General features: G+C 70.1%; 54 protein-coding genes (1 of these 54 only partly in view). 29 read left to right on the top strand and 25 right to left on the bottom strand.

Annotated features, from left to right (window positions below; all coding sequences use genetic code 11):
• The 3 genes in view from ACO057_RS09400 to ACO057_RS09410 are tightly spaced (at most 4 nt apart) and all read left to right on the top strand, a layout consistent with a single transcriptional unit that may run on beyond the window.
• Positions 1-278, top strand: the 3' portion of a protein-coding gene (locus ACO057_RS09400; protein ID WP_421990947.1) for an RrF2 family transcriptional regulator. Its footprint begins 169 nt before the window's first position; only the last 278 of its 447 coding nucleotides appear in the window; its start codon lies off the left edge, out of view; it ends in the stop codon at positions 276-278.
• Between the two features lie 4 nt (positions 279-282).
• Positions 283-846, top strand: a complete 564-nt coding sequence (locus ACO057_RS09405) for a regulatory protein RecX (RefSeq protein ID WP_421990949.1) — start codon at positions 283-285, stop codon at positions 844-846.
• Entirely contained in the window at positions 843-1,550 is a 708-nt protein-coding gene (locus ACO057_RS09410) for an AzlC family ABC transporter permease (RefSeq protein WP_421990951.1), read from the top strand. The genes ACO057_RS09405 and ACO057_RS09410 overlap by 4 nt, the downstream gene beginning before the upstream one ends.
• A 6-nt stretch (positions 1,551-1,556) precedes the next feature.
• On the opposite strand, the gene ACO057_RS09415 is transcribed toward ACO057_RS09410, so the two are convergent.
• Positions 1,557-3,587 carry a hydantoinase/oxoprolinase family protein gene (locus ACO057_RS09415; RefSeq protein WP_421990953.1) on the bottom strand — a complete coding sequence of 677 codons (2,031 nt, stop codon included), beginning with the start codon at positions 3,585-3,587 and terminating at the stop codon, positions 1,557-1,559.
• Entirely contained in the window at positions 3,587-5,212 is a 1,626-nt protein-coding gene (locus ACO057_RS09420) for a hydantoinase B/oxoprolinase family protein (RefSeq protein WP_421991168.1), read from the bottom strand. The genes ACO057_RS09415 and ACO057_RS09420 overlap by 1 nt, the downstream gene beginning before the upstream one ends.
• An 84-nt stretch (positions 5,213-5,296) precedes the next feature.
• Between ACO057_RS09420 and ACO057_RS09425 the strand changes: the two genes are divergently transcribed.
• Together ACO057_RS09425 and ACO057_RS09430 are read left to right on the top strand one after the other, a co-directional pair.
• Positions 5,297-6,214 (top strand): SMP-30/gluconolactonase/LRE family protein, encoded by a 918-nt coding sequence (locus tag ACO057_RS09425; RefSeq protein ID WP_421990955.1) that lies wholly within the window; start codon positions 5,297-5,299, stop codon positions 6,212-6,214.
• 100 nt (positions 6,215-6,314) lie between these two features.
• Positions 6,315-6,899: a hypothetical protein gene (locus ACO057_RS09430; protein ID WP_421990957.1), complete on the top strand. Its 585-nt coding sequence runs from the start codon at positions 6,315-6,317 to the stop codon at positions 6,897-6,899.
• 27 nt (positions 6,900-6,926) lie between these two features.
• On the opposite strand, the gene ACO057_RS09435 is transcribed toward ACO057_RS09430, so the two are convergent.
• The 3 genes from ACO057_RS09435 to tkt all read right to left on the bottom strand — a co-directional run bounded on the left by ACO057_RS09435 (position 6,927) and on the right by tkt (position 11,183).
• Positions 6,927-8,120 (bottom strand): phosphoglycerate kinase, encoded by a 1,194-nt coding sequence (locus ACO057_RS09435; protein WP_421990959.1) that lies wholly within the window; start codon positions 8,118-8,120, stop codon positions 6,927-6,929.
• Between the two features lie 82 nt (positions 8,121-8,202).
• On the bottom strand, positions 8,203-9,225 hold the full coding sequence (gene gap / locus ACO057_RS09440; RefSeq protein WP_421990961.1) for a type I glyceraldehyde-3-phosphate dehydrogenase: 1,023 nt from the start codon (positions 9,223-9,225) through the stop codon (positions 8,203-8,205).
• Positions 9,222-11,183, bottom strand: a complete 1,962-nt coding sequence (tkt, locus tag ACO057_RS09445) for a transketolase (RefSeq protein ID WP_421991170.1) — start codon at positions 11,181-11,183, stop codon at positions 9,222-9,224. Before tkt ends, gap begins: the two co-directional genes overlap by 4 nt.
• A 278-nt stretch (positions 11,184-11,461) precedes the next feature.
• Between tkt and ACO057_RS09450 the strand changes: the two genes are divergently transcribed.
• Together ACO057_RS09450 and ACO057_RS09455 are read left to right on the top strand one after the other, a co-directional pair.
• A complete protein-coding gene (locus ACO057_RS09450) occupies positions 11,462-12,349 on the top strand; it encodes a TauD/TfdA dioxygenase family protein (protein ID WP_421990963.1) in 888 nt (295 codons plus the stop codon).
• A 103-nt stretch (positions 12,350-12,452) separates the two neighbouring features.
• Complete coding sequence (locus tag ACO057_RS09455; RefSeq protein ID WP_421990965.1) at positions 12,453-13,445, top strand: Bug family tripartite tricarboxylate transporter substrate binding protein; 993 nt, start codon at positions 12,453-12,455, stop codon at positions 13,443-13,445.
• A 4-nt stretch (positions 13,446-13,449) separates the two neighbouring features.
• Here ACO057_RS09455 and ACO057_RS09460 read toward each other — a convergent pair whose 3' ends face one another.
• Positions 13,450-14,454, bottom strand: a complete 1,005-nt coding sequence (locus ACO057_RS09460; RefSeq protein WP_421990967.1) for a LacI family DNA-binding transcriptional regulator — start codon at positions 14,452-14,454, stop codon at positions 13,450-13,452.
• A 298-nt stretch (positions 14,455-14,752) separates the two neighbouring features.
• On the opposite strand from ACO057_RS09460, the gene ACO057_RS09465 reads away from it, so the two are divergent.
• Positions 14,753-16,231, top strand: coding sequence for an ABC-F family ATP-binding cassette domain-containing protein (locus ACO057_RS09465; protein ID WP_421990969.1), 1,479 nt, complete (start codon positions 14,753-14,755; stop codon positions 16,229-16,231).
• A 6-nt stretch (positions 16,232-16,237) separates the two neighbouring features.
• Here ACO057_RS09465 and ACO057_RS09470 read toward each other — a convergent pair whose 3' ends face one another.
• On the bottom strand, positions 16,238-18,427 hold the full coding sequence (locus ACO057_RS09470; protein WP_421990971.1) for a primosomal protein N': 2,190 nt from the start codon (positions 18,425-18,427) through the stop codon (positions 16,238-16,240).
• An 82-nt stretch (positions 18,428-18,509) separates the two neighbouring features.
• Between ACO057_RS09470 and fsa the strand changes: the two genes are divergently transcribed.
• From fsa to ACO057_RS09485, 3 genes are read left to right on the top strand one after another with little or no spacing between them, the layout of a single operon-like run.
• Entirely contained in the window at positions 18,510-19,163 is a 654-nt protein-coding gene (gene fsa, locus ACO057_RS09475; protein ID WP_421990973.1) for a fructose-6-phosphate aldolase, read from the top strand.
• Positions 19,160-19,708 carry a hypothetical protein gene (locus tag ACO057_RS09480; protein ID WP_421990975.1) on the top strand — a complete coding sequence of 183 codons (549 nt, stop codon included), beginning with the start codon at positions 19,160-19,162 and terminating at the stop codon, positions 19,706-19,708. The genes fsa and ACO057_RS09480 overlap by 4 nt, the downstream gene beginning before the upstream one ends.
• Positions 19,705-20,637, top strand: a complete 933-nt coding sequence (locus ACO057_RS09485) for a tyrosine recombinase XerC (RefSeq protein ID WP_421990977.1) — start codon at positions 19,705-19,707, stop codon at positions 20,635-20,637. Before ACO057_RS09480 ends, ACO057_RS09485 begins: the two co-directional genes overlap by 4 nt.
• A 36-nt stretch (positions 20,638-20,673) precedes the next feature.
• Here the strand turns inward: ACO057_RS09485 and ACO057_RS09490 are convergent, their stop codons facing one another.
• Both ACO057_RS09490 and ACO057_RS09495 read right to left on the bottom strand, forming a co-directional pair.
• The gene (locus tag ACO057_RS09490; RefSeq protein WP_421990979.1) at positions 20,674-21,570 is read right to left on the bottom strand and encodes an NAD(P)-dependent oxidoreductase; all 897 of its coding nucleotides are present in this window, start codon (positions 21,568-21,570) and stop codon (positions 20,674-20,676) included.
• A gap of 66 nt (positions 21,571-21,636) precedes the next feature.
• Positions 21,637-22,077 carry an MgtC/SapB family protein gene (locus ACO057_RS09495; protein WP_421990981.1) on the bottom strand — a complete coding sequence of 147 codons (441 nt, stop codon included), beginning with the start codon at positions 22,075-22,077 and terminating at the stop codon, positions 21,637-21,639.
• Positions 22,078-22,185: 108 nt separating this feature from the next.
• Between ACO057_RS09495 and ACO057_RS09500 the strand changes: the two genes are divergently transcribed.
• Complete coding sequence (locus tag ACO057_RS09500; protein WP_421990983.1) at positions 22,186-24,345, top strand: putative bifunctional diguanylate cyclase/phosphodiesterase; 2,160 nt, start codon at positions 22,186-22,188, stop codon at positions 24,343-24,345.
• On the opposite strand, the gene ACO057_RS09505 is transcribed toward ACO057_RS09500, so the two are convergent.
• Positions 24,342-24,530: a DUF4169 family protein gene (locus tag ACO057_RS09505; RefSeq protein ID WP_421990985.1), complete on the bottom strand. Its 189-nt coding sequence runs from the start codon at positions 24,528-24,530 to the stop codon at positions 24,342-24,344. The genes ACO057_RS09500 and ACO057_RS09505 overlap by 4 nt on opposite strands.
• 34 nt (positions 24,531-24,564) lie before the next feature.
• On the opposite strand from ACO057_RS09505, the gene ACO057_RS09510 reads away from it, so the two are divergent.
• Positions 24,565-25,224 carry a dienelactone hydrolase family protein gene (locus tag ACO057_RS09510; protein ID WP_421990987.1) on the top strand — a complete coding sequence of 220 codons (660 nt, stop codon included), beginning with the start codon at positions 24,565-24,567 and terminating at the stop codon, positions 25,222-25,224.
• A gap of 45 nt (positions 25,225-25,269) precedes the next feature.
• Here the strand turns inward: ACO057_RS09510 and ACO057_RS09515 are convergent, their stop codons facing one another.
• Both ACO057_RS09515 and ACO057_RS09520 read right to left on the bottom strand, forming a co-directional pair.
• Positions 25,270-26,454, bottom strand: a complete 1,185-nt coding sequence (locus ACO057_RS09515; protein ID WP_421990989.1) for a M20 aminoacylase family protein — start codon at positions 26,452-26,454, stop codon at positions 25,270-25,272.
• A 140-nt stretch (positions 26,455-26,594) separates the two neighbouring features.
• Positions 26,595-26,792 (bottom strand): heavy-metal-associated domain-containing protein, encoded by a 198-nt coding sequence (locus ACO057_RS09520; RefSeq protein ID WP_421990991.1) that lies wholly within the window; start codon positions 26,790-26,792, stop codon positions 26,595-26,597.
• Between the two features lie 254 nt (positions 26,793-27,046).
• Between ACO057_RS09520 and ACO057_RS09525 the strand changes: the two genes are divergently transcribed.
• A complete protein-coding gene (locus ACO057_RS09525; protein ID WP_421990993.1) occupies positions 27,047-29,587 on the top strand; it encodes a heavy metal translocating P-type ATPase in 2,541 nt (846 codons plus the stop codon).
• Complete coding sequence (gene cueR / locus ACO057_RS09530) at positions 29,584-29,982, top strand: Cu(I)-responsive transcriptional regulator (RefSeq protein ID WP_421990995.1); 399 nt, start codon at positions 29,584-29,586, stop codon at positions 29,980-29,982. The genes ACO057_RS09525 and cueR overlap by 4 nt, the downstream gene beginning before the upstream one ends.
• A gap of 33 nt (positions 29,983-30,015) precedes the next feature.
• Here cueR and ACO057_RS09535 read toward each other — a convergent pair whose 3' ends face one another.
• Positions 30,016-30,369 (bottom strand): hypothetical protein, encoded by a 354-nt coding sequence (locus ACO057_RS09535; protein ID WP_421990997.1) that lies wholly within the window; start codon positions 30,367-30,369, stop codon positions 30,016-30,018.
• A 39-nt stretch (positions 30,370-30,408) separates the two neighbouring features.
• Here ACO057_RS09535 and ACO057_RS09540 point away from each other — a divergent pair, with 39 nt between their 5' ends.
• The 6 genes from ACO057_RS09540 to ACO057_RS09565 all read left to right on the top strand — a co-directional run bounded on the left by ACO057_RS09540 (position 30,409) and on the right by ACO057_RS09565 (position 38,249).
• On the top strand, positions 30,409-31,347 hold the full coding sequence (locus ACO057_RS09540) for an ArsR/SmtB family transcription factor (RefSeq protein ID WP_421990999.1): 939 nt from the start codon (positions 30,409-30,411) through the stop codon (positions 31,345-31,347).
• Between the two features lie 17 nt (positions 31,348-31,364).
• Positions 31,365-34,862 carry a methionine synthase gene (gene metH / locus ACO057_RS09545; protein WP_421991001.1) on the top strand — a complete coding sequence of 1,166 codons (3,498 nt, stop codon included), beginning with the start codon at positions 31,365-31,367 and terminating at the stop codon, positions 34,860-34,862.
• Positions 34,862-35,797, top strand: coding sequence for a hypothetical protein (locus ACO057_RS09550; RefSeq protein WP_421991003.1), 936 nt, complete (start codon positions 34,862-34,864; stop codon positions 35,795-35,797). The genes metH and ACO057_RS09550 overlap by 1 nt, the downstream gene beginning before the upstream one ends.
• A gap of 101 nt (positions 35,798-35,898) precedes the next feature.
• On the top strand, positions 35,899-36,786 hold the full coding sequence (locus ACO057_RS09555) for a cation diffusion facilitator family transporter (protein WP_421991005.1): 888 nt from the start codon (positions 35,899-35,901) through the stop codon (positions 36,784-36,786).
• A 7-nt stretch (positions 36,787-36,793) separates the two neighbouring features.
• A complete protein-coding gene (locus ACO057_RS09560; RefSeq protein ID WP_421991007.1) occupies positions 36,794-37,654 on the top strand; it encodes an energy transducer TonB in 861 nt (286 codons plus the stop codon).
• A gap of 43 nt (positions 37,655-37,697) precedes the next feature.
• Positions 37,698-38,249, top strand: coding sequence for a cob(I)yrinic acid a,c-diamide adenosyltransferase (locus ACO057_RS09565; protein ID WP_421991009.1), 552 nt, complete (start codon positions 37,698-37,700; stop codon positions 38,247-38,249).
• Positions 38,250-38,270: 21 nt separating this feature from the next.
• Here ACO057_RS09565 and ACO057_RS09570 read toward each other — a convergent pair whose 3' ends face one another.
• From ACO057_RS09570 to ACO057_RS09600, 7 genes are all read right to left on the bottom strand, one after another.
• Positions 38,271-39,170 carry a 3-hydroxybutyryl-CoA dehydrogenase gene (locus ACO057_RS09570; protein ID WP_421991011.1) on the bottom strand — a complete coding sequence of 300 codons (900 nt, stop codon included), beginning with the start codon at positions 39,168-39,170 and terminating at the stop codon, positions 38,271-38,273.
• On the bottom strand, positions 39,170-40,108 hold the full coding sequence (locus tag ACO057_RS09575) for an electron transfer flavoprotein subunit alpha/FixB family protein (RefSeq protein ID WP_421991013.1): 939 nt from the start codon (positions 40,106-40,108) through the stop codon (positions 39,170-39,172). Before ACO057_RS09575 ends, ACO057_RS09570 begins: the two co-directional genes overlap by 1 nt.
• A 1-nt stretch (position 40,109) precedes the next feature.
• On the bottom strand, positions 40,110-40,859 hold the full coding sequence (locus ACO057_RS09580) for an electron transfer flavoprotein subunit beta/FixA family protein (protein ID WP_421991015.1): 750 nt from the start codon (positions 40,857-40,859) through the stop codon (positions 40,110-40,112).
• An 84-nt stretch (positions 40,860-40,943) separates the two neighbouring features.
• Complete coding sequence (locus ACO057_RS09585; protein WP_421991017.1) at positions 40,944-41,303, bottom strand: helix-turn-helix domain-containing protein; 360 nt, start codon at positions 41,301-41,303, stop codon at positions 40,944-40,946.
• A 61-nt stretch (positions 41,304-41,364) separates the two neighbouring features.
• Entirely contained in the window at positions 41,365-41,886 is a 522-nt protein-coding gene (locus ACO057_RS09590) for a Smr/MutS family protein (RefSeq protein ID WP_421991019.1), read from the bottom strand.
• Positions 41,883-42,590, bottom strand: a complete 708-nt coding sequence (locus tag ACO057_RS09595) for a LutC/YkgG family protein (protein WP_421991021.1) — start codon at positions 42,588-42,590, stop codon at positions 41,883-41,885. Before ACO057_RS09595 ends, ACO057_RS09590 begins: the two co-directional genes overlap by 4 nt.
• Complete coding sequence (locus ACO057_RS09600) at positions 42,587-44,020, bottom strand: LutB/LldF family L-lactate oxidation iron-sulfur protein (protein ID WP_421991024.1); 1,434 nt, start codon at positions 44,018-44,020, stop codon at positions 42,587-42,589. Before ACO057_RS09600 ends, ACO057_RS09595 begins: the two co-directional genes overlap by 4 nt.
• A 164-nt stretch (positions 44,021-44,184) precedes the next feature.
• Here ACO057_RS09600 and ACO057_RS09605 point away from each other — a divergent pair, with 164 nt between their 5' ends.
• The 3 genes from ACO057_RS09605 to ACO057_RS09615 all read left to right on the top strand — a co-directional run bounded on the left by ACO057_RS09605 (position 44,185) and on the right by ACO057_RS09615 (position 48,025).
• Positions 44,185-45,411, top strand: a complete 1,227-nt coding sequence (locus tag ACO057_RS09605; protein ID WP_421991026.1) for an ABC transporter substrate-binding protein — start codon at positions 44,185-44,187, stop codon at positions 45,409-45,411.
• Positions 45,411-46,607, top strand: coding sequence for an alpha/beta fold hydrolase (locus ACO057_RS09610; protein ID WP_421991028.1), 1,197 nt, complete (start codon positions 45,411-45,413; stop codon positions 46,605-46,607). Before ACO057_RS09605 ends, ACO057_RS09610 begins: the two co-directional genes overlap by 1 nt.
• An 89-nt stretch (positions 46,608-46,696) precedes the next feature.
• Positions 46,697-48,025: an aspartate aminotransferase family protein gene (locus ACO057_RS09615; protein ID WP_421991030.1), complete on the top strand. Its 1,329-nt coding sequence runs from the start codon at positions 46,697-46,699 to the stop codon at positions 48,023-48,025.
• 21 nt (positions 48,026-48,046) lie between these two features.
• Here the strand turns inward: ACO057_RS09615 and ACO057_RS09620 are convergent, their stop codons facing one another.
• A complete protein-coding gene (locus ACO057_RS09620) occupies positions 48,047-48,235 on the bottom strand; it encodes a hypothetical protein (RefSeq protein ID WP_421991032.1) in 189 nt (62 codons plus the stop codon).
• 159 nt (positions 48,236-48,394) lie between these two features.
• On the opposite strand from ACO057_RS09620, the gene ACO057_RS09625 reads away from it, so the two are divergent.
• The 5 genes from ACO057_RS09625 to ACO057_RS09645 all read left to right on the top strand — a co-directional run bounded on the left by ACO057_RS09625 (position 48,395) and on the right by ACO057_RS09645 (position 51,866).
• Entirely contained in the window at positions 48,395-49,366 is a 972-nt protein-coding gene (locus tag ACO057_RS09625) for a CobW family GTP-binding protein (protein WP_421991034.1), read from the top strand.
• Positions 49,366-50,397 carry a WD40 repeat domain-containing protein gene (locus tag ACO057_RS09630; protein WP_421991036.1) on the top strand — a complete coding sequence of 344 codons (1,032 nt, stop codon included), beginning with the start codon at positions 49,366-49,368 and terminating at the stop codon, positions 50,395-50,397. The genes ACO057_RS09625 and ACO057_RS09630 overlap by 1 nt, the downstream gene beginning before the upstream one ends.
• A gap of 67 nt (positions 50,398-50,464) precedes the next feature.
• Positions 50,465-50,734: an aldo/keto reductase gene (locus ACO057_RS09635; RefSeq protein ID WP_421991038.1), complete on the top strand. Its 270-nt coding sequence runs from the start codon at positions 50,465-50,467 to the stop codon at positions 50,732-50,734.
• Complete coding sequence (locus ACO057_RS09640) at positions 50,616-51,293, top strand: aldo/keto reductase (protein WP_421991040.1); 678 nt, start codon at positions 50,616-50,618, stop codon at positions 51,291-51,293. The genes ACO057_RS09635 and ACO057_RS09640 overlap by 119 nt, the downstream gene beginning before the upstream one ends.
• Positions 51,294-51,452: 159 nt before the next feature.
• Positions 51,453-51,866: a DUF3775 domain-containing protein gene (locus ACO057_RS09645; protein WP_421991042.1), complete on the top strand. Its 414-nt coding sequence runs from the start codon at positions 51,453-51,455 to the stop codon at positions 51,864-51,866.
• Here ACO057_RS09645 and ACO057_RS09650 read toward each other — a convergent pair.
• From ACO057_RS09650 to ACO057_RS09665, 4 genes are all read right to left on the bottom strand, one after another.
• The gene (locus ACO057_RS09650) at positions 51,863-52,690 is read right to left on the bottom strand and encodes a sugar phosphate nucleotidyltransferase (RefSeq protein ID WP_421991044.1); all 828 of its coding nucleotides are present in this window, start codon (positions 52,688-52,690) and stop codon (positions 51,863-51,865) included. The two genes, ACO057_RS09645 and ACO057_RS09650, sit on opposite strands and share 4 nt — an antisense overlap.
• Before the next feature lie 2 nt (positions 52,691-52,692).
• On the bottom strand, positions 52,693-53,289 hold the full coding sequence (locus ACO057_RS09655; RefSeq protein WP_421991046.1) for a D-sedoheptulose 7-phosphate isomerase: 597 nt from the start codon (positions 53,287-53,289) through the stop codon (positions 52,693-52,695).
• A 72-nt stretch (positions 53,290-53,361) separates the two neighbouring features.
• Positions 53,362-54,423 (bottom strand): hypothetical protein, encoded by a 1,062-nt coding sequence (locus ACO057_RS09660; protein WP_421991048.1) that lies wholly within the window; start codon positions 54,421-54,423, stop codon positions 53,362-53,364.
• Between the two features lie 73 nt (positions 54,424-54,496).
• A complete protein-coding gene (locus tag ACO057_RS09665; protein WP_421991050.1) occupies positions 54,497-55,114 on the bottom strand; it encodes a DUF1194 domain-containing protein in 618 nt (205 codons plus the stop codon).
• Positions 55,115-55,240: the final 126 nt, after the last annotated feature.

Raw genomic sequence — 55,240 nt, forward strand, 5'->3', positions numbered from 1 at the left:
TGCTGGACAGCGTGCGCGGGCCGCGCGGGGGCTATCGCATGGCGCGGGCGCCGCGCGAGGTGAGGCTGGCCGAGATCATCGCTGCCGTGACCGAGGACGAGGCGGCCGACGCCCCCCCCGGCAAGCTCGCGACCCTGGTGACGGCGCCGCTCTGGGCCGAGCTCGATGCGGCGGTGGAGAAGAAGCTCCAGGGCATCACCCTCGAGGACCTGCTGAAGCGTGCCGCCGCGGCCGGGCTGCGCCGTCCGGTGACGGAGCCGCTGCATTTCGTGATCTAGGGCCATGCCCAAGATCACCGAGGCCTCCCTGCACAACGCCGCGCTGGCGCATCTCGCGCGCTATGCTGCCACCGAGGCCGGGCTGCGCCGCGTCCTGGCCAACCGCATCCGCCGCTGGGCGCGCGAGGCCGAGGCCGAGGGCCAGGACGTCGAGGCGATCGCCGCCGAGGTCGCGGCCGGCAATGCCCGCGCGGCGGCCATCGCGGCGCGGTTGGTGCAGGCCGGCGCGGTGGACGACGCGGTCTTCGCCAAGGCGCGGGCGCGGCGGCTCATGGGCGGAGGGCGCTCGGCGCGGGCCACGCTGGCGCATCTGGCGGCCAAGGGCGTCGCCGGCGAGACGGCCCGCGAGGCGATCGGCCAGGAGGATGTGCCCGATGAGCTGACCTCCGCCGTCATCCTCTGCCGCAAGCGGCGCATGGGCCCCTTTGCGACCGTCGAGCCCGATCCGGTCCTTCGCCAGAAATGGCTGGCGAGCCTGGCGCGGGCCGGCTTCGGCGGCGAGGTCGCGCGGCGCGCGCTGCGCCTGCCGCGCGAGGAGGCGGAGGAGATCCTGGCCGCGCGGCCATGAGCGGAACGCGGGTCGTCTTCACGCGGCAGGGCGTACGCAGGGGCGTGCGGATCGCGCTGCCCATGATCCCGGCCGTGGTGCCCTTCGGCCTCATCATCGGCGTGATCTCGGACGCGCAGGGGCTCTCCTTCCTGGAGACGGTGCTCATGTCGGCGCTGGTCTTCGCCGGGACGAGCCAGCTGGTGGCCCTGCAGGTCTGGGCCGATCCCGCGCCGATCTTTGCCGCGACCCTGGCCTGCTTCATCATCAATCTGCGCCTGGCCCCCATGGGTGCGGCGCTGGCGCCCTGGCTCGACAAGCTGCGCGGCTGGCGGCTCTGGGGCACGCTGGCGACGCTGGTGGACAACAGCTTCGCCATCGCCATCGCCGACCAGCGCTCGGGCGGGCGCGACGCCGGGCTGCTGCTCGGCCTGGGGCTGACCTTCTGGGCCTTCTGGGTGGTCCTCTGCGCCCTGGGCTATGCCTTCGCGGGGGCCATCTCGCTGCCGCCGGGCCATCCGATCTTCTTCGCGAGCCTGGCGACGCTCATCGCGCTGATGGTGCCGCTCTGGCGCGGCCGGCTCGAGATCCTGCCCTGGAGCGTCGCGGCGGTGGCGGCGCTGGCGGTCTCGCAGGGGCTGGGGCTCGGCCAGCCCTGGCCGGTGCTGGCGGGCGCGATGCTGGGCGGGGCGGCCGGCGCGTGGCGGGACACGCGGCGGCCCTGAGCGGCGTCAGCGCTGCTCGATCATGAGCCAGCCGCCCTCGTCCATCCGTGCGACGTCGCCGGGCAGCAGCAGCACGGTCGTGGTCGCGGATTCGACGATGGCCGGGCCACGTACCTCCTGCGCGGCGGCAAGATCGTCGAAGCCATGGACGGGCAGCTCCGCCCAGCCGCTCTCCAGCAGGGCGCGGCGCGTGCCGAGGGCGTCGCCCGGACGCCCGGCGCCGGCGGGCCGGACCGGCAAGGGCGGCAGCAGCCCCGAGGCGGCGGCGCGGGCGGTGACGAGCACGACCTCCTCCTCCGGCAGGTCGTAGGTGAAGAGCGCCCGGTGTCGGGCATGGAAGGCCTCGCGCAGGGCGGCGCGATTCGGGGCCACGCCGTCGAGGTTCACGGTGATCTCGAAGACCTGCTCGCCATAGCGCAGATCGGCCGCGCGATGGGCCACGACCTCGCCCTGGAACCATTGCGCGAGCTGGGTGCGCGCCTCGGATTCCAGCCCGTCGAAGAGGGCATCAAGGGCAGCGTCGCTTGGCATCGCCTCGGCGCTGACGACGCTGCGCGCGATCTCGTGGCGCAGCTCGGTCTGCAGCATGCCCCAGGCGGAAAGCCCGGCGGCGAAGAGCGGTACGGCGATGCGCGCCATGCCGAGATCGCGCGCCACCGCGCTCGCATGCAGCCCCGCGGCACCGCCGAAGGCGAGCAGCGTCGCCCCCCGCGGATCGACGCCGCGGCGGACGGTGGCCACGCGCACGCCATCGGCCATGCGCGCATTCACCAGGCGGTAGATACCGAGCGCGGTCGCCTCGGGCGTGATGCCGAGCTTGGCCGCCAGAGTGGCCATGGCGCGCTCGGTCGCGGCCACGTCGAGCAGGCGCGCCCCGCCGAGGAAGCGCGTGGCATCGAGATAACCCAGCGCGAGATTCGCGTCCGTCACGGTCGGCTCGGTGCCGCCGTTTCCGTAGCAGGCGGGGCCGGGGCGGGCGCCGGCGGATTGCGGCCCGACCTCCAGCGTGCCGCCGCTGCCCAGATGCGCGATGGAACCGCCGCCGGCACCCAGCGTGATGATGTCGAGGCTGTCCAGCGCGATGCGCTCGCCGCCGACCTCGCGGCCCTGGCCCAGCGTCGCCGCGCCGTCCTGGATCAGCGCGATGTCGGTGGAGGTTCCGCCCATGTCGAGGGTGACGAGCTGCTGGCCCATCCCCCGCCGTGCGAGCGCGAGCGCCGCCGAGACGCCGCCCGCCGGGCCGGAGAGCGCGGTGCCGACGGCGAGGCGCGCGGCCTCGTGGATGGGCGCCATGCCGCCATGCGAGAGGATGACGAAGACCGGCTGCGTGTAGCCCGCTTCGCGCAGGCGTGATTCCAGCCGCGTGAGATAGCGCGAGACGACGGGGCCGACATAGGCGTTCACCGCCGTGGTGGAGAAGCGCTCGAACTCCTTGATCTGTGGCAGCACGTCGGCCGAGCAGGTAACGAAAACACCAGGCAACGCCGCGCGGACGGCCTCGGCCGCCGCGTGCTCGTGCTTCGGCGCGGCCCAGGAATGGAGGAAGCAGATGGCCACCGATTCCACCTGCTGCGCGCGCAGCGTCGCGATGGCGGCGTCCAGGCTCGCGGCGTCGAGCGGGACCTGCACGCTGCCATCGGGGCGCAGGCGCTCGCGCACGGGCAGGCGGAGCTGGCGCGGCACCAGCGCGGGCGGCTGCGGCAGGCGCAGGTCGTAGCGCGCGGGCTTCAGGCCCTCGCGCATGGCGGTGACGTCGCGATGGCCCTCGGTGGTGAGCATGGCCGTGCGCGCGCCGCGCCGCTCCAGCAGCGCATTGGTCGCGACGGTGGTGCCGTGGACGATGCGGATCGTCGTCTCCAGCAACTCGGTGAGGGTGATGCCGATGGCGGCGGCGAGATTGGCCAGGCCGTCGAGCACGCCCTCGCTCTGGTCGTGCGGGGTGCTGGCGGCCTTGGCCAGGTATTCGCGGCCCTCGACATCCACGCCGACCACGTCGGTGAAGGTGCCGCCGACATCGACGCCGATTGTGTAGCGCATTACGCGAGGCCTTCTTCGATATCACGGGCGATGAGTTCGGGGTCGCGTTGGGCCGGATCGCCCCAGCCGCCGCCGCCGGCCGAGCGGACGTGGATCACCTCGCCCGACTGGATGTCGATGCCGACTTCCTTGGTGCGCAGCACGCGCTCGCTCCCATCGGCATGGCGCAGCACATAGCGATGCGGCGCGGAATCCTGCCCGCCCGCGATGCCCGCGCTGCCGTGGAAGGCGCCGTCGCCCGCGGTGTTGCCGCGCGAGGGGCCGTCGCTCTCCACGACCAGTTCGAGCTCCGCGCCATGGCCGCCGCGATACTGGCCCGCGCCTGCCGTGCCGCCGAGGAATTCGTGCTTGCGGAAATGCAGCGGGAAGCGTGCCTCGGCCATCTCGATGCTGCCGAATTTCAGGCCGCCCGCCGAATGCCACTCGCCGGCGGCGGACCAGCCGTCGCCCTGCGCGTGGCCGCCCGCGCCGGGGCGCGCGTGGAAGAGATGCCAGACGAATTTGCGATCCGGGCGGCGCGCATCCTTGCCGGTGATGGCGATGCGGAAGCGCCGGCCCCAGCCGCCCATTGCGCGCTCGGGGCAGCAATTCTGCATCGCGCGGATGATGGCCTCGACGATCTCGTTGCTGCAGTGGCTGGTGCAGAGCGTGACGGCCGCGCCCTCGCGCGCCCAGACGATGCTGCCTTCGCGCGCGATGACGCGCAGCGCGCGGAAGGCGCCCTCGTTCTTCTGCACTTCGGGATCGAGGAGATAGGCGAAGGCCATGCAGGCGGCCGAGAACATGTTGGGATAGGACGAGTTCACGATGCCCAGGACCTGGTCGTCGCTGGCGGAGAGATCGACCGTCAGCGTGCCGCCCTGCTTGGTGCAGGTGGCGCGGATGGCGATGTTCTTCGCGTCGTGGCCGTCGTCGTCGAGGAAGGCCTCGCCGTGCCATGTGCCGTCCGGCCAGGCCTCCACGATGCGCCTGGTGTGCGCATGGGCGAGGTCGAGGATGGCATCCACCGCCGTCATCAGGCTCGCGCTGCCATGCTGCGCCAGAAGATCGGAGAGCCGGTTCGCGCCGAGCTTGGCGGAGCCCAGCATCGCCGCCAGATCGCCACGGAAATCGCGGTTGATGCGCGTGTTGAGCGCGAGCATCGCCACGAGATCGGGGCGCATGGTGAAGTTCTCGCCGAGACGAATCGGCGGAATGCGGAGCCCTTCCTGCCAGATCTCGGAGGCGCCCGGATTGTAGCCGCCATGCGTGTTGCCGCCGATGTCGGACTGATGCGCGCGCACCACGCTGAAGAAGCGCACGACACCCTCCGAAAAGATCGGGAGGATGATCGTGAGGTCCGGCAGGTGGCTGCCGCCGTGATAGGGATCGTTCAGCAGGAAGACGTCGCCGGGCTTCATATCCGCGCCGAAGGCCTCGACCACGGCCTTGGCGGCGAAGGGCATGGCGCCGACATGCACGGGGATGTGGTCCGCCTGCGCGACGAGGCGGCAGGCGCCATCGGTGAGAGCGATGGAGAAATCGCGGCTGGAATTGAGGATCTGGCTATAGGCCGTGCGCAGCAGCCCTTCGCCCATTTCTTCGACAATTGCGGTGAATCGCGCGGAAAGCACGGCGAGCGTCACGGGATCCAACGGGGGTATCTCCATCTTGGCGGCACGGCGAGCGTGGCGCATCCTGACCCGAACAGAAAGGGGAGGAGCTCCAAGATGAGCCTGAAAATTCTCGCGGAAGGTCTGCGTTTTCCGGAAGGGCCCGTGGTGCTGCCCGATGGCGCCATCGCGCTCGTGGAGATCGAGAAGCAGGTCATCTCGCGCATCGCGCCGGATGGCACCTATAGCGTGATCGCCAAGACCGGCGGCGGGCCGAACGGGCTGGCGGCCGGGCCGGACAACACGCTGATCCTCTGCAACAACGGCGGCTTCGCCTGGCATGAGGAGCCCGACATCCTGCGTCCGCACGGCGTGGCCGAGGACTACACCAACGGGCGCATCGAGGTGGTCGACATCGCCACGGGCGCGGTGAAGACGCTCTATGATCGCTGCGGCGAGGTGATGCTGAAGGGGCCGAACGACCTGCAGCTCGACGGCAAGGGCGGCTTCTGGTTCAGCGATCTCGGCAAGGTGCGCGCGCGCGATCGCGACCATGGCGGCGTGTATTGGGCGGCGCTGGATGGCAGCCGGATCGTCGAGGCGGCATTCCCGATTTTCGGCGGCGCGAACGGCATCGGCATCAGCCCCGATGGCGAGAAGCTCTACGTGGCCGAGACGGAGACGGGGCGGCTCTGGGGTTTCGACATCATCGGGCCGGGACAGCTGCGCAAATGCCCCTGGCCGAGCACGAGCGGTGGCACGCTGATCTGCCAGTTTCCGGACTTCCGTCGGCTGGACAGCCTGGCGATCACGGATGCCGGGAACATCGTGGTGGCGACGCTGGTTTCGGGCGAGATCACGACCGTGACGCCTGCGGGCAAGATCATCGACGTGGTGAAGATGCCCGAGCGCATGCCAACGAACATCTGCTTCGGCGGGCCGGACCGCAGGACCGCCTACATCACGCTGTCGAACACCGGGAAGCTGGTGAGCATGAAGTGGCGCGAGTCGGGGCTGCGGTTGCCGCACTGCTGAAAACGGCGAAGCCCTCGCCGTAAGCATGCGGGCCGCTCGACTTGAAGCCGTGATCGTGTAAATTCCTGGGAATATAAAACGACTTACCAGGAGATCCTGCATGATCCGGCTTCTCGCGGCGGCTGCCATGACCACGGCTCTCGCGCTTCCCGCCCTGGCGCAACCGGCCAACATGCGTCCCACCCGGGACGTGACCGTCACCTACCGCATGACCGGCCTGGCCGGCGCCCCGCCGCAGGAAATGCGCATGGCCTTCTCGGCCAGCACCGGCAAGCAGCGTGTCGACCCTCCCGGCGCCGCAGGCTGGATCCTCGTTGATCACCGGGCGAATTCCGCCGTCATGGTCATGGATGCCCAGCGCATGGCGATGTCCTTGCCGCCGGCGGCCGTGGCCGCGATGAGCCAGGAGGCTCCGGCCGGCGCCACCTTCACCCGCAAGGGAACCGCCACGGTCGCCGGGACCGCCTGCACGGAATGGGAGATCGCCATTGGCGAACTGCGCGGCATGAACTGCATGACCGAGGACGGGGTCATGCTGCGCACCGTCTCGGCCGCTCCGAACGGCGTGGCGATGACGATGGAGGCCACGCAGGTCACCTATGGCGCGATCGACCCGGCCCGCCTCTCGGTGCCCGCCGGCTACACGACCCAGCAGATGCCGACGGGCGCTTCGCCGGCTCGCTAAACCGAGGGGCGGAAGCCCCTCGCGATCCTACCGCTCCAGCGCGGCGACACCCGGCAGCGTCTTGCCCTCGAGCCATTCGAGGAAGGCGCCGCCGGCCGAGCTGACATAGCTCATGCGCTCGGCCACGCCCGCATGGCGCAGCGCCGAGACGGTGTCGCCGCCGCCACCCACCGAACGCAGCGTCCCGGCCTCGGTGAGGCGCGCGACCTCCTGGGCCACGGTTACGGTCGCCGTGTCGAAAGGCGCGATCTCGAAGGCGCCGAAGGGGCCGTTCCAGACGAGGGTCTTCGCGGCCGAAAGGCGCTTCACCACATCGGCGATGGTGGCGGGGCCGACGTCCAGCGCCATCATGTCGGCGGGCACGCCGTCGAGGCCGACGACCTTGTTGGGCGAATGCGCGGCGAAGCCCTCGGCGACCACGAGGTCGAGCGGCAGGACGATCTCGCAGCCGTTCTTCTTCGCGGTGGCGAGGATCTCGCGCGCCGTGTTGTGCATCTCGGCTTCCTGCAGCGACTTGCCGACCGAATGGCCCTGCGCGGCCAGGAAGGTGTTGGCCATGGCGCCGCCGATGACCAGCACGTCCACCTTCGATGACAGATTGCCCAGCAGGTCCAGCTTGGTGGAGACCTTGGCGCCGCCGACGATGGCGACGACGGGCCGCTGCGGATTGCCCAGCGCGGCGTCCAGCGCCTCAAGCTCGGTCTGCATCAGCCGGCCGGCATAGGCGGGCAGCAGCTTGGCCACGCCCTCGGTCGAGGCATGGGCGCGATGCGCGGCGGAGAAGGCGTCGTTGACGAAGACGTCGGCGAGCTTCGCGAAGCCGGCGGCGAGCGCCGGGTCGTTCTTCTCCTCGCCGGCGTGGAAGCGCGTGTTCTCGAGGAGGAGGACCTCGCCGTCCTTCAGCGCGTTGGCGGCGGCTTCGGCCTCGGGACCGATGCAGTCATCGGCAAAGGCGACGGGCTTGGCGAGGGTTTTGGCGAGCGCTTCCTGCATGGGCTTGAGCGACATCTCGGGGACGCGCTTGCCCTTGGGGCGGTCGAAATGGGAGCAGACGATGACGCGCGCGCCCTTGGCGGCGAGCTCGGCGATGGTGGGGCAGAGGCGCTCGATGCGCGTCATGTCCGTGATCTTGCCGTCCTTGACGGGCAGGTTCAGGTCGGCACGCAGCAGGACGCGCTTTCCGCGCGGATCGAGGTCATCGAGGGTGCGGAAAGCGGGCATATTTCGTCCGTTTATGTAAAGGCAGGGGTCCGGGGAGACACCGTCTCCCCGGTGGGGTGTGGGGCGAAGCCCCGCGTCTTGCTTAGAGCTTGCCGTAGTAGGCAGCGGTGTCCGACATCCGGTTGGAGAAGCCCCACTCGTTGTCGTACCAGGCCATCACGCGCACCAGGCCGCCGTCGATCACCTGCGTCTGCGTCGCGTCGAAGGTCGACGAGTGCGGATCGTGGTTGAAGTCGATCGAGACGAGCGGCGCGGTGTTGTAGCCGAGGATGCCCTTGAGCGGGCCGCTCTCGGCCGCCGCCTTCATCACGGCGTTGATCGCCTCCTTGGTCAGGCCCTCGGTCTTGCCGGGCACGAAGTCGAGCGAGACGAGGGAGACGTTCGGCGTCGGGATGCGGATGGAGGAACCGTCCAGCTTGCCCTTGAGCTCCGGCATCACGAGGCCGATGGCCTTGGCCGCACCCGTCGAGGTCGGGATGGCCGAGACCGCCGCCGCGCGGGCGCGGTGCAGGTCCTTGTGCAGCGTGTCGACGGTGTTCTGGTCGCCCGTATAGGCGTGGATGGTCAGCATATAGCCGCGCACGAGGCCGAAATTGTCGTGCAGCACCTTCACGACCGGCGCCAGGCAGTTGGTGGTGCAGGAGGCGTTGGAGACGATCTTGTCCTCGGCCGTCAGCGTCGTGTGGTTCACGCCGTAGACGATGGTCCTGTCCGCGCCGTCGCCGGGGGCGGAGATCAGCACCTTGCGCGCGCCGGTGCCCAGCAGCAGCGAGGCCTTGTCGCGCGCGGTGAAGATGCCCGTGCACTCGGCGGCGATGTCGACGCCATCCCACTTCAGCTTGGCGGGATCGCGCTCGGCCGACACCTTGATCGGGCCCCAGGTCTTGCCGTGGGCCTTGATCGTGATGCTGTCGCCCTCGACGATCACCTCGCCGGGGAAGCGGCCGTGCACGCTGTCATAGCGGAACATGTGGGCATTCGCCTCGACGGAGCCGAGGTCGTTGATGGCGACGAATTCGACGTCGTCACGGCCGCTCTCGCAGGCAGCGCGCAGAACCAGGCGACCGATGCGCCCGAAGCCGTTGATCGCGACCTTAACCGTCATTTGCTTCCATCCTGTGCGAGAAGTTTCTGTGCTGCCGCGACGACCGCGGCGGGCGTGATGCCGAAATGCTCGAAGAGCTTCTCGGCGGGCGCCGAAGCGCCAAAGCCGGTCATGCCGATGAAGGCGCTGTTGGCGCCGAGCCAGCGATCCCACCCGAAGGAGATCGCGGCCTCGATACCTATACGCGGGGCGTCGCCGAGGGTTGCGGCGCGATAGGCCTCGTCCTGCTGGGCGAAGAGCTCCCAGGAGGGCAGGGAGACCACGGCGGCCTGGATGCCCTGCCCGGCGAGCTGGGCGCGGGCCGTCATGGCGAGGGAGACCTCGCTGCCGGTGGCGATGAGCGTCACGGCGCGCGCGCCCTCGGCCTCGGCCAGGACGTAGCCGCCGCGGGCGGAACGGTTCTCGCCGGCATCGTCGCGCAGGGCCGGCAGGCCCTGGCGCGAGAGGGCGAGGACCGAGGGGCCCTCGGTGCGGCGCAGCGCCAGCTCCCAGCACTCGGCCGTCTCCATGGCGTCGGCCGGGCGGAAGACGGCGAGATTGGGGATGATGCGCAGCGAGGCGATGGTCTCGACCGGCTGGTGGGTCGGGCCGTCCTCGCCGAGGCCGATGCTGTCATGCGTCAGCACGTGGATGACGCGCTGGTGCATCAGCGCCGCCAGGCGCAGCGCGGGCCGCAGATAGTCGGCGAAGACCAGGAAGGTGCCGGCATAGGGGATGATGCCGCCATGCAGCGCCATGCCGTTCATCGCGGCGGCCATGCCGTGCTCGCGGATGCCGTAATGGATGTAGCGGCCGGCGTAGTTGCCCGGCGAGATGGGCGCGATGCCCTTCACGTCGGTGTTGTTGGAGCCGGTGAGATCGGCGCTGCCGCCGATCATCTCGGGCACGGCCGGCACCAGGGCGCCCAGCGCCCGCTGGCTGGCGATGCGGCTGCCGATCTTGGGCTTTTCCGTCGCGAAGGTGGCGCGCAGCGCCTGCAGCGGCTCGGCCCAGTTCTCGGGCAGCTTGCCGGCCATGGCGCGCTCGAACTCGACGCGCATGGGGTGCTTGGCGAGGCGCTTCAGCCAGGAGCGGCGCGTGCCGGCGGAACGGCGGCCGGCCTCTTCCCACTTGGCCTTCAGCCCCTCGGGAACCGTGAAGGGCTCGGCGTTCCAGCCCATGGCGGACTTGGCGGCGGCGATCTCGTCGGCGCCGAGCGGCGCGCCGTGGCTGCCCGCAGTGCCGGCCTTCTTCGGCGCGGAGAAGCCGATGATGGTGCGGCAGGCGATGATGGTCGGCTTCTTGCTGCGCTGCGCGACGGCCATGGCGGCGGCGATCTGCGCGGGGTCATGCCCGTCCACGCGCTTGGTGGCCCAGCCATAGGCCTGGAAGCGCTTCAGCACGTCCTCGGAGAAGGAGAGGGCGGTGTCGCCGTCGATGGAGATGTGGTTGTCGTCCCACAGCACCGTCAGCTTATCGAGGCACAGGTGGCCGGCGAGCGCGGCGGCCTCGTGGCTGATGCCCTCCTGCAGGTCGCCATCCGAGCAGATGACCCAGGTGCGGTGGTCCACCAGCGACTTGCCGAAGCGCGCGGCCAGGTGCCGCTCGGCGAGCGCCATGCCGACGGCGGTCGAGATGCCCTGGCCGAGCGGGCCGGTCGTGGTCTCGATGGCAGGGTGGTAGCCGTATTCGGGGTGGCCGGCGGCGGGGGAATGCAGCTGGCGGAAGTTCTTGAGCTCGTCGATGCCCATGCCGGCATGGCCGGTCAGGTGCAGCAGCGAATAGAGCAGCATCGAGCCGTGGCCGGCGGAGAGCACGAAGCGGTCGCGGTCGGGCCAGCGGGGGTCGGCCGCGTCGTATTTCACGAACTTGGTGAAAAGGGCGGTGGCGACGTCGGCCATGCCCATGGGCATGCCGGGATGGCCGGACTTGGCCTTCTCGACCGCATCCATGGCCAGAGCGCGAATCGCGTCGGCCATGCGGCGCTCCTCGGTCGCGGGTCGCTCAAGGATGGCGGCCTGGACGGCGAGGGCGGGATTGGGGGCGTTGGGATCGACGATGCTGGCCAAGGTGAACGGGCTCTCAACTTTGGCGTCCGGCTATAGAGCCACGCCTTAGTCGCGGCAAGTTTGAAGGGGCATGCGGACGATGCATGGGGCGGTGGCGCTGGGGGCAGGGCGGGTCGTCATATGGAGTTGCCGTCCCAAATTTAATCGATTAAATTCGACCGAAGACAATCTCGGCCCCGGAGGAAATCATGAGCGCACAGCTGACCATCACCCCCATCACGCCCTCCTTCGTCGCGGAGGTGAGCGGCGTGGACCTGACCCAGCCGCTGACGCCCGGCCAGGTGGCCGAGATCGACGCGGCCATGGATCGCTACGCCACCCTGGTCTTTCGCGGCCAGAAGCTGGACGACGTGACGCAGCGCGCCGTCGGCGAGGCGCTGGGAACGATCGAGGGCAGCCGCGCCACGGTGGACGTCGAGCAGGGACGCCTGAAGGACAAGCAGCTCAACGACATCTCCAACCTCGCGGCGGACGGGACCATCCTGGCGGCCGATGCCCGGCGGCGGATGTTCAACCTGGGCAACCAGCTCTGGCACAGCGACAGCAGCTTCAAGGCCATCCCGGCCAAGTACTCCATGCTGCATGCCCGCGTGATCCCGCCCAAGGGCGCCCCCACCGAGGTGGCCGACATGCGCGCCGCCTGGGACGCGCTGGAGCCCGAGATGCAGGAGAAGCTCCGCGACCTCATCTGCGAGCACAGCCTGCTCTATTCGCGCCAGCTCCTCGGCTTCGGGGAATTCACTGAGGCCGAGCGCACCGCCTTCGCCCCCGTCCAGCAGCGCCTGGTGCGCTACTTCCCCTCGACCGGACGGCGCAGCCTGTACCTGTCGGCGCATATCGGCCGGGTCCTTGGCTGGCAGGTGCCGGAGGCCTTCGCCCTGATCCGCGACCTGATGGAGCACGCGACCGAGCGCCGCTTCGTCTACAGCCACGAGTGGAAGGTCAACGACCTGCTGATGTGGGACAACCGCACCACCATGCACCGCGCCCGCCCCTTCGATGACAAGAAGTATCCGCGCGACATGCGCCGCGTGACGATCGTGGACGTGGCCTCCACGCTCCAGCAGGCGGCCTGATCCTTCGCCGGAACATCCGAAAGGCGCGGCTGGCCCCAGGGCCGGCCGCGCCTTTCGGCGTTCCGCGCGACACTTCGATCCACGACAAGAGGAAACAAGCAAGATGTCCAAGAACATCTCGACCAAACGATTCCACGCGGCCTGCGCGATGGGCGCGGCGATGCTGCTCGCCGCCACGAACGGCATGGCCCAGACCGCGCTTCCGGACCGGCCGCTCCGCATCATCAGCGGCTTCGCCCCCGGTGGATCGAGCGACACGCTGACGCGCCTGATCGCCGATGCCATTAGCCCCACCCTCGGCCAGCGGGTCGTCGTCGAGAACCGGACCGGGGTGAACGGCGTCGTGACGGCCGCCTATGTGGCGCAGAGCCCGCCGGACGGCTCGATGATCTACCAGTGCTCGATGAGCACCCTGGCCATCACGCCGCAGCTCCAGGGCGCCACGCTGCCGCTCGATCCCGGGGTGGAGACGGTGCCGGTGGCCAATGTCGCGCTCTCCTCCTACGGACTCTTCGTGGGCGCGAACGCCGAATACCGCAGCGTGGCCGACATCCTCGCGGCGGCGCGCGCGCGCCCGGGAGAGCTCACTTTCGCGAGCCCCGGGGCGGGCTCGGCGCAGCATCTCTCGGGCGAGCTGATGAAGAGCCTGGCCCGCGTGGACATGACCCATGTGCCCTATCGCGGCACGGCGCCGGCGGTGCTGGACCTCATGGCCGGGCGCATCGACTTCATGATCGGCAATCTCGGCGATGCGACGCGCCAGGTGCAGTCGGGCGATCTGCGCCTGCTGGGCATCGGTGATCCGACGCGCTCGCCCGTCTTCCCGGATGCGCCGCGCATCGCCGACACCCTTCCTGGCTTCGACGTGACCGGCTGGTTCGGCATGTGCGGGCACAAGGACATGCCCGACGCGCTGCGGCAGATCTGGGCCAATGCGATCGGCCGCGCCATGCAGGACGCGACTTTGCGGAAGCGGCTGGAGGATCTGGGCTTCACGCCGCATTTCGAGAACACGGCGGATTTCACCCGCCGCCTCGCCGCCGACCGCCGCACCTGGCTGGCGGTGATCCGCGCGGGGAACGTGTCGGCGAACTGACGGGCTATCCGGGGGGCGGCGCCGTCGTGCCGCGCACCTGGAAGCTCGGCTGAAGGACGAGGTCGCGGATCGGCAGCTTGGGATCCGCGATCCTTTCCAGCAACAGTTCCGCGGCGCTGATTCCGAGCGCGCGGCGCGGCACCGAAACCGTGGTCAGCTGGATCTGCGGCAGCGCCGCGACGAAGGTGTCCTCGAAGCCCACCACGGACATGTCGGCAGGGACCGTCATGGACCGCTCGGCCAGGGCCACCGTCGCACCCAGCGCCATGATGTCCGAGGTGGCGATGATCGCCGTCGGCGGCACCGGCAGGTCCAGGAGCTGCCGCGTCGCGTCCTGGCCGCCCTCGATCGAGATCTCGGCGCCGATGACCGGGCCCGGTTCCACGCCGTGCTCGCCCAGGAAGTCCTGGAAGGCATTCTGCCGGGCGTTGCTGGGGCTGGAGGCAATATTCGCGCGCAGCAGCCCGATCCGCCGATGGCCGAGCGACCAGAGATGCTCCAGCGCCAGCCGCATGCCGGTGCCGTCGTCCATGCCGACGAAGGTCGCCTCGCTGCCGCCCGGCCTGCGCCATAGCGCCACCAGCGGCACACCCGCCTTCAGCGCGCGCGTCGTATCGGCCGTCTCGGACGAATAGGAGAGCAGAAGGATGCCATCGACCATGTGCCGAAGCAGGTGCGTGACATGCCATTCCTGAAGATCGGCGCGGGATTCGGTGTTGCAGATGATCGTCTGATAGCCGCGCGGCGTGAGCACGCTGCTGATGCCCAGCAGGATGTCCGCGTAGAAGGGATTGGCGAGGTTGGAGACCACGATGCCGACCGTGCCGCTCTGGCCGGTCCGCAACGCGCGGGCGATGGGCGAGACGTGATAGCCGAGCTCCTCGGCGGCGCGCCGCACGCGCGCCTTGGTCTCGGCGGTGACGATGGGCTTGTCGGCCAAAGCGTTCGAGACCGTCGCCTCGGACATGCCGACGAGCTTCGCCACGTCGCGGATGGTGACGCGGGCCACGGCTAAAGCGAGGAGGGAAGGATTCGCACCGCCGCAGACTAGCCGAGCGCGGCGCGCGCGGCGAATGGCTTGCCACTCGCCGCCTGCCGCCGTTAGCATGGTCGATATCTTTCATCGAGCCGCACAGGAGGGCTGGGATGCATACCTACAACCAGCACCACCCCAGGGGTCCTGTTTCCGCCCTGCGATAGGTCTTTCGCAGGGCAGGCCCGCCTGAAGCCGCATTGCTTCCGTCCCGGACTGCCCTTGTTGCATCCGCCTGCCCGCTGTCTGGCCGGCGTCCGAACGGATTTCTTCCATGGCTCTCATCGCCTTGCGTGACCTCGGCATGGTCACGCCCCGCCCCCTGTTCCAGAACCTCACTCTCGGTATCGGCCCGGGGGACCGCATCGGCCTCGTCGCCGCCAATGGCGCGGGCAAGTCCACCTTGCTGCGCTGCATTGCCGGATCGATCGAGCCGGATGCGGGAAGCGTCACGCTCTCGCGCGGCGCCCGCCTCGGTTATGTCGAGCAGGACGTGCCGCCCGGGCTGCTCGGCCTGACCCTGTCGGAGACGTTGCGCCGCGCCTTGCCGCCCGCCGAACGCGCGCAGGAGGCCTGGCGCGTCGGCGCCGTCCTGGACGAGTTCGCCACGCCCGACGAGCTGCGCGACCGTCCCCTCGCGGCGCTCAGCGGCGGCTGGCAGCGTCTCGCGCTGCTCGCCCGCGTCTGGATCACCCAGCCCGACGCGCTGCTCCTGGACGAGCCGACCAACCATCTCGACCTCGAGAAGATCGCGCTGCTGGAAGACTGGATCGCCGGCCCGGCGGCGCGCACGCCGATGCTGATTGCCAGCCACGACCGCAGCTTCCTCGATGCCTGCACCACGCGCACCCTGTTTCTCCGGCCGGGCGTCAGTCGCCTCTACGCCCACCCTTACGGCTCGGCCCGCGCCTTGCTCGCGGAGGACGACGCGGCCGATGAGCGCAAGCTGTCGAAGGACGCGAAGGAGGTCACCCGCCTGCGCCGCAACGCCGGCGAGCTGCGCAACATCGGCGTCAACAGCGGCAGCGACCTGCTGCAGAAGAAGTCGATGCAGTTGCGCGACCGCGCGAACCGGATCGAGGCCACGCTGCGCCCGGCCCATGCGGAACGGTCCGGCGAGATCCGCCTCGTCAGCCGCGACACCCATGCGAAGGTGCTGGCCGCGATCCGCGACCTCACCGTCGCCACGCCCGAGGGCCAGCCGCTGTTCCGGATCGCGAAGCTGGATGTCCGGCTGGGCGACCGTCTCGTGCTGCTGGGCCGGAACGGCGCCGGCAAGACGCAGCTGATCCGCCTCCTGCGCCGCGCCGCGACCGAGCCGGTGCCCGGCGTGCAGATCAGCCCCAGCCTCGTCCTGGGCTATGCCGACCAGGGCATGGCGCATCTGCCGGAGGGCCAGACTCCGCACGGCCTCATCGCGGGACGCACGGGCATCGGCGACGGCCGCGCCACCAGCCTGTTGGCCGGCGCGGGCATTGGAACCGAGGCGCAGGCCCGCCCGATCGGCCGGCTCTCGCCCGGCCAGAAGGCGAGGCTCGGACTGCTGGCGCTCCGCCTGGAGGAACCCAACTTCTATCTGCTGGACGAGCCCACCAACCACATCGACATCCCCGGCCAGGAGCGGCTGGAGGCGGAGCTGCTGGCCCAGGGCGCCACCTGCGTCCTGGTCTCGCACGACCGCCACTTCGTCGAGGCGATCGGCACGCGTTTCCTGCGGATCGAGGCGGGGCAGGCGCGGGAGGTGGACGCGTAACCGAGGCTACATGAAGCCCACGGGATCGACGTCCACCTGCACCCGCACGTCGCGCGGGAGCTGCGCCCTTGCCAGCCAGTCCTTCAGCACCGGCTGCACGCGGATGCCCCGCTCGGCCTTGAGCAGCAGCCGGTGCCGGTAGCGCCCGCGCAGCAGCGCGAGCGGAGCGGGCGCGGGGCCCAGCACCTGGATGCCCCGCCCCGTCGGCGCCGCGAGCCCCAGCTCGCGCGCGGCCCGCTCGGCCGAGCGGGCGTCCTCGCTGCTGACGATCAGCGCCGCGAGGCGGCCGAAGGGTGGCCAATGGCCCGGCAGGCGCTGGGCGGCTTCCGCCTTCAGGAACCCCGGCATGTCGTCGGCGATGAGGGCCATCATCACCGGATGCTCGGGCGAGAAGGTCTGCAGCAGCACGCGGCCGGGCGTGGAGCCCTCGCGCCCCGCGCGGCCGGCGACCTGGTGCAGCAGCTGCATGGTGCGCTCGCCGGCGCGCAGATCGCCACCCGCGAGGCCGAGATCGGCATCCACGACACCCACCAGCGTCAGATGCGGAAAGTGCCAACCCTTGGCGACGATCTGCGTGCCGATGATGAGATCGACCTCGCGCTCCTCGATGCGCCTTGCGGCCTCGGCGGCGGCGGCCGGGCCGGGGATGGTGTCGCTGGCCATGACCAGGCGGCGCGCCTCGGGGAAGAGCTCCGACACCTCCTCCTGGATGCGTTCCACCCCGGGGCCGATGGGCACCAGCGAATGCTCCGTGCCGCATTCCGAGCAGGCCAGCGGCGTGGGCGCGGTGTGGCCGCAATGGTGGCATTGCAAGCGGCGCTGGGCACGATGCTCGACCAGCCAGGCCGTGCAATTGGGGCATTGCACGCGATGGCCGCAGGTGCGGCAGAGCGTCAGCGGCGCATAGCCCCGGCGGTTGAGGAAAAGCATCGCCTGCTCGCCGCGCGCCAGGGTCTCCACCACGGCCTGGATGAGCGGCGGGGCGAGGAAGCGCCCGCGCTCGGGCGGCTCCTGCCGCAGGTCGATGGCCGCGACCTGCGGCAGGGAGGCGCCGTGGTGGCGGTTGGGCAGCGTCACATGGCCATAGCGGCCGGCCTGGGCGTTGGTGACCGTCTCCAGGCTCGGCGTGGCGCTGACCAGCACGCAGGCGGCGTCCTCCAGCCGGGCGCGGACCACGGCCATGTCGCGCGCGTGGTAGATGACGCCCTCCTCCTGCTTGAAGGCGGTCTCGTGCTCCTCGTCCACGATGATGAGGCCGAGGTCGGGGAAGGGCAGGAACAGCGCCGAGCGCGCGCCCACCAGCACCGGTGCGTCGCCCTCGGCCACGGCGCGCCAGGTGACGCGGCGGGTGCGCGCGGAAAGCTCCGAATGCCACAGGGCGGGTGGCGCGCCGAAGCGGCGCTCGAAGCGCGCAAGCCATTGGGTGGACAAGGCGATTTCCGGCAGCAGGACCAGCGCCTGGCGTCCCTCGCGCAGGCATTGGGCCACGGCGTCGAGATAGACCTCGGTCTTGCCCGAGCCGGTGACGCCCTCCAGCAGGGTCACGCCGAATTTGCGGGCGAGGACGGTTTCGCGCAGGGCATCGGCGGCGAGCTGCTGTTCGTCGCGGAGTTCCGGCGGGGCGAAATCGGGCAAAGGCCGCGGGAAGGCGGCGGCGCGGGGCATCAGCGTGGGCTCGATGAGCCCGGCCGAGGCCAGGCCCCGCACCACCCCCATGGAGACCCCGGAGATACGGGCGATCTCGGTGCCCGGCATGGTGTGGTTTCCCAAGGCTTCCAAGGCCTTGGCGCGATCGGGCGTGATTCGCGCCGCCGCACCCGTCACCCGGCGCCATCCGGAGGCAGAGGTAGGCTCCTCCAGCGCGGAAGGAGTGGACATGGCCATCCGCAGCACCGCGCCAGGCGGCGAGAGGGTATAGGCGGCGACCCAATCCACCAGCCGGCGCAGATTCGCGTGCATGGCGGGGGCGGGCTTCACCGCGATCACCTCGCGCAGGCGCGACTCGGCGATGGGTTCCGGATTCTCCACATCGTCCCAGACGACGCCCAGGCTCACCCGGCCGCCCAGGGGCACTTCCACGAAACTCCCCGGCCCGGCCGCCAGCTCGGGCGGAAGGCGATAGTCATAGGCCGCTTCGAGCGGCAGTGGCAGCAGGACACGGATGCGCCGACCGGCCTTTCGGATTGGGGTCGCCATGGGCTATCCACTTCGCGACGCAGCATGCGCGGGTCAATCCCGCCCCCCCACCGAATCGCCGCTGTTGAAGGATAATGCCCTCATGAAGTTCTTCGCGGACACCGCCGACGTCGCCGAGCTCCGTTCCCTCGCGGGCACGGGCCTGATGGACGGCGTGACCACCAATCCCAGCCTCATCGCCAAGTCCGGCCGCAAGATCGCCGAGGTGATCGCCGAGATCTGCTCCATCACCGAAGGCCCCGTTTCCGCCGAGGTCACCGCCACCGACCTCGAGACGATGCTCAAGGAAGGCCGCTACCTGCGCGACATCGCGAAGAACGTCTGCGTGAAGGTGCCGCTGACCGAGGCCGGGCTGCGGACCTGCAAGGTGCTGAGCGACGAGGGCACGCCCGTCAACGTCACGCTGTGCTTCTCGGCCAACCAGGCGCTGCTGGCGGCCAAGGCGGGCGCGACCTTCATCTCGCCCTTCGTCGGCCGGCTGGACGATATCGGCCAGGACGGCATGGAGATGATCGCCGACGTCGTGCAGATCTACGACAACTACAACTTCGCCACCGAGATCCTGGTCGCCTCGATCCGCCACCCGGTGCATGTGCTGCAGGCCGCCAAGCTGGGCGCGCATGTCGGCACCATGCCGCCTTCGGTGATCAAGGCCATGATGAAGCACCCGCTGACGGATCGGGGCCTCGACGCCTTCCTCGCCGATTGGGCGAAGACGGGTCAGTCGATCCTTTGAAAAAAGCGCCGCGCGACGAGGACGAGGCCGCGACGGTGGAGGCCTTCCTCCGCGCCCATCCGGGTTTCCTCGCCGCGCGGCCGCAGCTCTACGCCGTGCTCACGCCGCCCCGGCGCGTGCATGGCGAACCGCTGGCCGACCACATGACCGCGATGGTCGAGGCCGGGCGCACCGTCTGGCGCGACCTGCTGGAAGCCGGCCGCACGCAGAAGAATTTCTCCGCGAAGGTGGCCGAGGCGGTGCTGGCGTTGATCGCCGCGCGCGATCCCTTCGATTGCGTGCGCGACGAGTGGCCCGCGCGGCTCGGCATCGAATCCTGCCGGCTGATCCCGGCTGTCTCCGGCACCGCGCCCATGGCGCGCGACGTCTCCCGCGCCAGCCCTGCTCTGCATGGCGAGGCCGCGCCGCTGGTCACGCGCGAGGCGCTGCTGCGCGTGGGCGAGCACACGCTGGTGCTCGGCGCGCGCGATCCGGCCGATCTGCCCAACGAGCCGGAGGCCCTGGCCTTCCTGGCCCGGGCGCTGGCCGCCGTCCTCGTGCGATGACCGGGGTCGAGGCGCGGGAGAAGTTCCTGGCCTGGCTCGCGCAGGAGCGGCGCGCGAGTCCCCACACCATCGAGGCCTATGGCCGCGACGTCGCCGATTTCCTGGGATTTCTGAGCATCCATCTGGGCGGGGAGCCGGATCTGGACGCGATCGCCGCGCTGCGCCCGGCGGATCTGCGCGGCTTCCTGGCGAAGCGCGCGAAGGAGGGCGCGCAGAACGCCACGCGCGCGCGCCAGCTCGCCGCCATCCGCAGCTTCCTGCGCTTCCTCGCGCGGCGGCACGGCATCGCGCCGCTCGCCATCGCGGGCATGCGCGGACCCAAGCGTGTGCAGCCCGTGCCGCGTGCCCTGAGCAAGGAGGATGCGCGCGCCATCGGCGTCGAGATCGGCATGGCGCATCAATCCGACCGTGCGGAGCGGCCCGAATATCAGTCGGCGCGCGACACGGCGCTCTTCACCCTGCTCTATGGCTGCGGGCTGCGCATCAGCGAGGCGCTGGGCCTTTCCGTGGCCGAGGCGCCGCTGCCCGGCGACGACGCCGCGCTGCGCATCACGGGCAAGGGCGGCAAGCAGCGCGTGGTGCCGGTGCTGCCCGTCGTGCGCGAGGCCATCGCGGATTGGCTGCGCCATCGCGCCGGCGCGGCGCCCGACGCGCCGCTGTTCCTCGGCGCGCGCGGCAAGCGGCTCGATGCGGCGGTGGCCCAGAAGTCCCTGCGCGACTACCGCCGCCTCGCGGGGCTGCCGGAGCATGCGACGCCGCATGCGCTGCGCCATTCCTTCGCGACGCATCTGCTGGCGGGCGGGGCGGATCTGCGCGCGATCCAGGAGCTGCTGGGCCATGCCAGCCTCTCCACGACGCAGCGCTACACCTCGGTCGATGCGGAAGGCCTGCTCGCCACCTGGCGGCTGGCCCATCCGCGTTCGGATTAGAATCCGATCGGCTGAGGTGGAATCGCCCCTTCGGCGTCAGACCCCCGACAGCTCGCCGATCATCCGGCCCAGCGCCACCAGATCGTCCTTGCCCGCGCCCTGGTTGCAGACCAGCTCCAGCAGCGGCGCGGACATCGCGGTCGCGGGGCCGAAGACGCCATGGTCGCGGATCGCCTGGGCGGCGAGGCGGATGTCCTTGCGCATCAGCTCGGCGCGGAAGCCGGGGGTGAACTTGCCGTCGAGCAGGCGCTTCGCGTGGTTGCGCAGCACGAAGCTGTCGGCCGAACCGCCGGTCAGCGCGCCGCGCATCGCCTCGGGATCCAGCCCGGCCTTCTGGCCCAGCGCCATGGCCTCGCTGACGGCGACCAGCGTCGCGCAGATGATGAGCTGGTTGGCGGATTTGCAGACCTGCCCCGAACCGGCCGGGCCGAGATGCGTCACCGTGCGGCCCACCGCGCCGAAGAAGGCGGCGGCCGCGTCGAAGGCCGCGCGCTCGCCGCCCACCATGCAGGTCAGGATGCCGTCGATCGCGCCCTGCGGGCCGCCGGAGACCGGGCTGTCCAGCAGATAGGCGCCGCGCTCCTCCAGAAGCCGCGCGGCGAAGCCGGCCGTCTCCTTGGCGGAGATGGTGGAGAAGTCGATCACGATCGCGCCCTTGGCCACGCCTTCGGCGATGCCGCCGGGGCCGAAGATCGCGGCCTCGACGTCGGGCGTGTCGGGCACGCAGAGGCCGATGATGGCGCTGCCCTGGGCGGCCTGCGCCCCGCTGTCGCACCAGCTGGCGCCCGCGGCCTCCAGCGCGGCGGCCTTGCCGCGGCTGCGCGAATGGATCGCGAGCGCGAAGCCGGCGCGGCGCAGGTTGGCGGCCATCGCCGCGCCCATGACGCCCAGGCCGACGAAGGCCACGCGGGCCGGTGGGGTGATCTCGGTCATTATATGTTCCCTTGGGATTCGACCGAGCATAGCGGGCCGGGGCGCAATGCCTAATGGGCCTGCGCCTTAATGCGGACCGTCGCGGTCCTCGGGCGGCGCGTGGCGGTCGATCCAGATCGAGACCATCCGCAGCACGACATGCGACAGCGCCACCGCGAGGAAGAGCGCGAAGGTGAGGTGGTACTGCCGCGCGCCGCAGGCCGCGCCGATCGCCGCCACGGCCCAGAAGGTCGCGGCCGTGGAAAGGCCCTGCACGCCGGTGTCGCGGTGCAGGATCACGCCGGCGCCGAGGAAGCCCACGCCGGTGATGAGCGCGCCGAGTCCGGCCGAGAGGTTGTTGCCGCCCACCTCGATCATCAGCCGCATGTAGCCGGCGGAGGCGGCGGCCACGATGGCGCAGGAGCGCAGCCCGCCGGGATGCCGCCGCCACTCGCGTTCGGCGCCGACGATGGCGCCCAGGAGGAAGGCGAAGAGAACGTCGAGGATTTCATGGGGAACGAGGGTCACGCCGCCAGTCTGGCAGAGGTGGCCGCGCCGATGTGACTCGTTTTTCAGCAGGTTCCGAAAGGGATGGTTAACCTTTCCGGCGGAGGATCGGGACCGGAAGAGAGCCCCATGCCGCAATATTCGCGCCTGAGCCCGTCGACGATCCTGCTGGGTGCGATCCTCGTGATGGCGGCGATGCTCATGGCCGCCTCGCTGGGCGCCCCGGCCTGGCAGGGGCTGGCGGCCCTGCCGGTGGCGGGGCTGGCCTGGTGGCAGGCCGGCCTGTGGCGGGAACTGCGCCTGCGCCGCGCGGCCATGGAGGCGGCGCCCTATCGCACCGCGATCTACGGGCAGGACCATCAGCTGGTCTGGCAGAGCGGCCAGCGAGGACGAGGGGCGGAGGCGCGGCCACGCCTGGAGCAGATGCTGAAGGCCGCGCTGTGGCACCTGCCGCCAGCCGAGCGCGAGGCCGAGATCACGCGGCGGATGGTCCTGCACGAGAGAGCCGACGGCGAGCGGGCGGAGCTGCGGGATGCGGCCGGGCATTGGGCGCAGCTGAGCCAGCAGCGGCTCCCCGGTGGGCAGGTCGCGAGCTTCGCCATCGACATTTCCCAGGCCAAGCAGAGCGAGGCCGCGTTGGCGGAAGCCGGGATGCGGCTGCGCGCGCTGCTGGAGGCGGCGCCGGTCGGCATCTGGCAGCTCGACGCCGAAGGCCGCACCGTCTTCGCCAATGGCCATGTGACCCGCCTTCTGGGGGGCGTCGCGCCGCAATCCCTCGCCGCATCGGGCCTGGCGCCGGCCGGGGGTGCCGATGCGGCCGGCCCCTTCGGTTTCGCACCCGACGAGAGCGAGGCGGTGCTGAACCGCCCCGAGGGCCCGGCGTTGCGGCTGCTGGTCGCGGCCTCGCCCTGGATCTGCGCGGAGGACGGGGCGATGCGCTGCGTGCTCTCGCTGCAAGAAATGAGGGCCGACCAGCTGCGGATCGGCCGTCTAACCGAGCGCGATCCGCTCACCGGCCTCGCCAACCGCGCGACCTTTCATGCCGGGCTTGAGGCGATGGTGAAGGACCCAAGGGGCGGCATCCTGATGCTGATCGACCTGGACCATTTCAAATCGGCGAACGACCGCTACGGCCATGGCGTCGGCGATGCGCTGCTGGTCGAGGCGGCGCGGCGGCTGAGCGAGGCGGTGCGCCCCTCCGATCTCGTGAGCCGGCTGGGCGGCGACGAATTCGCCATCCTGGCCTTCGGCGCCCTGCCCGAGGCGGCGGAGGAGCTGGCCGGCCGGGTCCGGCAGGCCATGAGCCCGCGGCTGGTGATCGAAAGCGCCGAGCTGCCCGTCACCGCCAGCATCGGCATCGCCTCCGCGCCGGGGCATGGCGGCGAGGCGGAGAAGCTGCTGCACGCCGCCGAGCTCGCGCTCTTCGAAGCCAAGGCGAGGGGGCGCAACACGGTGGTTGTCTTCGAGCCGGGCCTGCGTGAGCGCAGCGAGCAGCGCGCGGCGCTGCGCGAGGCCTTCGCCGAGGCCCTGGCGGCCGGCGAGCTGGAGCTGCATCTCCAGCCACAGCAGGACACAGAGCGTCACGAGATGGTCGGGGCCGAGGCGCTGATCCGGTGGAACAGCCGTCGCCTCGGCCGCTGGATCAGCCCCGGTGAACTTCTTCCCGCCGCCAGCGAGGCCGGGTTGATGCCGGAGCTCGATCGCTTCGTGCTGCGCGAAGCTGTGCAGCTGATTGCGAACTGGGGTGACCGGCCGGATGCGCCGCGCGTGCTCGGCATCAACATCTCCATCCTCTCGCTGCACGAGCCGGCCTTCGCGGAGGAAGTGGCGGAGGTCCTGGCGCGGCATGGCGTGGCGCCGCATCGCCTGGAGATCGAGATCCCGGAAGACCTCGCCATCCGCGACCTGCCCGGCGTCGCGCGGACCCTGGCCGCGCTGCGCGTGGTGGGCGTCATGCTCTCGCTCGACGATTTCGGAGGGGGCCATTCGGGCCTGCCGCATGTGGTGCGCCTGCCGGTGCAGCGGCTGAAGCTGGACCGCTCCATCGTGGCCGGCCTGCCGGACGATCCGAAGTCCTACGCCGTGCTGCGGGCGACGATCGCGCTGGCGCGGAGCATGGGGATCGAGGTGATCGGCGAGGGGGTGGAGACGCAGGGCCAGGCCTTCGCCCTGCGCCGCGCGGGCTGCAACATCATTCAGGGCTATCTGGTCGGCAAGCCGATGCCGGTGGAGGCGCTGGTGCCCCCGCTGCGGGATGTCGGCGTGGAACGGCTGCGGGTGAGCGCCTAATCCTTCGGACCGGGCTCCAGCTTCGCGTCGTCGAGAAGGGTGCGGCGGCGCGCTTCCTCGGCTTCGTCGATCTGCTTCTGCGCCTTGGTGCGGCCGAAGGCGGCGCGATTGGCCGCCGCCTGGGAGGCGTCGTCCTCCTTCGCCTTGGCACGACGCCACTTCCGCAGGTTCACCACATCGCCCATGCTCGCAGTGAAGCATTCCGGGAGATTGAATCCAATGGACACCATCATCACGGCGGCCGACGGTCACCGCCTCTCGACCTATATGGCGGGTTCGGACGATGCGGACCGCGCGCTGGTCATCGTCCAGGAGATCTTCGGCGTGAACGACCACATGCGTTACGTCGCCGACGCCTTCGCGCGGGAGGGCTATTGCGTGATCGTCCCCGCGCTCTTCGACCGCGCTGAGCGCGACGTCGAGCTCGGCTATGGGCCGGATGACATCGATCGTGGACTCCGGCTGCGCGCCGAGATCGGCGAGGACAAGACCTTGCTCGATATTCTCGCCGCAGCGGGCGCGCTGCCCTCGGGCATTCCGCGCGGCATCGTGGGTTACTGCTGGGGCGGCACGGTCGCCTGGCAGGCGGCCACGCGCAGCACGGCCTTCAAGGCCGCGAGCGGCTGGTATGGCGGCGGCATCGCCGCGGCGAAGGCGGAAGTTCCGAACTGCCCCGTGCAGCTGCATTTCGGCGAGAAGGACGGCTCCATCCCGATGGCGCATGTGGAGGCCATCCAGGCCGCGCGCCCGGAGGTGGAGGTCTTCGTCTATCCCGGCGCCGGCCACGGCTTCGGCTGCGAGGCGCGCGGCAGCTATCTGCCGAAGGAGGCCTATCTGGCGCAGACGCGCACGCTGGACTTCTTCGCGAAACACCTCTGACGGATGGTCCCGCCGGCCGCCCGAAGCGGCCGGCGTTGCGCGGACTCAGCCGCCGACCGACGCTTCCTTCACACGGGCCAGCTTCGCCTCGACCACGGCGGCCAGAACCCCGGCGCCATAGGGGATGGCGGCGTCGTTGAAATCGAAGCTCGGATTGTGGACCTCGGCCGTGTCGCCATTGCCGGTGACGATATAGGCGCCGGGGCATTTCTCCAGCATATAGGCGAAGTCCTCGCCGCCCATGACCGCGGGGAATTCGCGCTTCACGCCGCCTTCGCCGACCAGCTCCACCGCGGCGTCGCCGAGCGAGACGGCCTCCGAGGCATCGTTCACCAGCGGCGTCGTGATCACGCGGAAATCGAGCACCGCCTTGCCGCCGAGACCGGCCGCCACGCCCTCGCTGATCGCGCGCATGCGATCCTCGACGAGCTTCATGATCTCGTTGCTGAAGGCGCGCACCGTGCCGCCGAGGCGAACCTCGTTGGGGATGACATTATAAGCATTGCCCGCGTCGAAGCGCGTGATGCTGAGCACTGCGCGCTCGGCCGCCGGCACGTTGCGCGCGACGACGGATTGCAGCGCCTGGACCACGGCCGCGCCCATCACCACGGGGTCGAAGGTCGCCTCGGGGCGCGCGCCATGGCCGCCCTTGCCGGTGATGAAGATGTCGTAGAAGGCCACGCCCGCCATCATCGGCCCGGGCCGCAGACCGTATTGGCCGACCGGCAGGCCGGGGCGGTTGTGCAGGCCGAAGACCGCGTCGCAGGGGAAGCGCTCGAAGAGGCCGTCCTCGAGCATGGCCAGCGCGCCGCCCGCGCCCTCCTCGCCCGGCTGGAAGATCAGGTGGACCGTGCCGTCGAAGTTCTTCGTCTCGGCCAGGTACTTCGCGGCGGCGAGCAGCATGGTCGTGTGCCCGTCATGGCCGCAGGCGTGCATCTTGCCGGGGGTGGTGCTGGCATGGCCGAAGGCGTTCGCCTCGGTCATGGGCAGCGCGTCCATATCGGCGCGCAGCCCGATGCGGCCCTGGCCATTGCCGTTGCGGATGACGCCGACCACGCCCGTCTGCCCCACTCCGGTGTGCACCTCGATGCCCATCTCGGCGAGCTTCTTCGCCACGAGCTCCGCGGTGCGGTGCTCCTCCATCCCGAGCTCGGGATGGGCGTGGATGTCGCGGCGGATGGCGGTGAACTCGGCCTGCCACTGGCCGATATGCTCGACGGGATTGGTCACGTGCGTCCTCGATAAGGAGTGTGAGGGCAGTCTCGCGCCGTCAGGGACGGGGCGCAACGGTCCGGGGATGCCGGGCCACCGCCTCCGGTGAGGGCGGGCGGAAACCACCTTGCGCCGCCCTTGCCCGCTCGCAAGACGGCTTAGTTCGGCTGGGTGGCATAGCCGGCGGCATCGAGCGCCCGGGTCACCTCGGCCGGGTCGGCCGAGGTCACGATCGACACCGTCCGCGACATCACGTCGATATCGAGCTTGGCGCCGGAATCGATGCCCTGCACCACCTGGGTGACGACGCCCGCGCAATGGCCGCAGTTCATGTCCGGGACCTTCAGTTTCAGCATTTCGTACTCCTCGATCTGGGCCGGCGACTGTGCCGTGGGATCACTGTCAGGCTTCCACCCGCTGGAAGGTCAAGCGGCTTGTTCACGGTTGTTCCCACCGGCGCGCGGCCAAGAGCATCGCTTTGCCGAATCCAGAATTCACCCTGTATTTTCCATGGCTTGATCCCGAAGCGGCAAATTAAAAATTCTCGTTGACCTTCCAGTGACTGGAAGCATTAGATCTCTGGCCGAACGATTGTCAGAGGCCCAGTTCCATGAACGCTTCCTTCAACCCTGCCATCAGGCAAAGCTTTCCGATTGCCGGCATGACCTGTGCGTCCTGCGTCCGCCGCGTCGAGCTCGCCGTCGCCAAGGCGCCGGGCGTGGTCGCGGCGTCGGTGAACCTGGCGACCGAGGCCGCCGAGGTCACCTTCGACCCGGCCGCCAAGGTTGACGCGGCCGGGGTGATCGCCGCGATCAAGGGGGCCGGCTACGAGGTTCCCGTCGAAACCTCGGAGGTCGGGATCGAGGGCATGACCTGCGCCTCGTGCGTGCGCCGGGTCGAGCTGGCCATCGCCGCTGTCCCCGGCGTGCTCAAGGCCTCGGTCAACCTCGCCACTGAACGCGCCACCATCGAGACGCTGGCCGGCGCCGCGCCGCGGGCGGCCATCGACGCGGCCATCCGCAAGGCGGGCTATGAGCCCCGCCGTGGCGACGCCGGCGCCACCGCGGGCACGGACAGCCGCAAGGAAGCCCATGACCGCGAGATGTCCCACCTCAGGCGCGACCTCGCGATCGCCGCGGTCCTGACCCTGCCGATCTTCGTGCTCGAGATGGGCTCGCACGCCATTCCGGCCCTGCATCGCTGGCTGGCGATGACCATCGGCCAGCAGCCGCTCTATCTCGCCTTCTTCGTGATGGCGACCTTGGTCCAGTTTGGACCGGGCCTGCGCTTCTACCGGAAGGGCGTGCCGGCTCTTGCGCGGCTGGCGCCCGACATGAACTCGCTGGTCGTGCTGGGGTCGACGGCGGCCTGGGCCTATTCCGTGGTTGCCGTCTTCGCGCCCGGCGTGCTGCCGTCCGGTACGGCCAATGTCTATTTCGAGGCCTCGGCGGTGATCATCACGCTGATCCTGCTGGGCCGCCTCCTGGAGGCGAAGGCCAAGGGGCGCACCAGCGAGGCGATCAAGCGGCTGATGGGCCTGCAGGCCAAGTCCGCCCGGGTGGAGCGGGGCGGCGAGTTCGTCGATGTGGCGCTTGAGGACGTCGCCGCCGGCGATGTCATCCAGGTGCGTCCCGGCGACAAGGTTCCGGTCGACGGCGTGGTGCTGTCCGGCTCGTCCTTCGTCGACGAAGCCATGATCTCGGGCGAGCCGATCCCGGTTGTCAAAAGCGAGGGCGCCGAGGTGATCGGCGGCACGATCAACAAGACCGGCAGCTTCACCTATCGCGCCACCAAGGTCGGGGCGGATACGCTGCTCGCCCAGATCATCCGCATGGTCGAGACCGCGCAGGGCTCAAAGCTGCCGATCCAGGCGCTGGTCGACAAGGTCACGGCCTGGTTCGTGCCGGCGGTCATGGTCGCGGCCGCCCTGACCTTCCTGGTCTGGCTGGCCCTCGGTCCGGAGCCGGCGGTCGCCTTCGCGCTGGTCAATGCGGTGGCGGTCCTCATCATCGCCTGCCCCTGCGCCATGGGCCTGGCCACGCCGACCTCGATCATGGTGGGCACGGGCCGCGCCGCCGAGCTGGGCGTCCTGTTCCGCAACGGCGAGGCGCTGCAATCGCTGAAGTCGACCCAGGTGGTGGCGCTGGACAAGACCGGCACGCTCACCGCCGGCAAGCCCGTGATGACCGATCTGGAGGTGGCCGAAGGCTTCGGGCGCGACCAGGTGCTGTCTCTGGTCGCCGCCGTCGAGACGCGGTCCGAGCACCCCGTCGCCGCCGCCATCGTCGCCGCCGCCAAGGCGGAGGGGTTGGCGCTGGACGAGGTCGGCGGCTTCGAGGCGATCCCCGGCTTTGGCGTCAACGCCGTGGTCGGCGGCCATCGCATCGCGGTCGGCGCTGACCGCCATCTGGCCCGCTTGGGCATCGATGTGCAGGCCTTCGCCGAAGCCGCCGCACGCATGGGCGAGATGGCCAAGACCCCGCTCTACGCCGCGATCGACGGCAGGCTGGCGGCGATCATCGCCGTTTCTGATCCGATCAAGCCGACGACGCCGCAGGCCATCCGCGTCCTTCATGAGATGGGTCTGAAGGTCGCGATGATCACCGGCGACAACCGCCGCACGGCGCAGGCCATCGCCGCCCGGCTCGGCATCGACGAGGTGGTCGCCGAGGTCCTGCCGGACGGCAAGGTCGCCGCCATCAAGCGCCTGCGCGAGGGCGGCCGCGCCGTGGCCTTCGTCGGCGACGGCATCAACGATGCCCCCGCCCTGGCCGAAGCCGATGTCGGCATCGCCATCGGTACCGGGACGGACGTGGCCATCGAAAGCGCCGACGTGGTGCTGATGTCGGGCGACCTGCTGGGCGTGAGCAACGCGATCGCGCTGTCGAAGGCGACCATCGCCAACATCCGCCAGAACCTGTTCTGGGCCTTTGCCTACAATGCCAGCCTGATCCCGGTGGCGGCGGGCGTGCTCTACCCGATCAGCGGCACGCTGCTGTCGCCGATGCTGGCGGCCGGCGCCATGGCGCTCTCCAGCGTCTTCGTGCTGGGCAATGCGATGCGGCTGAAGCGCTTCAAGGCGCCAGTCCGCGAGGTCGCCAGTATGACCGCCCCGGTTCTGGCGGCAGCGGGATCGGAAACCACCCCATGAACATCGGAACCGCGGCGGAAAAATCGGGCCTGCCGCCCAAGACCATCCGCTACTACGAGGACATCGGCCTGATGCAGGCCGGCCGCGCCAGCAACGGCTATCGCGACTACTCCATGGCCGATGTGCATCGCCTGCGCTTCCTCCAGCGCTCGCGCAGCCTGGGCTTCTCCGTCGAGGAATGCCGCCAGCTGCTGTCACTCTACAGCGACAAGGACCGCGAGAGCGCCGATGTGAAGACGATCGCCAAAACCAAGCTGGCGGAGATCGACCGGAAGATCGCCGAACTGACGGAGCTGCGCGACACGCTGCGTCATCTGGTGCGCAACTGCCACGGCGATAAGCGCCCTGACTGCCCGATCATCGAAGGGCTGGCCGGCAAAGAGCTGGCCCGCTAGCGCCCGCGCCACCGGCCGTCATGCCGGCGCGGCTCAGCTCAGCCGCAGCCGGTACCTGGCGACCGCGAGCTTGTCCTGCGCCAGGGCCTGCCTGACTTCCTCGCCCACGCCGCCCTCATCGAGCACGAGCACCCGGTCGAACCACGGCACCGTGCCGCGCACCCGGGCCTGGAACAGCCGGTCCAGCGCCTGTGCCGCCTCGCCGTGCCCCTGGCAGCAGGCGCAGGCCACGGCGTGCGGCGAGGCGCCGGCGGCGAAGTTCAACGCGGCCACGCCCCCCTCGCCGCCCAGCACGGCCGCGGGTTTGCCGACGGCGAGCGCCTCGGCCAGGGAGCCGGCGTCAGGCACCAGGGAAACGGGGATTCGCGCGTCAAGGGACCATGTCATGGACTGGACATAAGGATATCTTTATGCCATTTAAAGTTCATGGATCAGCTTCTCTCACAACTCCGCGCCGCGGCCGAGCCGACGCGGCTGCGTCTGCTGGCGCTCTGCGCCCGCGGGGCCTTCTGCGTGACGGAGCTTTGCGCGGTGCTCGGCCAGTCGCAACCGCGCCTCTCGCGCCACCTCAAGCTATTGACCGAGGCCGGGTTGCTGGAGCGCATCCCCGAGGGGCCCAACGCCTATTTCCAGGTGCCCGCCACGGCCGACCTCGTGCGCGTGATCCTCGCCCGCCTGCCTGAGGAGGAGCCGGTCCTGCAATCGGACCGCCGTCAGGCCGCGCGCATCGCCGCCGAGCGCGCCCGCGCCGCCTCCGCCGCCTTCCAGCGCGATGGCATGGACTGGGACGAGCTGCGCGCTTTGGATCTCGACGCGCGGGCCATCGAGGCCGCGCTCATGGCCGCCCTGCCGGAGCAGATCGGCACGCTGCTCGACATCGGCACCGGCACCGGCAGCCTGCTGGAGCTCCTGGCCGACCGCACGCAGCGCGCCTTGGGCGTGGATGCCAGCCGCGAGATGCTGGCGCTCGCCCGCGCGCGGCTCTCCGAACGCGGCCTGGCCGATCGCTGCACGGTGCGTCAGGCCGATATGTACCGCCTGCCTCTGGCCGACGCCTCCTTCGACGCGGTGACGCTGCAGATGGTGCTGCATTACGCCGAGGACCCCGCCGCCGCCCTGGCCGAGGCCGCGCGCGTGCTGCGCCACGGCGGCGTGCTGCTGGTGGCCGATCTTGCCCCCCATGGCGACGCCACGGTGCTGACCCGCTTCGCCCATCGCTGGCCCGGCTTCGACGACGCCGCGATGGCCGGGTGGCTGGGCGAGGCCGGTTGCGCCATCGCCTCGACCGCCGAGCTCGGCGGCCCCATGCGGGTCCGCATCTGGCGCGCGGAGAAGCTCCCCGCGCACGCCCTTACGAACGCCTGAGACAGAAGAGCACCACCATGGCCTCACGCCCGCATCTCCTCGACGCCCTGCGCGACCGCGTGCTCCTTTGCGACGGTGGCATGGGCAGCCGCGTGCAGGCGCTCACCCTCGATATCATCGAGGACTTCTGGGACAAGGAAAACTGCACCGAGGTGCTGAGCCTCTCGCGCCCGGAGCTGATCCGCGAGATCCATCGCGGCTATTTCGAGGCCGGCGCCGACATGGTGCTGACCAACACCTTCGGCGGCAGCCCGATCACGCTGGAGGAATTCGAGCTCGGCAGCCGCGCCTTCGAGATCAACAAGCTCGGCGTGGAACTGGCGCGCGAGGCGGCGGAGACCTTCGCCGATGGCCGCCACCGCTGGGTGATCGGCGATATCGGCCCCGGGACCAAGCTGCCCAGCCTCGGCCACATCGCCTATGACGTGCTGGAAGCCGGTCTCGTCGAGCAATGCATGGGCCTCATCGCCGGCGGCGCGGATGCGCTGCTGACCGAGACCAACCAGGACACGCTCTTCATCAAGGCCGCGGTGAACGCCGCGAAGATCGCCAAGGCCAAGACCAACAGCGACATCCCCATCTTCGTGCAGGTGACGGTCGAGACGACCGGCACGCTGCTCGTCGGCCCCGACATCGCCGCCGCCGCCGCTGTGATCCACGCGCTCGACGTGCCCCTGGTCGGGCTGAACTGCGCGACCGGCCCGCAGGAGATGGCGGAGCATATCCGCTGGCTCAGCCAGAACTGGCCCGGCCTGCTCAGCGTGCAGCCCAATGCCGGCCTGCCGGAGCTGGTGGACGGCAAGACGCACTACCCGCTGGGCGCCAAGGAGATGGCGACGTGGATGGAGCGCTTCGTGGTCGAGGACGGCTTCAACCTGATCGGCGGCTGCTGCGGCACCTCCATCCCGCATATCGCGGGGCTGGACGCCATGCTGCGCAAGCTGGGCGGCGCGAATCACCGTCCCGTCCCGGTGGCCCGCAAGTACCATTGGGTGCCGAGCGTCGCCTCGCTCTATTCCGCGACCTCGCTGCGCCAGGAGAATTCCTATTTCTCCATCGGCGAGCGTTGCAACGCCAACGGCTCCAAGGCGTGGCGCGTGGCGCAGGAGGCCAATGACTGGGACAGCTGCCTCGCCATCGGGCGCGAGCAGGTGGCCGAGGGCTCCAACAGCCTCGACATCTGCACGGCCTTCGTCGGTCGCAACGAGATGGTCGAGATGAGCGAGGTCATCACCCGCTTCACCTCCAGCGTAAACACGCCGCTGGTGATCGACAGCACCGAGACCAACATCATCGAGGCCTCGCTGAAGCTGCATGGCGGCAAGCCCATCATCAACTCGATCAATTTCGAGGAAGGCGAGGGCGCGGCCACCGACCGCATGATCCTGGCGAAGAAGTTCGGCGCCGCGGTCATCGCGCTCACCATCGACGAAGTCGGCATGGCGAAGACCGCCGAGGACAAGCTGCGCATCGCCGAGCGGCTGGTGGATTTCGCCTGCAACAAGCACGGCCTGCCGCAGTCGGATCTGATGATCGATCCGCTGACCTTCACCATCGCCACCGGCAATGAGGACGACCGCAAGCTCGGCGTCTGGACGCTCGATGGCATCCGCATGATCCGCGAGAAGTTCCCCGACATCCAGATCATGCTGGGCCTGTCCAACATCTCCTTCGGCCTCAACCCGGCCGCGCGGCACGTGCTGAATTCCGTCTTCCTGGATCATGCGGTGAAGGCGGGGATGACGGGCGCCATCGTGCACGTCTCCAAGATCAAGCCGCTGCACTCGATCCCGCCGGAGGAGGTGAAGGTCATGGAGGACCTCATCTACGACCGCCGCGAGGAAGGCTACGACCCGCTGCAGAAGCTTCTGGAGATGTTCTCGGGCCGCAAGGCCGCGGACAACATCGCCAAGGTGAAGGCGGAGACGGTCCAGGGCCGGCTGAAGGACCGCATCGTCGACGGCGACCGCAAGGGCCTCGACGACGAGCTCGCCGCCGCGATGGCCGAGGGGATGGAGCCGCTCGCGATCATCAACGACGTGCTGCTGGACGGCATGAAGGTGGTGGGCGAGCTCTTCGGCGCGGGCAAGATGCAGCTGCCCTTCGTGCTCCAGAGCGCGGAGACGATGAAGGCCGCCGTCGCCTGGCTCGAGCCGCACATGGTGCGCGTCGCGGGGCAGGAGAAGGGGATCATCGTGCTCGGCACCGTGCGCGGCGACGTGCACGACATCGGCAAGAACCTGGTCGACATCATCCTGACGAACAACGGCTACAAGGTCGTGAATCTCGGCATCAAGGTGCCGCTGAACCAGATCGTGGACGCGGCGCGCGAGCACAAGGCCAATGCGATCGGCATGTCCGGCCTGCTGGTGAAATCCACCGTGGTGATGCGCGAGAACCTGGAGGAGATGAGCCGCCAGGGCATCGATATTCCCGTGCTCCTCGGCGGCGCGGCGCTGACGCGCAACTACGTCGAGGACGACTGCGTCCAGGCCTATGCCTCGGGCCGCGTCGTCTATGCGCGCGACGCCTTCGACGGCCTGCACCTGATGGACAAGGTGATGGGCAATGATTTCGAGGGCTATCTCGGCACCATCCAGTCCAAGCGCGCGGGAAAATCCAAGAACGAGAAGCGCGTGCTCGGCCAGGCCGATCCGCGCGGCTTCGCGCCGGTCGATCTCGCCTATGCGCAGACGCGCCGCCGGCGCGAGACGGCGAGCCTGCCCGTGCCGGTGCCGCCGTTCTGGGGTGCGAGGATCATCGAGACGGACCCGAAGGCGCTGGTGCCCTTCATCAACGAGCGCAGCCTCTACCAGTTCCAGTGGGGCTTCCGGAAAGCGGGCCGCACGCTGGAGGACTTCCTCGGCTGGGCGAAGCAGGAGCTGCGCCCCGTCCTGAAGCGCATGCTGGCCATCGCGGAGGACCAGAAGATCCTCAAGCCGCAGGCCTCCTACGGCTATTGGAAATGCGCCGGCCAGGGCAACGACCTGATCCTCTTCGAGGAGGACGGCCAGACCGAGGTCGCGCGCTTCAATCTGCCGCGCCAGCCCAAGGAGGACGGGGAGTGCATCGCCGATATGGTGCGCGACATCGACGATGCGGAACGTGACGTGATCGGCCTGCAGGTCGTCACCATGGGCCAGAAGACGAGCGACGTGGCGCGCGAGTGGTTCGAGGAGAACCGCTACCAGGATTATCTCTATCTGCACGGCCTGGGCGTGGAGATGGCCGAGGCCCTGGCCGAGGTCACGCACAAGCGCATCCGCGCCGAGCTCGGCTTCGCCTCCGAGGACGAGCGCGACATCGAGAAGATGCTCAGCCAGGGATATCGGGGCGGCCGCTACAGCTTCGGCTATCCGGCCTGCCCGAAGCTGGAAGACCAGGCGCCGCTGCTCAAGCTGCTTGGCGCGGAGCGCATCGGCGTGGAGATCTCCGACGAGTGGCAGCTCCATCCCGAGCAGAGCACCAGCGCCATCGTGCTGCACCACCCGCGCGCCAAGTACTTTTCGGTGTGATGGCGGCGCGCGTCTGGCTGGGGGCGGGCCTCGCCGCGCTCCTCCTCGCCGGCTGCGCGAGCCCGCCGACGCGCGACGTCGGCAGCAGCTTCTGCGCGGCGCGGATGGAGCGCCGCGCCTTTCCCCTGTCGCCGCCGAATCCCGATCAGGCGCGTGCCGTCGCGGCGCTGGGATTCACCACCGAGGCCGCGGAGATCGCCGAGGTCATCGGAGCGCTCGACGCCGTGGAGGCCCTCATCGCGGCTGAACGCCGGCCGCCCGTGGGCGTGAACTTCCTGATGGCCCGCCAGGCCGTGACCGACCGCGTGCTATTGGCCACGCTCGACGTGAACGCCTCGCTCGCGGCGATCGATTGCGAAGGCGAGCGGGGGGATGCCCTGCGCGCCCAGCTCCAGCGCCGGGAGGACCGGCGCGCGCGGAATCTCGGCCTCGCCAGCATCCTCGTCGGCGCGACGACGGCCGCCGTTTCGGGCGGAATCGCCTTGGCCGGCGCCGGTACTGCGGATGCCATCGTGGGCATCGTCGGCGGCACGGCCGAGGCGAGCATCGGTGGCGCGCTGCTCTATGGCTCGGCCTCGGGGCGGCTGCGGACGCGCGCCAATCTGATCGGCGAGGTTTGGCGCAGCCCGGACCAGTCGGCGCTCTTCCCGCCGACCGTCTGGCGCTACCTCACCCGCCGGGACGCGCCGGGCGCGCCGAGCATCGCCGAGGAGATCGTCGCCGGCTGGCGCGAGGCGGGGCTCGTGCGCGACGACGACATGCTCTTCGAGGGGGAGGGCGTCTTCACCATCGCCGATCTCGAACGGCGCGATGCCATGCTGGACCTGCTGGAGGCGCGGATCGCGCTGATGAGCCGCGACCTGCGCGTCCTGCTGGAGGAGGTGGTCGCGCGCATGCCCCCCGCGCCCCGCAACAGGTCGCCCCGGTTGCGCTGATGCGCGAGTTTCGAGAAGCTTCCATGTGTCCGTTTATGCTTCGCGGGCACGCGTGAATGCGTTAGAGGGGCGCCATCTGAAAAAGCCCTTTGGGAATTGATTTGACCCGTGCCGTCAACCTCGCGGCGGGCAGCGTTGCTGTTGCCCTGGCCGTCCTGGCGCTGAAGCTCGTCGCCTGGTGGCTGACAGGCAGCGTGGCGCTGTTCGCCGATGCGCTGGAAAGCGTGGTGAACGTGGCCGCCGCCGGCGCCGCCCTGGTGGCGATCCGCTATTCGGCCATGCCGGCGGATGCGAACCATCCCTACGGCCACGACAAGGCGGAATATTTCTCCGCCGTGCTCGAGGGCGCGCTGATTCTGGTCGCCTCCTTCGTCATCCTGAACGAGGTCTGGTCGGTCTGGCAGAATCCGCGCCAGCCGGATCTCTCGCCGATGGGCATTCTGGTCTCGCTGGTCGCCACGGGGCTGAACGCGTTCTGGTGCTCGATCCTCTTCCGCAACGGCAGGCGCCTGCGCTCGCCCGCGCTGCTGGCGGATGCACGGCACCTGCTCTCGGATGTGGTGACCTCGGGCGGCGTGCTGGTGGGCATCACTTTGGCCATGATCACGGGCCATGTCTGGCTCGATCCGCTGCTGGCGGGGCTGACGGCGCTGAACATCCTCTACAGCGGCATGCGGCTGGTGCGGGAATCGGTCGGCGGGCTGATGGATGAGGCGCTGGCGCCCGAGCTGCTGAAGCGCATCCGCTGCACCGTCTCCACCGCGGCCGAGGGCGCCATCGAGGCGCATGACATCCGCTCGCGCCAGTCCGGGCGCTGGACCTTCATCGAATTCCATCTGGTGGTGCCGGGCGACATGCTCGTGGTCGAGGCGCATGCGATCTGCGACCGCGTGGAGGCCGCCCTCAAGGAGGCGCTCGGCGACGCGGTGATCACCATCCATGTGGAGCCCGATGGCAAGGCGAAGCACAGCGGCGTGCTGGTGCTGTGATTCGTCCTTGAGGCCAGGAGGCTCGAGGCCAGGGGGCCGCCGCCGGAGGCTGGATCGCTTCGCCCTCGCCGCCACGGGCTCGGCCCTGGCCCACGCGGCCGCCCTGGCGGCGGCGCTGCTCTGGTCCGGCCGCGCGCCGGCCCCGCCTCCGGCACCCGAACAGGGCGTGGAGATCGTCTGGGACGAGGCCTCCGGCGAGGCGGTGGGCGAGGACGCCATGCCCGAGCCGCCCGGCGCGCCGCCCAGCCCCCCGATGCCCGAAGCGCCCGAGGTGCCGCCTTCGCCGGACGCGGCGGAACAGCCCCGCCCGCCCGCGCCCCCGCCGCCGGCTCCGCGCCTGGCCGAAGCGCCGTCCGCGCCACCCCCCGCGCTCGACCTGCCGCCGGGCGAGGCGCTTGCGCCCGGGCTTCCCGCGGCCCCGTCCGTGCCGGAAATCCCGCCCGCGGGGGAGCCTGAGATGCCCCCCGCCCCACCGCCGGAGCCGCAACCCGCTCTACCGCCGCCCCAGCCCGCGCGCGCTCCGACGGCGCGGCCGGGCAGCCAGGCGACCGCCCCCGGCGCGAAGGGCGTGGGCCGGGCGACGGGCGCGGTGGTGCCGCCGGGCCTCGATACCAGCTTCCGCAATGCCGCCCCGGCCTATCCCGAGGCGGCGCGCCTGCGCGGCGAGCAGGGGGCGGTGGGGCTGGAGCTTTCGATCGATGCCGAGGGTCGCGTCCTCGGCGCGGCGGTGGCACGCTCCTCCGGCTCGCCGGCGCTGGACGAGGCGGCGCGCCGCGCGGTGCGGGAATGGCGGTTCCGGCCGGCGCAGGCCAATGGCCGGGCGGTGCCGGGCACCATCCGCACGACGGTGCATTTCCGGCTGAGTTAGAGTCGGGCCACCTCGGCCCGACTCCCCAAGAGGAAGTTTTCCGATGGTGAAGATCGACGTGATCACCACGCGCGGCGGCGATGGCGGCGAGACCTCGCTGGGCGACGGCACGCGGCTGCGCAAGGACGCGCTGCGCATCCAGGCGATCGGCGAGGTGGACGAGCTGAACAGCCTGCTCGGCCTGCTGCGGCTGCAGGCGGATGCCGAGGCCGATGCGATGCTCGCGCGCATGCAGAACGACCTCTTCGACCTGGGCGCGGATCTCTGCATGCCCGGGGCCGAGGGCGGGCTGCGCGTCGCGGCGGAGCAATGCCTGCGGCTGGAGCGGGAGGTGGCGGCGATGAATGCGCGGATCCCTCCGCTGCGCAGCTTCGTGCTGCCGGGCGGATCGGCGGCGGCGGCCCATGCGCACCTGGCGCGGGCGGTGGCGCGGCGGGCGGAGCGCAGCGTGGTGGCGCTGGCGGCGGCGGAGCCGGTGAATGCGGCGGTGGTGCGCTGGCTGAACCGCGCTTCCGATCACCTCTTCGTGATGGCGCGGCGGTTCAACGACAATGGCGCGGAAGACGTGCTCTGGGTTCCCGGCGGGAACCGCTGAGGGGGCGTTGCCCCCTCGCTCCTATCGCGTGGGAACCGGCGGGTCCTGCGCGTAGTCGTAGAAGCCCTTGCCGGTCTTGCGCCCCAGCCAGCCGGCCTCGACATATTTCACCAGAAGCGGGCAGGGGCGGTATTTGCTGTCGGACATGCCGCCATGGATCACCTGCATGATCGCCAGGCAGGTATCCAGCCCGATGAAATCCGCCAGCTCCAGCGGCCCCATGGGCTGGTTGGTGCCGAGCTTCATGGCCGTGTCGATGCTGCGGATGTCGCCCACGCCCTCATAGAGCGCATAGGCCGCCTCGTTGATCATCGGCACCAGGATGCGGTTCACGATGAAGCCGGGGAAATCCTGCGCCGTCGCCGTGATCTTGCCGAGCCTGCGGGCCAGGGCCTCGACGGCCACGTAGGTGGCCTCGTCCGTCGCGATGCCGCGGATGATCTCGACCAGCTTCATGACCGGAACCGGGTTCATGAAGTGCATGCCGATGAAGCGCTCGGGCCGGTCGGTCGAGGCGCCGAGGCGCGTGATCGAGATCGAGCTCGTATTGGATGCGACCATCGCGCCGGGCTTCAGGTGCGGGCAGAGCTTCTTGAAGATCTCGTGCTTCACCGTCTCGCGCTCGGTCGCGGCCTCGATGACGAGGTCGGTCTGCGCGAAGCTGGCATAGTCGGTGCTGGTGGTGATGAGCGCCAGCGCGGCGTCGCGCTGCTCGGCGGTGATCAGCTTGCGGCCGATCTGGCGCTCCATGTTGCGCGCGATGGTCTCCACAGCCTTGGCCAAGGCGGCCTCGCTGATGTCCACCATCGCCACGGTCAGGCCGGCGAGCGCGCTGACATGCGCGATGCCGTTGCCCATCTGGCCGGCACCGATGATGCCGACCGAGTGGATTTCCGGCGTTCCGCCGACCTGCGCGGACATCAGGCGGGCTTGCCCAGCTCGGCCTCGAGCTCCGGCAGAACCTTGAAGAGGTCACCCACCAGGCCGTAATCGGCGACCTGGAAGATCGGCGCCTCCTCGTCCTTGTTGATGGCCACGATGACCTTGCTGTCCTTCATGCCGGCGAGATGCTGGATCGCGCCCGAGATGCCGACGGCGATGTAGAGGTCCGGCGCCACGATCTTGCCCGTCTGGCCGACCTGATGGTCGTTGGGCGCGTAGCCGGCATCGACGGCGGCGCGCGAGGCGCCCACGGCGGCGCCGAGCTTGTCGGCAATGGCTTCGATAAGATGAAAATTCTCGGCCGAGCCCATGGCGCGACCGCCGGAGACGACGATCTTCGCGGCCGTCAGCTCGGGGCGTTCGGACTTGCTGACCTCGGCGCCGAGGAAGCTCGACGTGCCGGGGTCGGTCGCGGCGGCGACGGCCTCGATCGGCGCGGAACCGCCCGTGGCGGGGGCGGGATCGAAGCTGGCGGCGCGGACGGTCAGGACCTTCTTGGCGTCGCTGCTCTTCACCGTCGCCAGCGCGTTGCCCGCATAGATCGGGCGCACGAAGGTGTCGGCGTCGACCACGCCCGAGATGTCGCTGATCGGCTGGACATCCAGGAAGGCGGCGACGCGCGGCATCACGTTCTTGCCGGCGGCCGAAGCCGGGGCCATCAGGTGGGAATAGGCGGGGGCCAGGCTCACCAGCAGGGCCGAGACGGGCTCGGCCAGGCGGTTGGCGAGCGAGGCGTCCTCGGCCAGCAGCACCTTGGTCACGCCGGGGACGGCGGCGGCGGAGGCGGCGGCGGTGGCCGCGCCCTCGCCCAGGACCAGCACATGGACGTCACCGAGCTTGGCGCCGGCGGCGATGGCGCTGCGCGTGGGCTGGGAGACGATCTTGCCGTCGTGATCGGCGAGAAGAAGAACGGTCATCTCAGATCACCTTCGCTTCGTTGCGCAGCTTGGCCACCAGCTCCTGCACGGAGCCGACCTTGGCGCCGGCCTGGCGCTTCGCGGGCTCCTCGACCTTGAGCACGGTCAGGCGCGGCGTGACGTCCACGCCCAGATCGGCGGGCTTCACGTTGTCGATGGTCTTCTTGCGCGCCTTCATGATGTTCGGCAGCGAGGCGTAGCGCGGCTCGTTGAGGCGCAGGTCGGCGCTTACCACGGCGGGCAGCTTCACCTTCACCGTCTCCAGGCCGCCATCGACCTCGCGGGTGACGGTGGCGGAGCCGTCGGCGATCTCGATCTTGCTGGCGAAGGTCGCCTGCGGCCAGCCGAGCAGGGCGGCGAGCATCTGGCCCGTGGCGCTCATATCGTCGTCGATGGCCTGCTTGCCGAGGATCACCAGCTCGGGCGATTCCTTGTCGACCAGCGCCTTGAGCAGCTTGGCGACCGCGATGGGCTCCAGCACGCCGTCATGCTCGACCAGGATGCCGCGATCGGCGCCCATGGCGAGCGCGGTGCGGATCTGCTCGGCCGCGGCGGCGGGGCCGGCGGACACGGCGATGATCTCCGTGACGATGCCCTTCTCCTTGAGGCGCACCGCTTCCTCGACGGCGATCTCGTCGAAGGGGTTCATCGACATCTTGACGTTGGCGGTTTCGACGCCGGTGTTGTCCGATTTCACACGGACTTTGACGTTGTAGTCGACCACCCGCTTAACCGGGACGAGGAGCTTCATTGCCCGTTGCGCCTTCTTTGCTGCAGTGCCGTGAAAACAGGCCCGGAACCTACCCATCGGTCGGGTGAAGGGCAAGCCGCCGGGTTATTCCGAGGGCGTTTCCAGGAGCGCCAGGAGTTCCGCCACCCGCGCTTCGGGCAGGTCGCGGATGCGGCGGGCGAGGCGGTTGGCGAGCTCGGTGGCCTGGGGGCTGAGGCCGGAGGTGTCCACCACGACTCGCGGATGGGAAAGCCGGGCGAGGCGGACCAGTTCCTCGCCATCGTCCCAGATGAGGCCGAAATGCTCGTTCACCTGGTGGATCAGCCCGGCCGAGGGGCGGCCGCGCTTGCCGTGCTCCAGCGCCGAGAGATAGGCCGGCGAGACGTGCAGGGCATGGGCGAGCTGGGTCAGCGAGATGCCATGCTGCTCGCGCAGCGCCCGGAGCCGCTCCCCGAAGGGGGTCATTGTCTTGCGCCCTCAAGCGCCGGGCGCTGCGCGGCCGGATTCGGGGATGGGGCGTCCGCCTTCATCTGGGCCGGCGTAGCAACAGGTTCACTGAGCCGGAATTGGAGCGGTGCGGATGCGCCGCGCCGAGGATCAGCGGGCGCATCTGGGGCGCGTTCAGCCAGTGCGGGAGCTCGCGCCGGAGCACGCCGCCCTCCAGGCTGCTGCCCTTGCCGGTGACGATGCAGACCACGCGCAGCCCCTCGGCCTGGGCGGAACGGAGAAAGCGATCCACCTCCAGATGGGCCTTCGCCGCCGTCATGCCGTGCAGGTCCAGCTTGCGCTCGGGGCGCAGCTTGCCCCGGTGCAGGTCGCGCCAGCGCTTCGCGTCGAGGCCCGAGGGCTGCGCACCCACCGAGATCTCGGGCGAGGGCAGGCGGCGCTTGGGGACGGGAGCGACCGGCGGTTCCTCGGCCGGGCGCGGCGGGGGAGGGGCGGCGGCAGGCGGCGCGTCCGGCATCTCGCGCCCGGGCATGAGGCGAAGGCTGCGCGCGACGGCGGCCCAGAGCGCCTTGTCCTCCGCCGAAAGTCCTCGGCGCCTCACGAGCCGGGGAGGGCGGCGGGATCGTCATCCACGAGGAGGATGTGCAGCATCCGTGGCCCATGCGCCCCTAATTCGAGGGTCTGCTCGATATCGGCGCTGCGCGAGGGACCCGTCACCAGCATGACGTTGCGCGGCATGAAGCCGCCGGTCAGGGCATCCTTATGCTCGGCCCGCAGCAGGTCCCAGGCCTCCTCATAGGCGCCGACGATGCGCGAGGCGCGCACCAGCACCATCGCCACATCCGGCAGCAGGTTCAGCGTGGTGGGGCGCACGGCGTCCGAGGGCAGCATGAGCGTGCCGGTCTCGGCGATGGCGGCGAAGGCGTTCTGCAGGCTGACCACGTCGTCGGCCTGGCCCTTGCGGGCCTCGAATTGCAGCATCGGCCGGCTCGACCAGTCGATGCCCTGGAGCTCGGGGTTCGGCGCCATGGCGAAGCGCGGCGGCTGGTTCTGGGCGGCGAGATAATCGGCCACGGCGGCGGGCAGGGCATCGAGGTCGGGGATGCGCTCGACGCTGCCGAACTCCTTCTCGATGTTGCGGATGAAGAGGGCGACCTGCTCCGGCCGCGAGACGCGCGAACGGGCGGGGATCAGGTGGCGCGGCGGCGCGGACATGCGGGCGCGCAGCATGGCCTTCTGGTCTTCCGGCAGCTCGCCGCGGCGCAGGCCGCGGCGGATGGCGCCGAGGATGGCGTCCTTGCTCATCGCCGCAGGGCCTCCTCGCGCTGGCGTTTCCTGTACTGCGCCATGAAGGTGCCGCCCTGCGGGACGGGCAGGTCGCGCCCCTCGGTCCAGCCGCCGGCCATGGGCAGCGACTTGAACGCGCCCTTGCCGCGCCCGAGCAGGCCCAGCGTGCCGATCGCCAGGCGCGTGGCCGCCCGGTAGAGGCCCGGCCGCTTGGCGAACCAGGCCCAGATGTCGAGGTTGGTGCGCAGCGCGCCGGGGCGCAGATGCCGCTCGAATTCGCGCTCGCGCCAATGGCGCATGAGATTGGGCAGCGGGATCTTCACGGGGCAGACGCTCTCGCAGCGGCCGCAGAAGGTGCTGGCATTGGGCAGGTGGCCGGACTTCTCCACGCCGATCAGCGAGGGCGTCAGCACCGCGCCCATCGGGCCCGGATAGACCCAGCCATAGGCATGCCCGCCGGTCGCGCCATAGACCGGGCAATGGTTCATGCAGGCGGCGCAGCGGATGCAGCGCAGCATGTCCTGGAACTCGGTGCCGATCATGTCGGAGCGGCCGCCGTCGATCAGCACCACATGGTATTCCTGCGGCCCGTCGAGATCGCCCTCGCGCCGCACGCCCGTGCTGAAGGTGGTGTAGACGGAGAAGTCCTGGCCGGTGGCGGAACGGGCGAGCAGCCGCAGGAGCGAGGTCGCGTCTTCCAGCGTGGGGACGCATTTCTCGATGCTGGCCAGCGCGATGTGCACGCGCGGCAGGGTCTGCGTCAGGTCGCCATTGCCTTCGTTGGTGACGATGACCGAGGAGCCGGTCTCGGCGATCAGGAAATTCGCGCCCGTGATGCCGACATCGGCCGTGAGGAACTTGTCGCGCAGCCTGGTGCGCGCTTCCGTCAGCAGGTCGCGGCGTTCGTGGAAGACGCGGTCCTTCGGCAGGTCCGTGTGCATCTCGCGGAAGCTCTCTTCCCAATCCTCGCGGTTGAGGTGGAAGGCCGGCGCGATGATGTGGGACGGCGTCTCCTTGCGGAGCTGGATGATGTATTCGCCCAGATCCGTCTCGACCGGCGCGATGCCGTGGCGCTCCAGATGATCGTTGATCCCGAGCTCCTCGGAGATCATCGACTTGCCCTTGGTGACGGTCTTGGCGTTCGCGTCCTGGCAGATCTTCAGGACGGCCGCGCGCGCCTCCTCGGGCGTGCTGCACCAATGCACCTTGCCGCCCGCGCGCTCGACATTGGCCGCATAGGTCTCGAGGTAGAAGTCGAGGTTCGCCAGCGCGTGGTTCTTGATGTCGCGCCCGATGTTACGGAGCTGTTCGAACTCCGGCAGATTGCCCACGGCCACGGCGCGGCGCTGGAGGAAGGCGCCCTTCGCGGTGGTCAGCGCCTTTTGCAGGCCGGGATCGGCCATGGCCCGGCGGGCGTTTTCCTTGAACTGGGGCGAGGTGGCGAGCACCGGGATGTCCTACTTTGAGGCGTGTATACTAGCCGGGCTGCGGCCTGGGCAAAGGGGTAAGCGCATGCCACGGTCCGGGCATAAAGCGGGATGACCGAAGGCACGAAGGTGCCGGAGGTCTGAATCCCGCGATAAAACAAAAGCTTGGAAACGGGATCACAAGAATGTCCATGATGGTCGGCCGCCGCGCCGCGCTCGCTCTTCCGCTCGTCGCCGCGCCGGCCTTGGTCCGCGCCCAGGGCAGCACGCTCCGCATCGGCGTGCTGAGCGACATGGCCGGGCCCTATGCGGGCAATACCGGCCCCGGCAGCCTCGCGGGCGCGCGCCTCGCGGCCGAGGATTTCATGAAGGCGAACCCCGCCATCCGCGTCGAGATCGTTTCGGCCGACGCGCAGAACAAGGTGGATGTCGGCTCCCAGGCCGCGCGCTCCTGGCTCGACACCCAGGGCGTGGACGCCATCCTGGACGTGCCGATGAGCGCCCTGGCGCTCAACATCATCGACATCGTGAAGGAGAAGAACAAGGTCGCGCTCTTCACCGGCCCCGCCTCGAGCGACCTCACGGGGCGGGCGTGCAGCCCCAACCACGTGCATTGGGTCTATGACAGCTGGTCCCTGGCCCATGCGCTGGGCACGGCCACGGTGCAGGTGGGCGGCGACACCTGGTTCTTCCTGACGGCCGACTATGCCTTCGGCCATTCGCTGGAGCGCGACACCAGCGCCTTCGTGACGGCGGCGGGCGGGCGGATCGTCGGCTCGGTGCGGCATCCTTTCCCGGGCACGGCGGACTTCTCCTCCTATCTGCTCCAGGCGCAGGGGAGCCGGGCGAAGGTGCTCGGCCTGGCCAATGCGGGCGCGGACGCGGTGAACAGCATCAAGCAGGCGGCCGAGTTCGGGCTGACGCGGCGCGGCATGCGGATCGCGGCCATGCTCACCCAGGTCAACGACGTGCATGCGCTGGGGCTGGAGGCGGCCCAGGGGCTGCTGGTCACGGAAAGCTTCTACTGGGACATGAACGACGGCACCCGCGCCTTCACCGAGCGCTTCGTGCGCGAGCGCGGCGGGCAGCGGCCGGGCATGATCCACGCCGGCGGCTATTCGGCGGCGCTGCACTACCTGAAGGCCGTGGCCTCGCTGGGCGTGGCCCAGGGGAAGGCGGATGGTGCGGCGGTGGTCCGGCGGATGAAGGAGATGCCGACGGACGATCCGCTCTTCGGCCAGGGCACGGTGCGGGCGGATGGCCGCAAGATCCACTCCATGCACCTGTTCCAGGTGAAGACGCCCGCCGAGAGCCGGGGCGCGTGGGACTACTTCAAGCTGCTGCAATCCGTGCCGCCCGAGCAGTCCTTCCGGCCGATGGCCGAAGGCGGCTGCGCGCTGGTCCGCACCTGATGCCCCTCTCCGGCTTCTCGAATGCGCGCCTGGGCCGGGATCTGGACGCGGTGGTGCTGCTCGATGCGGGGGGCGCGCTGACGCGCTTCACTGTGCGGGACGGCATGGTGGTGGCCTTCGAGCCCGCGGGGGTGATGGCGCGCTACGACATCGCGCTGCGCTTCACGGCCGAGGGCTGGGAGAAGTTCAGCGCCGATCCGCCGCCGCCGCGCTGGGGCGACCTGCTGGCCCTGCGCCGGTATGGAGCCGTGACGATCGAGGGCGATACGCGGCTGTTCTTCGCCTATCTGCCCTGGTTCAAGGCGGCCTTTGCTGCGCCTCGCGCGCCTGCGGCGCTGCCGGCGTTCGAGCCCGGCTACGACGCCGTCACCGGCCGCTACTTCCACATGGAGCTGGAGGGCCGCCCGCACCGCGTCTTCATCGAGGAGGCCGGGGCCGGCATCCCGCTGCTCCTGCTCCACACGGCCGGCTCCGATGCGCGGCAATGGCGCCATGTCCTCAACGATCCGGCCGTCACCAGCCGCTTCCGCTGCATCGCGCCCGACATGCCCTGGCACGGCAAGTCCTCGCCGCCGCCGGGCTGGGAGCGCGAGGAATACCGCCTCACCACCGCCGCCTATACCGGCTTCGCCCTATCGCTCTGCGCCGCTTTGGGCGCGGAGCGGCCGGTGGTGATGGGCTGCTCCATCGGCGGGCGCATCGTGCTGAATCTGGCCGCGCGCCATGCCGGCGAGCTGCGTGGCGTCATCGGCCTCCAGGGCAGCGCCTTCGTGCACCCCTATTACGACACGACCATGCTGCATCACCCCCAGGTGCATGGCGGCGAGGTCTGCGCGGCGGCCGTCTCGGGCCTCATCGCCCCCACCGCGCCCGAGGCCGACCGGCACGAGACCCTCTGGCACTACATGCAGGGCGGCCCCGGCGTCTTCCGGGGCGACCTGCATTTCTACAAGGAGGAGGGCGACCTGCGCCCCTTGCTGGCGCGGATCGACACCACCCGCTGCCCGGTCCACCTGTTGACCGGCGAGCACGACTATTCCTGCCGCCCCGAGGACACCCTGGCCACCGCCGCCGCCATCCCCGGCGCGGTGGCGAAGATCATGGAGGGCCTGGGCCACTTCCCCATGAGCGAGGATTACGGCGCCCTGCGCCCGCATCTCCTGCCCGTTCTGGAGGCGCTGGCCGAAAGGGGCTGAGGATTTTCGGCGAACCCACCCCGGAGGGCTGACGACATTCATGCCGCTCCGGGTTAGCTTGAGGCCCGACATTGCCAGGGTCTCCGCCGATGAACGAGCTTTCCGTCCCGCGTCCGAACAACCTCGACGCCTATTTCATGCCCTTCACGGACAACAAGTACTTCAAGAACAACCCGCGCCTGCTCGCCCGGGCCGAGGGCATGAGCTACTTCACGCCCGAGGGGAAGGAAGTGCTCGACGGCACGGCGGGCCTCTGGTGCAGCAATGCCGGCCATGGCCGGCGCGAAATCGTCGAGGCCATCCAGAAGCAGGCCGCCATCCTCGACTTCGCGCCCACCTTCCAGCTCGGCCATCCGCTCGCCTTCGAGGCCGCGGCGCGCGTGGCGGACCTGACGCCCGAGGGCATGGACCGCGTCTTCTTCACCAATTCCGGCTCCGAGAGCGACGACACCGCGCTGAAGATCGCGCTCGCCTATCAGAAGGCGCGCGGCCAGGCCCAGCGCGTCCGCCTCGTGGGGCGCGAGCGCGGCTATCACGGCGTGGGCTTCGGCGGCATGTCGGTCGGCGGCATCGGCGGCAACCGCAAGCAGTTCGGCGCCATGCTCCCCTACGTGGACCATCTGCCCCACACGCATCTGCCCGCGCAGAACGCCTTCACCAAGGGCCAGCCCGCCCACGGCGCGCACCTCGCCGACGAGCTGGAGAAGCTGGTCGCCCTGCATGGCGACACCATCGCGGCCGTCATGGTCGAGCCGGTGGCCGGCTCGACGGGCGTGCTCGTGCCGCCGGTCGGCTATCTGGAGCGCCTGCGCGAGCTCTGCACGAAGCACGGCATCCTGCTGATCTTCGACGAGGTGATCACGGGCTTCGGCCGCATCGGCAACCATTTCGGCGCCGAGCGCCTGGGCGTGACGCCCGACATCATCACCATGGCCAAGGGCCTCACCAATGCCGCCGTGCCCATGGGCGCCGTCGCGGTCAGCGATGAGATCTACGACACCATCGTGAACGGCGTGGCCGGCGGCATCGAGTTCTTCCACGGCTACACCTATTCGGGCCATCCGCTGGCCGCCGCGGCCGCGATCGCGACCATCGACATCCATGTGCGCGAGGATCTTCCCGGCCGCGCGAAGGCGATGGAGCCCTATTGGGAGGCGGCGGCGCATTCCATGAAGTCCTCGCCCAACGTCATCGACATCCGCAACTACGGAATCATCGCGGGCATCGAGCTGCAGTCGCGCGAGGGCAAGCCGGGCGACCGCGCCATGCGCGTCTTCCACCGCTGCTTCGACGATGGGCTGCTGGTGCGCGTGACGGGCGATATCATCGCCCTCAGCCCGCCGCTCATCATCGAGAAGAGCCATGTGGACCGGATCTTCACGACGCTGGCGGATGCGATCCACAAGGAAGCCGCGTAAGCGCGACCCGGGCCGGCCGCCTCAGCGGCCGGTCTGATCCTTCATCGTGCCGGCCGTCTCGCCGGCGCGATTCGATTTTTGGGCGGGCTTTTCGGCCGCCTTCTCCGCATGGGACTTCACCTCGTCGGCCTGCTTGCCGTTGGCGTCGGTGCTGCGGGTGTCGATCCCGCCCTTGCGCGAGCTGCCGGGATTGGGCTTTGCGGTGGTCATGGCGGCCTCCTCTGGGTTGAGCCCCTTCAACCCCCGGCGCGCCACATCGTTGACCGACGCGCCATGCGCCGCCCGCAGCCCTGTCCGGTCGGCACTTTGTCCTTTCGCCGCCCTGCACCATATTGCGGCCGAAGCATTAATTCCCCGGAGTTCCCCGCGATGAGCGAAACCGCCGCGCCTGTCCCCGTCACCGTCCTCACCGGCTATCTCGGCGCGGGCAAGACCACGCTGCTCAACCGCATCCTCACCGAGAACCACGGCAAGAAATTCGCCGTCGTGATCAACGAGTTCGGCGAGCTCGGCGTGGATAACGACCTCGTCGTCGATGCCGACGAGGAAGTCTTCGAGATGAACAACGGCTGCATCTGCTGCACCGTGCGCGGAGACCTGATCCGCATTCTCTCGAGCCTCATGAAGCGTCGCGATAAGTTCGACGGCATCATCGTCGAGACCACCGGCCTGGCTGACCCTGCCCCCGTGGCCCAGACCTTCTTCGTCGACGAGGACGTGAAGCGGGCCACCAAGCTCGACGCCATCGTCACCGTGGTGGACGGCAAGCACCTGCTGGCCCGCCTGGACGACACCAAGGAAGCCGAGGAGCAGATCGCCTTCGCCGACCTCATCCTGCTCAACAAGATGGACCTGGTGACCGAGGAGGAGGCCGTCGAGGTCGAGCGCCGCATCCGCGCCATCAACCCGACCGTCGAGCTGATCCGCAGCACCAATTCCGACGCGCCGATCTCCAGCGTCATCGGCCGCGACGCCTTCAACCTCGAGCGCATCCTGGCCCACGAGCCCGACTTCCTCTCGGGCGAGAACGAGCACGAGCACGACAGCGAGATCAATTCGGTCTCCTTCGAGGTCTCGAACCCCATCGACCCCGAGAAGTTCAACACCTGGATGACCGACCTGCTGGCCGCCAAGGGGCAGGACCTGCTGCGCACCAAGGGCATCCTGGCCTATCCCGCCGAGGACCGCCGCTTCGCCTTCCAGGCTGTGCATATGATCGCCGATGGCGACTATATCGGCCCCTGGAAGGAGGGCGATCCGCGCAAGTCCAAGATCGTCTTCATCGGCCGCAACCTGAATCGCCCGCAGCTTCGCCGCGGCTTCGAGGGCTGCCAGGTCTGATGTCGGATACGGAGATCGACTACCTCCTGGCCGAACGCGGCACGACCCGCCAGCTCGGCGCCTGGGTCATCGGCGCGGCCTTCGGGCGCGAGGGCCGTTCGCTGAGCTTCGGCCTGGGCGACGGCACCGTGCATGTGGTGAACCTCGCCGACAGGGCCGGGGACTGGACGAGCGTCGAGGCGCATAAGGGCGCGGTGCTCTCGCTCTGCGCCGATGGCAAGGACGGCGCGCTGACCGGCGGCGATGATGGCCGCGTGATGCGCATCGCCCCCGACGGCACCGTGACCGAGCTGCAGAAGTTCGGCAGCAAGTGGATCGAGCATGTCGCCTCCCACGAGAGCGGCATCCGCGCGGCCGGCGTCGGCAAGGCGGTGCATGTCATCGACGCCAAGGGCGAGGTGACGAAGTCGCTCGCGCATCCTTCCACGGTCGGCGGCATCGCCTTCGACGCCAAGGGAAAGCGCGTCGCGGCGAGCCATTACAACGGCGCCTCGCTCTGGTTCGTCGGCGCGAAGGAGGACAAGCCGCGCGTGCTCGACTGGAAGGGCAGCCACGCCGCCATCGCCATCCATCCGGACGGCACGCATGTGGTGACCGCGATGCAGGAGATGGCGCTGCATGGCTGGCGCCTGGCCGATGGGCAGCACATGCGCATGTCGGGCTATCCGTCCAAGACGCACAGCCTCTCCTTCACCGCGAAGGGAAAGTGGCTGGCGACGAGCGGGGCGGAATCCGTCGTGCTCTGGCCCTTCTTCGGCGGTGGCCCGATGGGCAAGGCGCCCACCGAGCTCGCCGGCGGCGATGGCGTGATGTGCACCCGCGTGGCCTGCCACCCGCAGCACGAGATGGTGGCGGCCGGCTTCGAGGACGGGCTGATCCTGCTCTCGGACATCAATAGCGGCCGTATCGTCCCCGTCGCGCCCCCGGGCGAGGGCGGCATCTCGGCGCTCGCCTGGAACGCCAACGGCACGCTGCTGGCCTTCGGCACCGAGAAGGGCTTCTGCGGGCTTCTGGACCTCTCCGCGAAGTAGACGCGGGGAGTTGACGTCTCGTCCGGTTCGGCTTGCTCTCCCTCCAGACCTTGGAGAGCAGCCCCGGATGAGCGTTCCGATCCTCACGACGAAATACCTGGCCATGCCGGCGCTCGGCCTCGGCACCTGGCCGATGAAGGGCGCCGATTGCGAGGAGGCGGTCGGCACCGCCCTCGACATGGGCTACCGCCACATCGACACGGCCGAGATGTACGGCAATGAGGAAGCGGTCGGGCGCGGCGCTGGCCGCCACCTCCGTCCCGCGCGGCGAGATCTTCCTGACGACCAAGGTCTGGTGGGACAAGCCGAAGGGCCCGGCGTTCCGCGCCGCCTTTGAAGACTGCCTGGCGCGCCTCAGGCAGCCCTATGTGAACCTTCTGCTGATCCACTGGCCCTCGCCCGAACTGGACCTGCCCTCGGTGCTGGAGGCCCTGGCGAAGATCCGCGAGGAGCGGCTGGCGCATGCGGTCGGCGTGGCGAACTTCCCCTCCGCTTTGCTGAAGCAGGCGCTGGCGCTGGGCATCGCGCCCATCGCCTGCAACCAGGTGGAGCAGCATGTGATGCTCGACCAGCAGACCCTGCTCGACGTCACCCAGCCCGGCGGCATCGTGCTGACCAGCTACACGCCGCTGGGCAAGGGCGAGGTGCTGGACCACCCGGTGATGCGCGAGATCGCCGAGGAGCATGGCGTCACGACCGGGCAGGTGGCCCTGGCCTGGCTGCTCTCGAAGAACCTGGTCTCGGCGATTCCCAAGGCGCGCGGCGTCGAGCGGCAGGCGGAGAACCTGGCGGCGGCGAAGTTGAAGCTGAGCGAGACCAACCTCGAGGCGATCGCCGCCCTGCCGAAGGACAGGCGCTTCGTGAACCCCGCCTTCGCCCCCGCCTGGGACGTCTGATCCAGGCTTGCGGAGGCCCGCGCTCCGGGATCAAACTCGGCGCGCCGGCCGGCTGCGGAAATTTGGCGACGGGCGTCTTGCGACGCGCAACGACCCCCGGCATTCCGCGTTTGCGCGAGGTGCCGTGGGGCCCGTGCCGAGACGAGGAAAGGCGAAGTTATGGCGGAACCGGAAGATGACGGCGAAGAGGTCGATCTCGGCATCAGCCTGGAGGTCGTAGCCACGGTCGTGGACCTCGCCAATGCCGTCCAGGAGGCCGAGGAGGCCGCCATGGGCGATGACGACGAGGACGAGCCCGAGGAAGACGATGAGGAGGACGAGATCTCCGAGGAGATGCTCACCGACTATATCGACGAGCTGAACGAGGAGCAGCAGGTGGCGCTCATCGCGCTCGCCTGGGTCGGCCGCGGCGATTACGAGGCCGAGGAGTGGGCGGAGGCGCTGAAGCTCGCCGCCGAACGTAATGTGAAGGGCGATGCCAGCACCTATCTGGCCGGCCTCGAAGGCCTGGGCGACCTGCTTTCCGAGGGCGTGGGCGCCTTCGGGCTCGCGATCGAAGAGGTCGATCGCTAGTTTTTTCGTGCCCTCAAACGCCGGGCGGCGGCTCCGCCGCCTTGGCTTCGCCGCGGCACTGATGCGCTGATCGGAAGGGCGAGTGGGGCGGCGCCGGCCGCAGTTGCGGCCGGGCCCTCTATTTTGACCATTCCGGCAGCGCGGTCTGTGCGCGGGAAAAATCCTCGGGCGTGCCGATGTCGATGAAGCGGCCATCCACCTCGAAGCCGCGGACATCCAGGCCCTCCGGCCGCTCCAGGATCTCCTTCTCGAAGGAGAAGGCGCCCGTGACGGGCCGCTTGGCCAGCAGCCCGCGCGCGATCAGATAGATGCCGGAATTCACCAGCCCCGGCCCGTGCTCGCCCTTCTCGCGCAGGCCGACGAGGGCGACCCTCCTCCAGCACGACGCTGCCGTAGCGCGCCCGGTCCTCGACGGGGCGCACCGCGAAGACCAGATCGGCTTCCGGCGCGGCCTGCGCCATGGCCGCGTAATCCGCGCTCTGCCAGGTGTCGCCGTTCAGCGCGAAGACGCGCTCGCCCGTGGTCGCGGCCATGGCCGCCCAGAGCGAGCCGCCGGTGCCCAGCGGCTGTTCCTCGCGCACATAGGCGATCTGCATCGCGCCATGCCGCGCGCCGATGGCCGCCTCGACCATCTCGCCCAGATAGCCCGTGGCCAGCACCACCCGCTTCAGCCCGCCGCGCTCCAGCGCGTCCAGCAGCCAGGCGAGGAAGGGCCGCCCCGCGACGGGGGCCAGCGGCTTGGGCACGTCGCTCACCACGGCGCGCAGCCGGGTGCCGAATCCGCCCGCGAGGACGATGGCTTCCCTGGGGGCTTCCGTGGGCATCATCAGGCGTCCTTGGGGAAGATCGCTTCCTCGATCATCGCGCAGATGGCATGGCCGAGCACCTCGTGGCCCTCCTGGATGGAGGGCGTGGAGGGGGAGGGGACCATCACCGTCACGTCGCAATGCTCCGCCAGCACGGCCGCGCCCGGGCCGTTGCCGGTGAAGCCCACGCAGGTGATCCCGCGCGCCTTCGCCGCGACCATCGCGGCCAGGACATTGGGCGAGCGGCCGGAGGTGGTGAGGCCGAAGAGCACGTCGCCGGCCACGCCCAGCGCCTCGACCTGGCGCGAGAAGACGCGCTCATAGCCGTAGTCGTTGCCGATGGCGGTCATGATCGAGCTGTCGGTGGTGAGCGCGATCGCGGCCAGGCCGGGGCGGTCGTAATAGAAGCGGCTGACGAGCTCGCCGGCCCAATGCTGGGCGTCGGCGGCGCTGCCGCCATTGCCGCAGATCATGACCTTGCGGCCGGCCCGCAGCGCGGCGACGCACAGGCCGGCGGCCTGGGTGGCGGCGTCGATCATGGGCTGGTCCACCGCCATGCGGCCCATCAATGCCGCCGTCGCCTGCACCGCGCCCAGGATCGTTCTCTTCTCGGCCACGCCACTTATTCCTTCCGAAAATCCACCGCCTCTATCGCGCCCTTCGGCGTGGAAGGCCAGGGTTCGCCGGCCTCAGCCGAGGTCGTAGCGCGCCAGCCAGTCCAGATCGGGGCAGAGCAGGAACTCGTCCCGCCGGTCGGGGCGCAGCAGCACGCGGCGCAGCGCGGCCTCGAGGCCGTCCTCGTCGGGCAGGGGCTGGGGGTCGTGCGCCGCGTCGAAGCCGACGAGATGGGGGAAGGCCTCCCGGCAGGCGGCCAGGCGCGCGCGCGGCCCGGCCGGATCGGCCACCAGCTCCGCCAGGTCGAAGCTGACGAGCACGAGGGTTCCGCGCTCCCGCAGCCAGGGCGCCATCTCCACCGCCCGCCGCGCCGCGCCGGGACCGCCGAGGCGCAGCAGGTCGAGCCGGGCGAGGCCCTCTCGCGCCATCAGCTCCGGCAGATCGCCGAGCGGCACGGCGCGCGAGGCGGCGTGCGCGAGGCCATTGGCCCCGAGGTTCTCCGCCAGCAGGGCCGCCCGGCGCAGCTCGGCCTCATGGGCGATCAGCCGCGCATGGGCCGGCGCGCCGGCGGCCAGGCCCAGCGTGGCGACGCCGATCCCCGCGCCGTCCTCGACCATCACGCGCCCCTCGCCGCCCTCCGGCCAGGCGGCGCGCAGCAGCGCGGCCCAGCGGGGGGCGAGGCCGGGGGCGGCCAGGAATTCCGGATCGCGGCTGTCGCCCGCCAGGGTCATCTCGCCGCCGGGCAGAGGGAGCGCGCGGCGGCGCAGGCCCTCATGCCGGGGCAGGCGGGCGTCGATCGCGGGGTGGGTCAGCAGCACGCGGCGCAGGACGCGCAGGCTGGGCGCGCGCTGGCGCAGTTCCGCCACGGCGGCGGGGCCGGGCGCGGCGCCGTCGCGCAGGGTCAGCACCACGCCGACGGCCTCCTCCGTGACCGGGCCCTCGATCCAGGATCCGCGCTCGGGGAAGCCCGCGAGGGCGAGCGCGGCGAGCTCCGGGCTGGTCAGGATGCCGTCCATCAGGCCCTCGACGCGGCCCGAGCCGCACCAGGCGTCGAGCACGGCATCGCTCTCGGGATCGCGGCCCAGCAGGAAGCGATAGGCCCAGCGCACGGTGGCCGCTTGCAGCCTTTCGCTCACGAGCGGGGATTCAGTCGGGCGGGATACATGCGAAACTTGTCCGCGCTGACGCCCCGAGCGTCAATGCGGCCCCTCAGGCGATCTCGCGGATGAGCTTGCGGCGGACGGCGGTGCCGAAGGCCTCGAAATCCTCGGCCACGATCAGGAAGGCGCCGTCCCCGCCGATCACGTTCTCCTGGTAATACTGGTCGAGCGGGATGGCGGGCATGCGCCCGAAGGTCGGCCGGTCGTTCACGATGGGCAGGCCGTTGATGACCATGCCCTCGGCCACCGCCTCGTCGCGTGCGGCATCGGCGGGACGGCCGGAATTGTTCACCCCGTCGCCCGAGACGTCGATGACGCGGCGCGTGCCCTCGAAGGGCGCCTCGGCCATCACCCGGCGCGAGAAGTCGATGGCGCCGGAAATCGAGGTCCAGGAGAGCGAGTTGCGCGGCGCCTCGGACAGCGCGGAGGACCAGGCGTCCGCCTCGGCCATGCTGCCGATGCGGGTCCAGGGAAGGACGAGGCGCTGGTACTCGAAGCCCGCCCATTCGACATAGGCGAGGCCCACCGCCCCGATCATCCCGCGGCGGATCACCTCCACCACGCGCGGGTCGCTCACCGCGCTGCGATAGCCCTCGCGCTGCAGGCGGGCCTCGTCCTCGTCCACGGAGCGGCTGACATCCACGGCGAGGACCAGGAGCACATCCACCGGCTCGGACTGGGCGCGGGGCCGGTCCGGCGGACCACAGGCTGGGGGCGACGGCCGAGGCCGCGAGGAGAGAGCGACGGCGCATGCGGCGGAACTCCACGGGGGAGAGCCCATGGAACCGCTCAT

It is taken from the genome of Roseococcus sp. (genome assembly GCF_965227005.1).
Classification (GTDB): domain Bacteria; phylum Pseudomonadota; class Alphaproteobacteria; order Acetobacterales; family Acetobacteraceae; genus Roseococcus.

Bases quoted from the DNA above. Each gene is read 5' to 3' on its own strand.
- ACO057_RS09405 (WP_421990949.1), top strand. From the start codon at position 283: ATGCCCAAGATCACCGAGGCCTCCCTGCACAACGCCGCGCTGGCGCAT.
- ACO057_RS09410 (WP_421990951.1), top strand. From the start codon at position 843: ATGAGCGGAACGCGGGTCGTCTTCACGCGGCAGGGCGTACGCAGGGGC.
- ACO057_RS09415 (WP_421990953.1), bottom strand. From the start codon at position 3,587: ATGCGCTACACAATCGGCGTCGATGTCGGCGGCACCTTCACCGACGTG.
- ACO057_RS09425 (WP_421990955.1), top strand. From the start codon at position 5,297: ATGAGCCTGAAAATTCTCGCGGAAGGTCTGCGTTTTCCGGAAGGGCCC.
- ACO057_RS09430 (WP_421990957.1), top strand. From the start codon at position 6,315: ATGATCCGGCTTCTCGCGGCGGCTGCCATGACCACGGCTCTCGCGCTT.
- ACO057_RS09435 (WP_421990959.1), bottom strand. From the start codon at position 8,120: ATGCCCGCTTTCCGCACCCTCGATGACCTCGATCCGCGCGGAAAGCGC.
- gap (WP_421990961.1), bottom strand. From the start codon at position 9,225: ATGACGGTTAAGGTCGCGATCAACGGCTTCGGGCGCATCGGTCGCCTG.
- tkt (WP_421991170.1), bottom strand. From the start codon at position 11,183: ATGGCCGACGCGATTCGCGCTCTGGCCATGGATGCGGTCGAGAAGGCC.
- ACO057_RS09450 (WP_421990963.1), top strand. From the start codon at position 11,462: ATGAGCGCACAGCTGACCATCACCCCCATCACGCCCTCCTTCGTCGCG.
- ACO057_RS09455 (WP_421990965.1), top strand. From the start codon at position 12,453: ATGTCCAAGAACATCTCGACCAAACGATTCCACGCGGCCTGCGCGATG.
- ACO057_RS09465 (WP_421990969.1), top strand. From the start codon at position 14,753: ATGGCTCTCATCGCCTTGCGTGACCTCGGCATGGTCACGCCCCGCCCC.
- ACO057_RS09470 (WP_421990971.1), bottom strand. From the start codon at position 18,427: ATGGCGACCCCAATCCGAAAGGCCGGTCGGCGCATCCGTGTCCTGCTG.
- fsa (WP_421990973.1), top strand. From the start codon at position 18,510: ATGAAGTTCTTCGCGGACACCGCCGACGTCGCCGAGCTCCGTTCCCTC.
- ACO057_RS09485 (WP_421990977.1), top strand. From the start codon at position 19,705: ATGACCGGGGTCGAGGCGCGGGAGAAGTTCCTGGCCTGGCTCGCGCAG.
- ACO057_RS09490 (WP_421990979.1), bottom strand. From the start codon at position 21,570: ATGACCGAGATCACCCCACCGGCCCGCGTGGCCTTCGTCGGCCTGGGC.
- ACO057_RS09500 (WP_421990983.1), top strand. From the start codon at position 22,186: ATGCCGCAATATTCGCGCCTGAGCCCGTCGACGATCCTGCTGGGTGCG.
- ACO057_RS09505 (WP_421990985.1), bottom strand. From the start codon at position 24,530: ATGGGCGATGTGGTGAACCTGCGGAAGTGGCGTCGTGCCAAGGCGAAG.
- ACO057_RS09510 (WP_421990987.1), top strand. From the start codon at position 24,565: ATGGACACCATCATCACGGCGGCCGACGGTCACCGCCTCTCGACCTAT.
- ACO057_RS09520 (WP_421990991.1), bottom strand. From the start codon at position 26,792: ATGCTGAAACTGAAGGTCCCGGACATGAACTGCGGCCATTGCGCGGGC.
- ACO057_RS09525 (WP_421990993.1), top strand. From the start codon at position 27,047: ATGAACGCTTCCTTCAACCCTGCCATCAGGCAAAGCTTTCCGATTGCC.
- cueR (WP_421990995.1), top strand. From the start codon at position 29,584: ATGAACATCGGAACCGCGGCGGAAAAATCGGGCCTGCCGCCCAAGACC.
- ACO057_RS09535 (WP_421990997.1), bottom strand. From the start codon at position 30,369: ATGACATGGTCCCTTGACGCGCGAATCCCCGTTTCCCTGGTGCCTGAC.
- ACO057_RS09540 (WP_421990999.1), top strand. From the start codon at position 30,409: ATGGATCAGCTTCTCTCACAACTCCGCGCCGCGGCCGAGCCGACGCGG.
- metH (WP_421991001.1), top strand. From the start codon at position 31,365: ATGGCCTCACGCCCGCATCTCCTCGACGCCCTGCGCGACCGCGTGCTC.
- ACO057_RS09550 (WP_421991003.1), top strand. From the start codon at position 34,862: ATGGCGGCGCGCGTCTGGCTGGGGGCGGGCCTCGCCGCGCTCCTCCTC.
- ACO057_RS09565 (WP_421991009.1), top strand. From the start codon at position 37,698: ATGGTGAAGATCGACGTGATCACCACGCGCGGCGGCGATGGCGGCGAG.
- ACO057_RS09570 (WP_421991011.1), bottom strand. From the start codon at position 39,170: ATGTCCGCGCAGGTCGGCGGAACGCCGGAAATCCACTCGGTCGGCATC.
- ACO057_RS09575 (WP_421991013.1), bottom strand. From the start codon at position 40,108: ATGACCGTTCTTCTTCTCGCCGATCACGACGGCAAGATCGTCTCCCAG.
- ACO057_RS09580 (WP_421991015.1), bottom strand. From the start codon at position 40,859: ATGAAGCTCCTCGTCCCGGTTAAGCGGGTGGTCGACTACAACGTCAAA.
- ACO057_RS09585 (WP_421991017.1), bottom strand. From the start codon at position 41,303: ATGACCCCCTTCGGGGAGCGGCTCCGGGCGCTGCGCGAGCAGCATGGC.
- ACO057_RS09595 (WP_421991021.1), bottom strand. From the start codon at position 42,590: ATGAGCAAGGACGCCATCCTCGGCGCCATCCGCCGCGGCCTGCGCCGC.
- ACO057_RS09605 (WP_421991026.1), top strand. From the start codon at position 44,185: ATGTCCATGATGGTCGGCCGCCGCGCCGCGCTCGCTCTTCCGCTCGTC.
- ACO057_RS09610 (WP_421991028.1), top strand. From the start codon at position 45,411: ATGCCCCTCTCCGGCTTCTCGAATGCGCGCCTGGGCCGGGATCTGGAC.
- ACO057_RS09615 (WP_421991030.1), top strand. From the start codon at position 46,697: ATGAACGAGCTTTCCGTCCCGCGTCCGAACAACCTCGACGCCTATTTC.
- ACO057_RS09620 (WP_421991032.1), bottom strand. From the start codon at position 48,235: ATGACCACCGCAAAGCCCAATCCCGGCAGCTCGCGCAAGGGCGGGATC.
- ACO057_RS09625 (WP_421991034.1), top strand. From the start codon at position 48,395: ATGAGCGAAACCGCCGCGCCTGTCCCCGTCACCGTCCTCACCGGCTAT.
- ACO057_RS09630 (WP_421991036.1), top strand. From the start codon at position 49,366: ATGTCGGATACGGAGATCGACTACCTCCTGGCCGAACGCGGCACGACC.
- ACO057_RS09635 (WP_421991038.1), top strand. From the start codon at position 50,465: ATGAGCGTTCCGATCCTCACGACGAAATACCTGGCCATGCCGGCGCTC.
- ACO057_RS09640 (WP_421991040.1), top strand. From the start codon at position 50,616: ATGAGGAAGCGGTCGGGCGCGGCGCTGGCCGCCACCTCCGTCCCGCGC.
- ACO057_RS09645 (WP_421991042.1), top strand. From the start codon at position 51,453: ATGGCGGAACCGGAAGATGACGGCGAAGAGGTCGATCTCGGCATCAGC.
- ACO057_RS09650 (WP_421991044.1), bottom strand. From the start codon at position 52,690: ATGCCCACGGAAGCCCCCAGGGAAGCCATCGTCCTCGCGGGCGGATTC.